The following is a 56,908-nucleotide window of genomic DNA, read 5'->3' as shown; positions in this document are numbered from 1 at the left end:
AGATGGTCGGGATGCTGACCAACACCCTGGCGATGCGGGTGGACCTGAGCGGCGACCCGTCGCTCGACGAGCTGACCCGCCGCGTCCGGGCCTCGATGCTGGCGGCACAGCCCTACCAGGACGCGCCGTTCGAGGCGGTGGTCGACACCCTGGCCCCGGTCCGCGAGACCAGTCACGACCCGGTGGTGCAGGTGGCGCTCAGCTACGAGGACGAGGCCACGCCGGAGCTGGAGCTGACCGGTGCCACCACCGAACGGCTCGCGCTGACGCTGGACACCGCGAAGTTCGACTTCCACCTGTTCGTGGAGCGGTGGGACGCCGGACTCGCCGCCCAGTTCATCTACCGCAGCGATCTGTTCGACGCGGCGACGGTCCGCCGCTGGACGGGCAACTTCCGCACCCTGCTGGCCGGACTCCTCGCGGACCCGTCCGCACCGCTGTCCGCCGTGGAGCTGGTGCCGGCCGACGAACGCGCCCGCACCATCGCCGGTGCCGACCGGCTCGCGGAGGCGGCGCCCCCGGACCGTCTGGTACCCGATCTGATCGCCGACCGGGCGGCCGAACACCCCGACGCCACGGCCCTGGTCTGCGGCGGCCTCCGGCTGAGCTACGCCGAGCTGCTCGACCGGGCCGACGCGCTGGCCGCCCGGCTGCGCGCCGCCGGGGTGCGGCCCGGCTTCCGCGTCGGTCTGCTCCTGCCCCGCTCGGCCGACCAGGGCATCGCGGCCCTCGCCGTGCTGCGCGCGGGCGGCGCGTACGTACCGCTGGACCAGGCCCACCCGGAGGCCAGGCTCCGCCACATGGTGGACAGTTCGGGCACCGGGCTCCTGCTGACCTCGCAGGAGACCGCGGCGAAGGCGGCGGCCCTGGAGGTGCCGTGCGTCCGGGTCGACCGCCCGGCCGTCACGGACCCCGTCGCGCCGGTGCCGCCCGCGACGGCCGGCACCGCACCGGCCCCCGAGGACCTCGCCTACGTCCTGTTCACCTCGGGCTCCACCGGCGTCCCCAAGGGGGTCGCCATCGAGCACCGGGCGCTGGTCAACCTCGCCCGGGCGGTCCGGCACTCCTTCCCCGTCGAGGCCGGGGACCGGGTGCTGCAGTTCGTGTCGTTCGGCTTCGACGTCGCCGTGTCCGACCTCTTCTTCCCCTGGGTGGCCGGTGCGGAGCTGCACATCCCGCAGGAGGACGAGCGGATCGGCGAGGCGCTGCTGGAGCGGCTGCGGGACTCCCGCATCACCTATGTGTTCCTGCCGCCGTCCGCCGCGATGCTGCTGCCCGACCTGACCGGGCAGCTGCCCGAGCTGCGGACCGTCGCGGTCGGCGGCGAGGCGTGCCCGGCCGAGCTGGTCGGACGGCTCAGCGCGCCCGGACGGCGGGTCGTGAACGCGTACGGCCCCAGCGAGGTGACCGTCTACGCGACCACCGGGGACCTCTCCCCCGGTGAGCCCGTGGTGCTCGGCGGCGCCGTGCCGGGGGCCCGGGTCTATGTGCTCGACGAGCGGCTCCGGCCGGTCCCCGCCGGGGTCGCCGGCGAGATCTACGTGACCGGTGCCTCGCTGGGGCGCGGCTACATCGGCCGGCCCGCCCTGACCGCCGAACGGTTCGTCGCCGACCCGCACGGCGCACCGGGCACCCGGATGTACCGCACCGGCGACCTCGGCCGGATCGACGCACGGGGGCTCATCCACTACCTCGGACGCTCCGACCTCCAGGTCAAGCTGCGCGGTGTACGCATCGAACTCGGCGAGATCGAGACCCTGCTGGCGGGTGCGCCGGGCGTCGCCCTGGCGGCGGCCACCGTCCGCGGCACAGGGACGGCACAGCGGCTCGTGGCGTATGTCGTGAGCCGGGACGGGGCGGCGCCCGCGGACGCCGAGCTGCGCGCCCATCTCGCCCGGCGGCTGCCCGGATCCATGGTGCCCGAGGTGTTCGTCCGCCTGGACGAGATGCCGCTCAGCAGCAACGGCAAGATCGACCGGACCCGGCTGCCGGAACCCGCCACGGTGCGGTGCCGGCCGGACGGCTCGACCACCGTCGCGGGCACCGCGACCGAGCAGCTGGTGGCCGGGCTGTGGGCGCGGGTCCTCAATCTCGAACTCGTCTCCGTCACCGACCACTTCTTCGAGCTGGGCGGCAATTCGATCCGGCTGCTGAGTGTCCTGTCCGCCCTGCGCGAGCTGGGCACGTACGGCGAGCTCAGCCTGGTCGACCTGTTCCGCCACCCCACCGTCAACGCCCTCGCCGCCCACCTCGACCGGGCGGCCCTCGGGGCCGCCGGGGCCCCTGACACCGCCCCTCCCGCCGACACGGCCGCCGCGCGCGGCGGTGACCGGCACGCACGACGCAATGCCGCCGCCCGACGACTCAGCCACCGGAAAGGCTCCATACGATGACCGAGAACGCAAGCGCCGCCGAGCCCCTCGCAGCCGACTCCGCGATCGCGGTCGTCGGGATGAGCGGCCGCTTCCCCGGCGCCCCCGACCTGGCCGCCTACTGGGAGAACCTGCTCGGCGGGCTCTGCTCGGTGACCGACTTCACCGAGGCGGAGCTGATCGCCGACGGCGCCGACCCGCAGGAGGTGCGCGGCCGCGACCACGTACCGGCCAAGGGCCATCTAGCGGACGCGGACCGTTTCGACGCGGAGCTGTTCGGCTTCAACCGCACCGAGGCCGCGGCCCTGGACCCCCAGCACCGGCTGCTCCTCCAGACGGCCTGGTCCGCGCTGGAGGACGCCGGCCGCAGCCCGCTGGGCGGGTCCGCCCGTACCGGCGTGTACGTCGGCGGCGGCCCCACCGAGCACATGCTGGCCGCGCAGACCGACCCGCGGCTCGCCGCGTCCATCGGGGCGCTCCAGGTGCGCATCCTCACCGACCGCGAGTTCCTCGCCCCCTGGGTCTCCTACCGGCTGGGCCTGGAGGGCCCGAGCCTGACGGTGCAGACGGCCTGCTCGACATCGCTGACGGCGGTGCACCTCGCGGTGCAGTCCCTGCTGCTCGGCGAGTGCGACACGGCGTTGGCCGGCGGCGTCGCCGTGGACACGGTGCGCAAGCGGGGCTACGTCCACCAGCAGGGCGGCATCTACTCGCCGGACGGCCGCTGCCGGCCCTTCGACGAGCGGGCCGGCGGCACGGTGCCCGGCAACGGGGTGGGCGTGGTGGTGCTGCGCCGGCTGTCCGACGCGATCGCCGACAACGACCCGATCAGGGCCGTCATCCGGGGCAGCGCCGTCACCAACGACGGGGCCACCAAGGTCGGGTTCACCGCGCCCGGCGTCGACCAGCAGACCGCGGCGATCGTGGAGGCCTGGGCGGCGGCCGGTCTCGACCCGGCGGACGCCCAGTACCTGGAGGCGCACGGCACGGCCACCGCGCTCGGTGACCGCATCGAGGCGGCGGCGGCGACGGCGGCGTTCAAGGGGGCACTCGGCACCGGGCGGATCGGGATCGGCTCGGTGAAGTCGAACATCGGCCACCTGGACGCGGCGGCGGGTGTGGCGGCGCTGATCAAATCGGTGCTCATGCTGGAGCACGCGACACTGGTGCCGAACGCCGACGCCGGGCGCCCGCACCCCGAACTGGGCTTCGAGGACTCGCCGTTCCACCTGGTCGGGCGGGCGACCGCCTGGCCGGTGCCGGAGCACGGTCCCAGGCGGTCCGGGGTGAGTTCGGTCGGGATCGGCGGCACGAACGTGCACGTGGTCCTGGAGGAGGCACCCGGGCGCGGCGGAGCCGGGGCGCCGGCGGCCGAGTGCGTGCCGGAGGTCCTGCTGCTGTCCGCCCGCACCCGGGAGTCCCTGGCCGAGGTGGCCGGCCGGCTGGCCTCGGCGCTGCGCGCCCCGGGCGCCCCGTCCCTCTCCGACACCGCGCACACGCTCCGCGTGGGCCGGGCCCCGTTGGCCGTGCGCGGCTATGTGCGGGCCGGGAGCCGGGCAAAGGCGGCGGATCTGCTCGCCGAACTGGCCTCGGGCGGTGCGGCGGGCCTCGGCGGGCCCGACCCGCTCGGCGAGGCCTGGCTGGCGGGCGACCCGGTGGCGCGGGAGGGGAGCGGCCGGCGGGTCGCGCTGCCGACGTACCCGTTCGCCGGTGAGAGCCACGGCGCCTACCGCCTCGTACCGGTCGCACCGGTCGGTGAGCCGCCGGAGCAGGGCGGCCGCTCCGCCGACCTGGAGCGGGACGTCCGCGCCCTGATCGCCGAGGCCCTCGGGCTGGAGGACGCCGACGACCCGGAGATGACGTACTTCGCGGCCGGCGGCGACTCGCTGACCGCCGTCCACCTGGTCGGCTGCCTCCGGGACGACTTCGACCTCGATGTCCCGATCACGCTGTTCCTGGAGCAGCTGACGCTGCACGAGATGGCCCGCCGGATCGTCACGGCGCAGGACGGCGACGACTCCCTCGACGCCCTGCTGTCGGAGTTCGAGGCGGAGTGACCGACCGCGCACAGGGCTTGGGCCCCGACCCGGAAGGGGGTCGGGGCCCAAGCCCTGTGCGCTGTGCTGTGCGGTGTCAGACGCCCGTACGGACCGTTCGTCCGGGCACGTACGCGGCGACGAGATCCGCGACGAGGGGCAGGTGGTCGCCCAGGAAGAAGTGGCCGCCGGGCAGTACGTGCCGCTCGAAGGGCCCTTCCGTCTCCCGCTCCCACGCCTGTACGCCCTCGACGGAGACCCGGGGGTCGTTGTCGCCGGTCAGCGCGACGACCGGGCAGCGCAGCGGCGGCCCGGGGACGTGGACGCGAGCGAACAGCATCGCGTAGTCGGCGCGCAGCGGGGGCAGCGCGAGTTCGAGGATCTCCGGATGGGTCAGCAGTTCCTCGTCCGTGCCGGACAGCAGCCGCATCTCCCGGATCAGGTCGGCGTCGCTGGGCCGGTCGGGCAGCCGTGCGCGCCGCGGCAGCGACGGGCCCTCGCTGCCCGAGACGAACAGCGCCGCGGGCTCGCGCCCCTGTGCCGCGAGTTCCCGTGCGGTCTCGTAGGCCAGGAGCGCGCCCATGCTGTGGCCGAACAGAATCAGCGGACGGCCCCCGTCCGCGGAGAGTGATCCCAGTACCGCGTGCACGACATCGCCGAGCCGTTCGGCGAACGGCTCGGCGATGCGGTCGTGCCTGCCGGGGTACTGCACGACCAGTGCTTCCGCGGTCCCCGCCACCTGGGTCGACAGCGGAATGTAGCCGCTGGCCGAACCACCTGCGTGCGGGAAGCACACCAACTGTGCCGCGGCGTCGGGGGCCGGGCGGTAGCACCGTATCCAGTTGTCCACGGCATCCCTTCTCTCATGTTCTCGGTCCGGTCCACGACCGGCTCCGTGAACGTTATCCGCTCATGGGGCTGCGGCGATCCAGCTCTCCAATTGTTCACGCGTGGTCGCCGGGTCCGCGACGAGAACGGCGAGTTCGTCGTCGCGGGGTTCCAGTGTCGTCAGGGCGGGGCAGCGGTGGCAGGCCTCGACACCGACCTGGTTCCACCACTTGCAGTGCGGGCGGAGGTGGCACCGTGGCACCGCGGCCGGTCCGGGCTCGGCCGGCACGGTCGTGATGCGTTCGATCAGCCCGCAGGCCTCGCCGACCCGGTTCGCGCAGTCCGACACGCAGTGCGAGGCGAACCGGAGCACCCGGTTGGGAGCGATCCCCTCCGGGATGCTGCCGAGAACATCGGCGGCGGGTACGGGTTCGGCCAGATAGGCGACCTGGCCGCGCTCCCCGGACCGCACGCCGAGAACAACGCTCTCCGGGCGGCTCGCATCACCGCTCGGACACCATCTGGGAGGGCTTTCCCGCCCGTCCCGGTCATGGTCCGCAGTGCTGTCCACGGTGCTCACCTCCGATTCGTCAGCAGGAACGCGGGCCGGTCGAGTTGATCACCATGCCACCGATGACACCGCCGGTGACGGGGCCGTTCTGCTGCTCGGCCGCGACCGCCTGCGCGATGCTTCTGGCGAGCTGCTCCTGGCTGGTGATCCGATCCGGACGCTCGGCAGCAGCGGCACCGGTGGTACCGCCCACGGTGACGAGACCGGCAACGAGGGCTGCGGCAGCGGCCGCCGTACGCATGCTGTTGTTCATCCCTGTCCTCCATGACTTCGGTGATGGCTTGCAGGAATCGACGCTAGGGTCCGCGGCCCGCCCCGATCGGCAGTTGCGGCGGCGGCTCGGAGGCTGGTTTCCGCACCTTCGGGCTTCGGCCGCCCCCGGGCTTCGGCCGCCCTCTGGTTTCCGCCGCCCTCCGGTTTCCGCGTTCTTCGGGCCACCGGTCCGCCGCCCTCCCCCGCCGGTTGCCCGTTGGTCGCGCCGTCAATAGCATCGCCGGTATGTCGCCAAGCCCTCAGCGCAAGCGGATCCGGAAGTCCCCGGCGGACCGGCGTGCGGAAATCGTCGACGCGGCGGCGGCCATCGCCCTGACCGAAGGGCTGGAGTGCATCACACTGCGCCGGATCGGCGATCAGCTCGGCGTCCGCCCCGGTCTCATCAGCCACTACTTCCCGGCGGTCGAGGACCTGGTGGCCGAGGCGTTCGGTACCGCCGCCGGGGCCGAACTGAACACCCTGCTGCCGGTGGACCCGGTGACGGGATCGCCCACGGACCGGCTCGCCCGCTTCTTCGCGCTGGCGACGGGCGCCGCGTACGACGACATCAGCCGGCTGTGGATCAACGCCCGGCATCTCAGCCGCTACCGCCCCGCCCTCCGCGACCGGGTCGGCCACCAGGAGGCGCTGTGGCGGGGCCGGCTGGAGGCCCTCGTCCGTGACGGCGTCGACCGCGGCGAATTCCGCACCACCGACCCGTATGTGACGACCATCCAGATCCTGGTTGTCATCGACGGGCTCGGCGCGCACGCCAACACCGAGGCCGCGGACCGCCCGGAGGTGGTCACGCGGATGGCCGTCAGCACGGCCGAACGCGAACTCGGCCTGGAGAGCGGGGTACTCACCAGGAACGGCGCCGCGCTCGACGCCGCCCGCGGCGACGCACCCGTGCCGTCCGACCCGGACGGCACTCCGGACCCGCGGGTGTCGGAGGCGGACCGTAGAGTCCTGCCATGAGCGACTCGGTGAACAGGATTCCCCTCGAAGACATCACTCCCGCCTCCCTCGCACAGGGCGCGGTGGGCGTCGGGCCGCTGCCCATCGACATGGCGGCCGCCCGCCGGGACGCGGAGGCGATGCGCGTCACCCGGTCCGGGGTCTGCCGGGCCGCCGGGGTCCCGGACGACAGCGGCTGGCTGACGGAGTTCACCCGGCCGGACTTCGACAGCTTCCAGGACCTCGTCGCCGCGCTGCGTCACGACTCCGATCCCGACCACGTGCCGCTGATACCGCGGTTGTGCGGGCGACTGCTCGGCGAAGACGCGCGTACGCACCGCGCGCTGACCGGCGACCAGGAGATCCGCGAGCCGTTCTTCCACCACGGCGACCTTCTGGTGAAGGGCCACCTGGACGTGGCGGCCCCCTTCGTCGTCACCGGTTCGCTCGTCGTCGAGGGCTGCCTGACCGACTGCGGCCCCGACTCCGTCATCGCTGTCGACGGCGATGTCACGGCCCGCGCGGTGCACACCGACGGCGAGATGTCCGTCGGCGGTGTCATCGGGGCCGGGATCGTCTACGGCCATTACAACGACCAGACGCTCCAGGCGCGCACCATCCGTGCCCGGCTGGTCATCGAGGACGAGCACAGCACGATCGCCACGGTGGAGGCGGACACCCACTTCGATCCGGACGATTTCCAGCAGGGATACGGCGAGGGTGTGCAGGAGCGGCTGCGCGAACTGCTGGTGGACGAGGTGTTCTCCAGGGAGGACGACGAGGACGAGGAGGAGCGGCTGGACCGGGGGCTCCTCTTCGCCCGCCTGCGTGCGGGGCAGCCGGTCTTCCGCGCGGACGGGGACTCGTCGGCACACTGATCCGGTCCGGCGCCCGTGGACCGTCGGGGGCGCCGACGGCCGGGAGCCGACAGCCGGGCGCCGGCTACCGCCGGTTCAGCTCCGCCAGGACTCTGCCGCGCAGCAGCTCGTACTCCTCACGCAGCCGCACGATCTCGGGCGGCCGTACGATCACCTCCCCGCCGACGACGATCTCCTGCGGACCGAACTGCTCACGGGTGAGATCGACTTCGACGCCCATGCCCAGCCGGTTCCACCAGTGGTAGTCCACCCGCTCACCGTCCACATGGACCTCGCCGCGCATCAGATCACCACCCAGCAGGTCGTGCACCACGAGCGCGGTGACGCCGCACTGATCGCGCGCCGGGTTGTCCGGGCTCCACTGCGCCCGGTGGGCCGGTGTCGTGGTGTCCGCGCCCCAGCTCCTGCGGACCGCCTGCTCAAGATCGCTGAAACTGCTCAAAGTCATACCGCTCAGCGTGGCAGACGCCTCTGACAGTCCGTGCCCTGCCACGTCCGCCTCGATACCGGTGGCGGACCATCGGCTCTACCGCTTGAGGCGGCCCCGAACGGCAAGGAGGGCGAGGGCGAGGAAGCCGGGTTCGACGAGCCGGGACGTCATCTCGATGTAGGTGCCGGCGGTGGTCAGGCTCTGGCCACTGGCTCTGAAGATGACGGAATTGAGCACCACTTGGAACGATTTCTCGACGCGCTCGCCCGTGAACCGCTCCGTGAGCGGTCCCGTCAGCCCGGGTGGTGGCGTATCGGTAGTGAGGGTGATCCTGCGACCGGTGCCGGGAAGGACTCCGGTCGTCACGGCTTCGGGATCGGAGCTGGGCACCCCCCACAGGGTCAGGGCGAGGACCGAGACGATCATGGCTGTCCCGAGCCATGCGAGAGCGCGTGCGGCACGCAGTCCGTAGCCGGACAGCGCCCAGTACGCCTGGAGCAGCCACCGCTCGGCGCTGCGGTATCCGAAGCTGTGCCGGCGCATCTCCATTTCGCCGTAGTAGAAGTCGGCGGCTCCCGGTTCGTCCTTGCTGTCCTCCCGGGCCTTGCGCAGTTGGCGGTAGACCGTGGTCAGGGACGCCAGGCCGGGGACGGCGCCGGGGTCCGGCGGCGGAGCGCCCCAGCCCCGTCGCGCGGACGCGGCTCGCCCGGGCAGCGCCCGCCACTGCCGCTCCTCCTCGATGACCTGCCGCCGGGTCCAGCGGAAGGGGACCGGGCCCCGGTACCGCCGGCCGCCGGGCGTCGTGCGGAAGGTCGAAAGCCCTTCGAGCCGGAGCTGGTCGAGGTGCAGGGCACCCGTGAAGACGCACTCCGCGAGGTTCAGGTCGGCCAGGGTGAGCATGGAGGCGTCGACACCCCGGATCGATGCCACCCGGACGACCGGATCGGAACCGAGGGCTTCTTCCGCGCGGGCGGGAACGGACGCGAAGTGGGTGAACTGCCCTATGACCGCGACTGGTTGGGCCAGCCGGGCGTCGGTCAGGTCGACCCTGGCGTGTCTGAGCCGCAGGATGGCCGTGGACTCCCACCGGGTCCTGCGGCACGCGATCTCTGCCGTGGCCGCTTCGATCGTGGCCGGTTCCGTGAACACCGCCGCGGACAGATCCAGGAGTCCGCCGCACATCATCGGGCCCAGGTGGGGTGCCGCGTCGAATCGCGCACCCGTGAAGCGGGCGGTGTCGGCGAACGACGCGCCGCCGAACTCGACCGCACCCGAGAACGTGGCCTCCCCGAAGCGGCCCATCCCCCGGAACCGGGCCTTCGCGAAGTTTGCGGGCCCTTTGAACGCGGCGCTGTGGAATCTGGCGTCGGCCCCGAACTCCGCCCGGTCGAACCGCGCGGCCCCGCCGAAGACCACCGCGCCGAAACGCGCCGTTCCGGAGAACGAGGTGCCCACGAACCAGGCGTCGCCGGAGAACGACGCCCCACCGAACCGTGCGGCTCCCGAGAACGAGACGCCGACGAAACGGGTGTCGCCGTTGAAGACGGCGCCCACGAACTGCGCCTCTCCGAAGGCGGGATCTCCGCTGACGGGATCACGGACGGCGTCGAACAGGTCGCGCAGAAGATCTTCGCTGAACGCTGTGCCGCGAAGGTCCACGTCCGCGCCAGGACCGAGGGCGGCCAGGCAGGCTGCGCGGTCGGCCGGAGAGAGGTGGGCCAGGCAGGCGGTCCGGCTGCCGGTGCGGATGCCTCGGCAGCCGACGGGATCGGCCGGGCCGGCACCGGCGCCGCAATGTGTCCAGGACGGCAGGGTAGTGGTGATCACCCCTGTGGTGACGCGCGTGTCGCACCCGGAGTTCCGGCGCACCGCTGCTGGACTCGCCGCACCGGGTGGCGGCCCGCACCTGTCATGGTGTCGCCATGAATCCGACGAACAATGCCGCCGCCGACACGACGCAGGACACCGACGGGTTCCCCGAGCAGTTCGGGCGGACCCACCGGTTCTCGCTCGGGTTGCCCCGCGGCTTCACCGTTTCTCCGGACGGCGCACGGGTGCTCTTCCTGCGGTCCGCCTCCGGTTCGGATCCGGTCGGCCGGCTCTGGCTGTACGAGGACGGTGCGGAGCGGCTGCTCGCCGATCCGCCCGGGGCCGGGCGCGGCGACACGGCGGGCGACCGGGTGCCGCCGGAGGAACTGGTCCGGCGGGAACGGGCGGGAGAGACCTCGTCGGGTGTGGTGTCGTACGCGACCGACGCACAGGTGAGGCTCGCCGCCTTCGCGCTCGACGGCGGGCTCTGGGTGGTGCGCACGGGTGGGGGCCCGCCGCGCCGGATCCCGACCGCCGGTCCGGTGGTCGATCCCCGTCCCTCACCGGACGGCACACTGATCGCGTACGTGTCCGGCGGCGCGCTGCGGGTCGTCACGGTGGAGGGGACGGAGGACCGGGTGCTCGCCGCCCCGGACGGCGACCGGGTGACATACGGGTTGTCCGACCATGTGTCGGCCGAGTCGATCGGCCGCTCGCGCGGCCACTGGTGGTCTCCGGGGAGCGATGCGCTGCTGGTGGCGCGGGTGGACACCTCGATGGTGCCGCGCCGGTACATCTGCGATCCGGCCCGTCCGGAGCGGCCGCCGCGCGAGATGGCGTATCCGGCGGCGGGCACGGCGAACGCGGAGGTGTCGCTGCACCTGGTGCGGGTGTCCGGGGAGCGGCTCGTGGTCCGGCTGCCGCGCGAGGCGGGCCCGGACCATCCCGAGGGCGTGTGGACGGACCGGTCGTTCGAGTACGTGGTGTCGGCTGCGTGGGACGGGCACGGGCCGCTGGTCTCCGTACAGACGCGTGACCAGCGTTCGGTGTACGTGCTCGCGGTCGATCCCGGCACGGGCGGGACGCGGGTCCTGAGCCGTACCCACGACCGGGCATGGGTCGCGCTGCGGCCCGGCACACCGTTGCGGCTCCCCTCCGGCGCGCTCGTCGTTCCCGCGCGGCCGGGCGGCGACAGCCAGGGGCTGGCGTTCGACGGCCTGGAGACGCCTGCGGGACTGGAGGTCCGCGAGGTGGTCGGAGCCGACGGTGACCGGGTTTTCTTCACCGCGAGCGAGGAGCCGACCGAGGTCCACGTCTGGTCGTGCGCGGCGACGGCACCCGGTGGCGGCACCGCCGCCCCCGTGCGCGTCAGCGAGGCCCCCGGTGTGCACACGGCCGTGGTCGGCGGCCCCACCGTGGTACTGGACAGCAGGACCCCTCAGGGGCAGACGGTCACCGTACTGCGGGACGGAGTGCCGGTGGGCCGGATCGCGGTCCTCGCCGAGACTCCGCTCGTCGTGCCGAGGCCTGCGGCGCTGAGCCTCGGGAAGCGGGAGCTGCGCAGCCGGCTGTACCTGCCGTCGTGGCACCGGCCGGGCGACGGCCCGCTGCCCGTGCTGCTCAACCCGTACGCCGGCCACGGCATGCAGGTGGTCCTGAAGGCGCGCTCCTGGTGGGTCGCGGTCGCCCAGTGGTTCGCCGAGCAGGGGTTCGCGGTGCTGGTCACGGACGGCCGGGGCACTCCGGGACGTGGTGAGGCCTGGGAGAAGTCGGTGCACGGCGACCGGCTGACGGCCGTGCTCGACGACCAGATCGACGCGCTGCACGCGGCCGCCGCGCGGTGTTCCGCGCTGGACCCGGGAAGGGTCGCCGTACGCGGCTGGTCGTTCAGCGGGTATCTCGCCGTTGCCGCCGTGCTGCGGCATCCGGAGGTGTTCCACGCCGCGGTGGCCGGTGCCGCGCCTGCCGACCGGCGGCTCTACGACACCCATTGGGAGGAACGCTTCCTGGGCCATCCGGACGTACTGCCGGAGAACTACGGGCGCAACTCGCTGCTCTCGGAGGCGGCCGGGCTGACCCGCCCGCTCATGCTGGTGCACGGATTTGCCGATGACAACGTGGCCGTCGCCCACATGCTGCGGTTCTCCGCCGCACTGCTGGCCGCGGGCCGGCCGCACACGGTGCTGCCGCTGTCCGGGGCCGGTCACCGGGTCGCCCGGTCGGCGGCGGGCAATCTGTTGCTGCTGGAGCGGGACTTCCTCAAGAAGTCCCTGGGTGTTGAACACGGGGGCCCCGCCGCGCGTACCCCCGGTCGTACACCGCAGTCGTGAGAAGTCGTGAACACCGTGGAAGGGAAGAACCGGTATGAGCACAACGCAGAATCACGAGCCCCGTCCCGGGCGGCGGGCCGTTGTCACCGCGGTCGGGGCCGCCTCGGTGGCTGCCGTACTCACCGCCTGTGGCAACCAGAAGGAATCGGGCGGTTCGAGCGTGGTCGAGTCGGCCGGCAGCGGAACGGAGGGCAGCGGCGCCGCGCTGACGCGGACGGCCGACATCCCGGAGGGCGGCGGGAAGGTGTTCGCCGACCGGGGTGTGGTGGTGACGCAGCCGAAGGCCGGCGAGTTCAAGGCGTTCTCGTCGAAGTGCACCCATCAGGGATGCACGGTGTCGCGCGTGTCGGACGGCACCATCGACTGCCCCTGTCACGGCAGCAGGTTCGACGCGGCGACGGGCGCGGTGAAGCACGGCCCCGCCACCGAACCGCTGCCCGCCAAGGCGATCACGGTCTCGGGCGGTGAGATCACGCTCGCGTCCTGATCGCACGGCCCGGGTGGTGTCGGGCCTCCACCACCCGCTCCGGCCGTCTGCGCCGGACCGTCGCTCGTGCCACGAGGATCCGCTCGGGCAGCACTCCGTCGCGGCCCATGAGGTACGGCGGCCGTCCGGAGCCGAGCCGCACGGCCGGGCCCGGGCCGCATCCGGCGAGGACGGAGGCCGATACGGCAGGGGCCGCCGTCAGGACCGGACCCCGCGCGAGGCTCGGCTCAGCCAGCAACCCAGCACCTCGTCGGTGGTGGTGATGGTGGCGACGAGGGCGAGCGTGTTGCGGATCATGGCGGGGGTGTAGTCGGCCGGCACTCCCGCGATGGCATCACAGGGCACCACGGCCGTGTAGCCCAGATTCACCGCGTCGAACACGGCGTTGGGGACGGCCACATTGGCCGAGACCCCGGCGACGACGAGGGTCCGGCAGCCGAGGTTGCGCAGCAACGCGTCCACGTCGGTGCCGGCGATGGGCGAGAGGCCGTGCAGCCTGCGTACCACGAGGTCCTCGTCGGCCACGTCGATCGGCGCGGCGATCCGTACCGCCGTGGTGCCGCAGTGCTGCTGCACGGGCAGCCGGCCGGCGGCCCGGAAGAGCCGGGCGTTGCTGTTGGCGCCCCGCCCGTCGGGGCGGCGTTCGGCCACCGCGTGCAGCACCTGGACCCCGGCCTCGTGCGCGGCCGCGACCAGCCGGGCGACCCGGTGCAGGGCGCCGGAGGACCTGGCCTCTTCGGCCAGTTCGGGCAGTGCGCTCCCCGGGCCCACGACCCCCTGCTGGCATTCGACCGTCAGAAGCACGGTGGTGGCCGGATCGAGCTGCTCGACGAGCTGATTCTTCGACGGCACGGCTGCCCCTTTCTGCGGCGGACCGGGCGCGCGAGGCTAACGGCCATTGCGTGATGAGGGAAGAGCCCCCATGCTTTCTGACACCTAGTCAGATACCGGGAGGAGGCGCCCCCATGGCCGCCATACAGCGACGGGGCCGTCGGATCATGATGACGGACGCCGAGCGCGACACCTATCTCACCGAACAGCGCACCTGCCGCGTGGCCACGGTGTCCGCGGACGGCCATCCGCATGTCGGCGCCCTCTGGTTCACCTGGGACGGCACCTCGCTGTGGCTGTACTCGATCACCCGCAGCCTGCGCTGGTCCCAGCTGCGCCAGGACCCGAGGATCGCGGTGGTGGTGGACGACGGGGTGGAGTACGCGGATCTGCGCGGCGTCGAACTCTCCGGCGAGGCCGCCCCTGTCGGCGAGGCACCGCGCACCGGCGAGCCGTGCCCCGAACTCACCGTGCCCGAAAAGCTGTTCGCGGCGAAGTACTTCGGGATGGACACCATGCCGCACGACGGCCGGCACGCGTGGCTGCGGCTGACACCGCGGGCCATCACCTCCTGGGACTTCCGCAAGCTCGCGGCTCCGCCCACCGCCTGAGAAGCCGGGGGTCTACGGCGCGTCCAGCCCCCGCCCGGCTGCGCGCAGGGCCGTCACCGCGGCCCTGACCGAAGGGCGCCGGTCCGCGCCGGTACGCCAGACGGCGTGGACGTGACGTCGCATCCTCTGCCGTACGGGCACGAGCCGCACCCCGTCCGGCACCGGGCCGCGACCCAGCCGCGGCGCCACACAGACCCCCATCCCCGCGGCGATCAGGGCGAGTTGGGTGTGATGCTCGCCCGCCAGGTGCGCGATGCGTGGTTCGATGCCTTTCGAGCGGAGGGTGAACATCAGCCAGTCGTAGCAGAACTCGCCCTCGGGCCAGGACACCCAGTCGTCCTCGGCGAATTCCTCCAGGTCCACCTCGTCCCGGCCGGCGAGCCGATGACCGGCCGGCATCGCGATGTCCGGTGCGTCGTCCAGGAGTTCGGCCTTGGCCAGGCCCGCCGGCACGGGCAGCCGTTTGTTGCTCCAGTCCAGCACCACGGCAAGGTCGGTGTCACCCCTGATCACCGCGCGGATTCCGTCCTCGGGCTCCAGTTCCCGGGTACGCACGCGCAGTTCGGGGTGGTCCCGGCGCAGCGCGAGGAGCATCGCGGGGAAGAGCCCGCGCGCCGCGGTCGGAAAGGCGGAGAGTCCGATCTCGCCCACCACCTCACCGCGCTGCGCCTCGATGTCGGACTGGGCCAGCTCGACCTGGGACAGGATCCGGGCCGCGTGGTCGGCCAGCAGCCGGCCGGCGTCGGTGAGCCGGACCCCGCGCCCGTTCCTGGCCAGGAGTTGCTGCCCCACCTCCCGCTCCAGTTTCGCCATCTGCTGGGAGACCGCGGACGTGGTCACATGCAGCCCCTCGGCGGCACTGCTCACGGAGCCGTGCCGGGCCAGTGCGTCCAGGGTGCGCAGGCGCTCCAGATTCAACATGTAAGCAATGCTACGCAGACCTTCACACAAAGTCTCGCTTGTTCTACGCGATCCGGTTCGTCATCGTTGGGTCCATGAGCGCCACTGTCACGCCGAGTGCCACCTCTTCCACCGGGTCCGCCGCCGGTGCCCCGCCGCCGGCCGAGGGATCCGCCGACGGCACCGCGGTGACGTCCGCCCCGGGGCGCGCCGCCCGCCCGGCGCTGGACTGGCGGATCCGGTTCGGGGCGCTGGCGCTCATCTGGGGCTTCAGTTTCCTCCTGATCAAGGTCGGCACCGAGGGGTACGCCCCGTTCCAGGTCACCCTGGGCCGTCTGCTGTCGGGCACGGTGGTGCTGGCGGTCGCGATGGCGGTGCGCCGTGAGCGGCTGCCCCGCGGCGCCCGCACCTGGGGGCACCTGGCCGTCGCCGCGTTCTTCCTGAACGCGCTTCCTTTCTCGCTCTTCGCCCATGCCGAGCTGGCGATTCCCTCGACGCTGGCAGGCATCTGCAACGCGACCTCGCCCCTGTGGGGCATGGCGCTGTCTCTCGTCGCGCTCTCCGAGGACCGGCCGACCCGTCGCCGGGTCGCCGGACTGGGGCTCGGCTTTCTCGGCGTACTCACCGTGCTGGGCGCCTGGCAGGGCTTCTCCGGGCTGGACTTCGGCGGCACGGCGATGGCCCTGCTCGCCTCGCTCAGCTATCCGATCGGCTGGATCTACGTCCGCAGGACGCTGGCGGGCAGCGGTTCGTCGACGCTGGCGCTCACCGGCGGCCAGCTCTTCCTGGGCACGGCGCAGATCGCGCTGGTGACCCCGCTGTTCACCTCGGCCCCCGACGGATTCCCACTGCTCCCGACCCTGGCCGTGGTCGCCCTCGGGGCGCTCGGCACCGGCCTCGCGGTCCTGTTGCAGTACGGCTTGGTGGAGGAGGTCGGGCCGACCACCGCGCAGATGGTCACCTATTTCATCCCGGTCATCGCCACCGCCGCCGGCGTGGCCGTGCTCGGCGAGCAACTGAGCTGGAACACGCCGGTGGGGGCACTCGTGATCCTGGCAGGCGCCGCCCTCACCCAGAGCAGGGCCCGGGGCGGCCGGGCTGCGAGCAGCGGGGCATCCAGCGACTGAGGACCCGGATCCGGACCTGGCCGTGGGCCCGGACCCGGGCCGTGGCCTGGGCCCGGACCTGGGCCGGGACCGGCAGTCACCCGTAGGTCAGCGGCTTCACCGGCCCCGCCGCTGCCGCCACCGCATCCGCCAGTGCTTCGATCTCGTCCTCGGCGAGCGACGAGACCGTGAGCCGGATTCCCTGGGGCGCGGCCAGCCGGAACAGCGCCCCGGGCGCCACGGCCCAGCCCGCGTGCAGCAGCCTCGCCACGACACCGGTCTCGTCGCCGACCGGCACCCACACGTTCATCCCGCTGCGTCCGTGGGCCACCACGCCCCGCTTCGCCAGCGCCCGCACGAGGCCGTCCCGCCTCTTCGCGTACGCCCGCGCCACCTCCCCCGGGTCCACGGCGCCCGAGGTCCACAGGTGCACCACGACCCGTTGCAGGAGTCTGCTGACCCAGCCGGGGCCCAGCTGCTGCCGCCCCGCCACGCGGTCGACCGAGACCGGATCACCGGTCAGCACGGCGACCCGCAGGTCCGGCCCGTACGCCTTGGCCACGGAACGGACGAAGGCCCACCGGTCCGTGGTGCCCGCCAGCGGATGGACCGGCAGATCGACGATGCCGTGCCCGTGGTCGTCCTCGATCAGGAGGACATCGCGGTGGCCGGCGAGGACCGCGCGCAGTTCGAGGGCGCGCGCGGCACCGATGGCCGCGCCGGTCGGATTCTGCGCGCGGTCGGTGACGACGAGCGCGCGGGCACCGGCGTTCAGCGCGCTCTCGACGGCACCGGGCATCGGCCCCTCGTCGTCGACCGCGACGGGCACCGGACGCAGCCCCAGCGCCGGTACGAGATCCAGCATGCTGCCCCAGCCGGGGTCCTCGACGGCGACCGCGTCACCGGGTCTGAGCTGCGCGACGAGGATCCGCTCGATCGCGTCCAGCGATCCGGAGGTCGCGACCACCGGCCCTGCCGGCACCCCGTCGGCGTCCAGTGCGGCGCGGGCGAGCGCGGCGAACTCCGGGTCCACCGGCGCCTGTCCGTACATCCCGGGCTCCCGCCCGTACTCCCCCGCGACGGCCGCGAAGGCGTCCCCCAGCGCGGGCAGCAGCTCCGGGTCGGGGTTGCCCGCACCCAGGTCACGCACACCTGCGGGCGCCTCGACCCGGAGCGAACCGCGCGCCGTACTCGCGGGGCGCGGCCGCACCCTGCTGCCCCGGCGCCCGGCCGTCTCGATCACTCCGCGCTCACGGAGCGTGCGGTAGGCGGCCGCCACCGTGTTCGGGTTCACCCCCAGCCGGTCCGCCAACTCCCGCATGGGAGGCAGCACCTGGCCCGGTTCGAGCTCACCGGAGCCGACCCCGCGCTCCACGCTGGCGGCGATTTCCGATGCGCGCCGCCCCACAATCCGATACTCTCCTAGCACAAACAAGATTATGCACTAGTGCAATGGAGTACGCAATGTCGGACACCGCATCGCCGCAGCCCACGGCCCCGGACGCCGAAGCCGTCGGCTACGAGCCGACCGGGCGCACCGTCCCGACCCGTTCCCGCGAACGGGCGTCCTACGACAGGGAGGTGGTCCACTCGATACTGGACGAGGCGTACGTCTGCCACCTCGGCTTCGTCCGTGACGGCGCGCCCGTCGTGCTGCCGACGCTCTTCGGCCGGGTCGGCGACCGGCTCTACGTACACGGTTCGACGGGCTCCAGGCCGCTGCGCGAGGCGGGCCGCACCGATCCCGGCCTGCCGGTGTGTCTCACGGTGACGCATGTCGACGGGCTGGTGCTGGCCCGTTCCGCCTTCCACCACTCGATCAACTACCGCTCCGTGGTGGTCCACGGCGTCGCGCACACGGTCACCGACCCCGAGGAGCGGCGCACCGCCCTCGACGCGATCGTCGACCACGTGGTGCCCGGCCGGTCCGCCGATTCCCGGCCCGCCGACGAGAAGGAGCTGGCCGCGACCGCGGTGATCCGGCTGGACCTGCGGGAGGTGTCCGCCAAGATCCGCACGGGCGGCCCCAACGACGAGGCCCACGACCTCACGCTCCCCCACTGGGCCGGTGTCGTCCCGCTCGCCCGCGGCTACGGGACACCGCTCCCCGCGGACGACCTCGACCCCGCCATCGGTGTGCCGGACTACATCACCGAGCGGTGACGCACCACGGCTGACAGAACAGCGCGCGGCAGGCGGGGCCGCCCGGCGGGACCGGCATCGGCAACCGCATCGAGTTCTCCTCGCCGCACCTGTGCCCGTCGCCGGGGCACGCGTCCACCGGCCTCGTCGCCACCGGCTGCCCGAATCGCCGCGCCGACACCCGTTCTCGCTGCCGCCCGACTGCCCGCCGGATCATGGCACCTCACGTCGCGACGCGCCGCATCGCGCACGTCACATCGCGGCACGACCGGCGGACAGTTCCCCTTCGGCGACAGCCCGGCCGCCGTCCCGCCCTTCGGCCACCGCCGCGCCGGATCCCGGCACGACGGGCCCCGGAGGTGTCCCCGGCGTCGAGGACTGCGCGATGAAGGCACCGATCAGCACCATGGCCCCACCGAGGAGCTGCGGCGCCGACAGGTGCTCGCCGAGCAGCACCCAGGCGAGCACCGTGGCGATGACCGCCTCCAGGCAGGCGACGACGCCCGCCACCGCGGGCGAGAGCAGCCGCACCGAGATCACTCCGGTGACGTACGCGATCACGGTCGCCAGGAGCACGATCCAGACGAGCAGCAGCCAGGCCGGAACATCCGTACCGTCCATGCCCACCGTGCCGCCCAGCACCGACCAGTCCATGCCCCAGGGCTGCGCGACCACGGTGAGAACGGCCGCGCCGATCAGCAGCCCGTAGGCGATCACACCGACCGGATGCGGCGGTTCGACGCCGCCCGCTCCGTCCGTCCCGTCCGCGCCCCCCTGGTCCGAGAGGACGAAGTAGCCGACCTGGCAGCAGGCGGCACCGAGCGCCAGCAGCAGTCCGACCGCGTCGAAGCTCAGCCCCGACCAGACCTCGACCACGCACGCCAGCCCGCCGACAGCGAGCACCACACCGACCGCGGCCCGCCGGGTGACCGGCCTGCGCTGGACGAACCGGACCCAGCCGAGTACGAGCGCGGGCGCCAGGTACTCGACGAGAAGAGCGACCCCGACGGGGATCCGGGAGATCGCGGCGAAGTAGAAGGCCTGCACACCCGCGACCGCGAGCAGCCCGAAGCCGAGCAGCAGGACCGGCCGGCTGCGCACCAGGTCCCGGTGGCGCCAGACCACCGGCAGCATGACCAGGGCAGCACCCGCCACACGTAGCCACACCACATGGAGCGGATCGAGCCCCGCCTCGATCAGCGGCTTGGCCGCCACCCCTGAACCACCGAATGCGAACGCCGATGCCAGGGCTGGTCCCAGGCCGGCGCTTCTCCCCTGAGACGCGTGCATCGGCCCATCATGACAGCTGCGGTCAGGAGCATCATCCAGGTGACCCCTGACATGCTCACTACTGAATACGCAGCCGCAGACCGCCCACCGCCACCGAACCGCCCGACCCGGACGGTCGCCCTCCGGACCACCGGGCCCGGACGGTCAGCCTCCGCACTCCGGCACGCCCTGCCCGGCGGCGTCCGCGACCCGGGCCGCTAGCCGGTCCGCGTCGACCCCGCCCCGTACCAGCACCTCGACGGCCCGGCACTCGTGGTCGGTGGACAGTGCCGCGAGCAGATCGAGCCCGCCGGCCCGTACATCGCCGCGCGACTCCGCCCGTTCGAGTGCACCGGCCATCGCCGAAGCAGCCGAGGGCGACCAGCCCTCCAGTCCGGTGCCCCGCACGACGGAACCCGGGTCGGGGAAGACCGGGACGGCGCCGGAATCCTCGACCGAGCCCTGCCAGCGGAGTCCGTATCCGATACTGCGCTGGACGAGGTAACCGAGCACCCTGGCGAGCTGGGGTCCGCCCTCGAAGGCCGCCCGCACCGCGGGGTCCGATTCGATGAGGGAGTGCAGCAGATGCGCCGTGTCGATCTGCCGGTCACCGTCGCGCAGCGCACGCCTGCGGGCGCCCGTCACGACGGCGGCCAGCTCCACCGTGAGTCTGGCGTCGAGCTCGGCGCGGTTCGGTACGGGCTGCTGGGGGATCCGCGGCGTCCGGTTCTGCACATCTCTCACCCCATCAGCCCTGCGGCACGAATACATCCCCGGATGGGCCCATCCAGGCATCCCACGCAAGTTGGGCACACCCGAACGGTTTCTCCTCCTTGCGGATGAGATCTCGCCATTTCTGGATCCGATCGAAGAAAAGGGCGCGCGCCGCCTTGCCACGCGCTCCCCGGGCAACCGGAAGTCGCCCCCGCACGTCCCACAGGCCATACCCATGCGACAGCCGGAAGGGAGCCCACGGACGTGTCCTGGTTGGTCGCCCTGCCGGCACTCGACGGGCGGGAGTACGTGTACCGGGTCCACGCCCCGGCCGACGCGCTGCGCGCGGACCTCTTCTGGGCCGCGTTCCACTGCCACGACGACGGCCCGCACCCCCGCGCCTTCGACAGGTTCGACGCCGCTCTGATCTGGCGCGCGGGAGCGGAGGGAGCCGACCCAATGGATCTGACAGTTCATCAGTATTGAATGTTTCGGTCACTGCGGCTACGTTCCGCGACACCGTAACCCGCCGAGAAGGGGTGGTCGCATGGCCGAAGTCAGTGCAGAGGCACGCATCGAAGCGCCGGCCGAGAAGGTGTGGGCCCAGCTGACGGACTTCACCGCGTACGGCCAGTGGAACGCCACCCACACCAGCTTCCCCAAGGGCGGTCCGGCGGCACTCGAACTCGCCGCCACCTACGAGGAGAACATGAAGCTCATGGGCTTCCCGGCCGAGGTGACCTGGACGGTGGCGGAGCTGGAGACCGCACGCCTGCTGACCACCAGGGGCAAGGGCCCGATGGGCGTCAACCTGGCCATGCGCTATTCACTGACCCCCGACGGCGACGCGACAACGGTCCGCATCGACGGGGAGTTCACCGGCGCGGCGGTCTCCCTGATGGCCGGAAAGCTCAAGGACTCGGCGACGGCCGCGCTCGTCGAGTCCCTGCGCAAACTGGGCGGCCTCGTCGCCGCCTGACACCCCGGCAGGCGGGAAGGGCCTCGCGGCTCGGCCGCGAGGCCCTTGTCACCACACCCGGGACCACCGCACCCCACGGGGCTCAGTGCTCGTCGGCAAGGATCAGATACAGCTTCTTACGGGCGTCACCGATGACCGCGAGAGCCTTCTTCCGCTGGTCGGCCGAGCCGGTCTTCCAGACCTGCCCGAACGCCTCCATCAGACCGAATCCGGCCTGGCGGATCTCATTGGCACTCTCCCAGTCGACACCGCGTCCGGCTTCCTCCCAGGGTGCCTCGGCCCCCGACTCCGCCTCGGTGCGACCGGCGTCGGTGAGCGTGAACAGCTTCTTGCCGCCCTCGCTCGCACTGATGATCAGCCCCTCGTCCTCCAGCAGCTGAAGCGTCGGATACACCGAGCCCGGGCTGGGCCGCCAGGCCCCGCCGCTGCGCTCGCCGATCTCCTGGATCATCTCGTACCCGTGCATCGGCCGGTCCTTCAGCAGCGCCAGGATCGAAGCGCGTACGTCACCGCGCCGCGCCCGCCCCCGGCCGCGCCCGCCCCCGAAGGGCCCACCACCGAACGGGCCGCCACCGAACGGCGGCCCGAACTGCCCGAAGGCCGCCCGCCGCCCCTCGAAGTCACCACGCCCCGGACGGCCGGGCCCCCAGTGCCCATGACCGTGCCCATGACCGAACTCTTGCTCGTGTCCATGTGAACGCATCGCTCTACTCCTTCTATCGTTGATCTGTCGCGATGCGTCAACGATATATCGGAACCGATCGCCTGGCAATCCCCGAGTCAGGGGCACGACTGACCTGTGACAGTGATCGTTGATCGATTGCCAGGGGTGGTTGATCAAAGCTGCTTTGTGTCAGCGAAGAGTGACCACTTGGCCGTCTGTGCCGGCGAAGGCTGACCGTTGTGTGGTGTTGCCCTGCTGATGGTTGGCCTGTCTCGATGCCGGTTGGCTGCCATCAGTGATGGGGCGTAATTGCGGAGCCGCCGGAGTGCCCCGGCAAGTACGGGTGAACGGGCTCTGTCGCTGATCTTGTGACCGGGCTGGATCGCCGCGCGATCACACGGAGTACGTTGTCGTCCATGTCTCCCGAACCGCGCAGCCGTGAAGAGCTGGTCACCTTCCTGCGTGACCTGCACAGAGACTTCCGCGCCCGGGGCCACGAGTGGGAGAACAGCACCCTGGACGACTTCCTGGAAGCGCTTGCCGCATGGGTACACGACTCCCCGGGCGCGTACAAGAACGCAGGTGAGCAGATCCCGTCCGACGGCGATTGGACCTTTATGGCCCGAGCCCTCCACGCAGCCACCCTCTACGAGTAGGGCAGAGCCCTGCGCCGCTCTGGTACGTCACAGGATCAGCGACAGAGCCGGCGAACGTGCTCACTCGGATGGCAGGTCCCAAACCCCAGACTCTCCACCTACGGTCATGGACGCCGGCATCGCGTCACTGATCAGGAACTGGCTCCTGCAGGGAAGAGGGAGTCGAGCCGGGGTGACCCAGTTCTCACCGTGGCCTCTACGGTGTCGATCTCTTCTCGGGCTTCGCCCATGTCTCCTGAACGGCTTCCAGGGCCTCGTAGAACGCCTCCTCGCAGTCGCCCTCCTGGCCCGTCAGCTCGTCGAATACCTCCTGGGCCACATAGTCGAGCTCCTCCCATTCCGGCCACTCGTCGTCACACCACTCCCGTGTGTGCCGTCCCACCAGGGCCCGCACCTCAGCAACGTCAGCGAGGGCATCCGGATCAGCAAGCACCGCCTTGTACGTCCATTGCCCCTGGGCCACCAGCCAGAGCGCGAAGTAGTCGAAGCCGTCGTCGGAGCACAAGCCACCCTCGATCCGGTCCACCGCCCGCCACAGTGCGTCCGTGGCGACCGCCTCGCACGCGGCCTCCAGACGCGCTTGAAACTCTGCCCCCTCCGCAGCCGGCCGGCATCGCAACTCCCCGCGCAGCCATTCCAACCGTTCGTGCCGGTCACCGGGGCGACGGCTCAGCTCGTCCATGAGCGCCCAGAAGGTCTTATCGTCCATGCTGCACAGGATCGCAGCCACCACTGACATGCCCGGAACCCCTTGCGCCAACAGCCGTAGCGGCCCCCTTCCACCCTGCGCAGCCTCGGGAACGGCCCGCCTGCCGCATCGCGTGTACGTCGGCAGATGGGTGTCTGCACGATCAGCCGCTCGGCTGCGCGGCCTTCTTCGGCTGCTCAGGCCGGCCGCGGGACAGTCGGTAGCACGTGCGCGAGCACCAGCGGCGGGTCCAGCCGTCCTTGCGGCGGTCGATCGGCTTCTGGCACTGGCCGCAGGACACCGGCCCGAAGAAGATAGATGGGTCAGCACCCCCAGCCGCCCATGTGCGGCAACGGCGGCTGCACCAGCGGCGAGGGGGATCGGCGGGCGACTTCGCTTCTATCGGGATGCCGCAGAACACACATGTCCTCGAAGGCAGGGGAAGCCCGTCCCTCTCGATCAGTCGGTCGTCCACTCCTTGTTGTAGGGGAATGGGTGAGTGGCCACCGAGGTGAAGCGGGCGGCGATCCGGTCGCCGCGTGTGCCGGACAGCAGGCCGCTGCCCTCGATGTCGATGCCGGAATAGGCGAACGTCGCGGGGATGCGCTCGGAGAAGTACTTGAGTGTGTCGGACGCCTCGGCTCCCGTGCGGGTGTGCAGGGAGATGTTGTGGATCTCGTCTACCAGGACGAGGCCGGTGCGGGCCTTGGTCCGGGCCGTGACACGACGGTCCGCCTTGGACCGCTTGGCCTTCCGGTTGTTTGCCGCCGGCTGTTCAGGGCCGGCGTGGGCGCGGGTCAGCAGGGCGGAGACGGCCTCTGCGAGTTCCTCCTCCGTGGCCTTGGGCAGCTGGTGACTGACGTGGTCCCAGGCGAGGTCACCGAAGGGAACGGGCGCGCGGTTCAAGTACTTCCAGGTTGCCTGGATCCACTCGCCTTCGCCTCGGTGGTTGCGTACCCAGACGCGGGAGACGTCGTAGGGGTCACGGTGGACTTCCCAGAGCCCACGCTTGGCGGTGACCCCTGAGTCGCGCCGTCGCATCGGCCCCAGCTCGGGGGCTTCGTAGGTGCGGTTGTTGATCCGAATTCCGTAGGAGTTGACGGCCCGCCAGGCCGCTGGGAGGAGTTCGACGTAGTCCTGGCCGCTGAGAGCGACCGGGACGTAGCCGCAGGCCTCGACCAGCGCGGCGTACTTCTGGTTCGGCGTGAACAGCCGGCCAGGATGGTCGGGATCTCGCAGCCCCTCGTGAGGGCGGTTCTGCCAGTGGGCGACGATCCACTCGTCCAGTAGTTCCTGCAGTTCGGGCAGAGCCCACGGGTTCTCGCGCTCCGGGTGGCGGCCACGGTGGTCGGTGTTGCGGCCGGTGTGGCCGGGGAGGAACTGGGCGAACATCGTGGCGACGGAGCCGAGCATCTTCTCGATGTGGCCCTTTTCGAAGGGCGAGCCCTTGTGCGTGGGCTGGAAGTCGATCTCCAGGAACCGGCAGGAGGCCCGGAAGTTGCGCGAGACGAACACCTTGCCGTGATCGCAGACGATCATCTCCGGGACGATCACCGGCTTGGCTGCCGCGTGCTCCAGACGCTCATCGAGGGTCAGCATCCGGGCATGCGGCAGCACCGAGCGGGACATCTTCAGCGCGTCGACCCAGCCTGGTCCCATCAGCTCCGGGGTGACCGTGCGGGCCAGCAGCACGCTGGCGTCGACGGGCTTCGTCGTGGGCCTGCGCACCGCCGCGGCCAGTGTCCTGGTGGCGACGTCGATCAGGCCGGTGAGTTCGACCTTGCCGACCACTCCGTTGTCGAGGCGGACCATGACGTCCAGTGGTGTGGAGTCGATCTGCATGACTTCACCCGGAGCCGACACCGTCAACTCACCGAACGGGGCCGCGGCCCCATGGGCCTTCGACCTGCGTGTGACGGCCGACCCGGTCGCATGTGTGCCTGCCGTCAGCTTCGCCACCAGTCGGTAGAGAGTCCGTCGCGAGGGCAGCTCGGCCAGGTTTCCGTCATTCTCCCGAATGAGCTCCCCGGTCCTCCAGATCAGGTAGGCCCCGTTGCGTGTCGAGGTCTCGACGCCCTCCTTGATCGCCTGCCGCATCGCCTCGACGACGGCGTCGGGCACGTCACCGAAGTCCTTGCGCTTGCGGACCGAGCGGTGATCGACCAGCCGGGCCAGGCCGACCAGGCCTTCCTCCGTGTAACGGCGTCGCCGGAGGCCCACCGCTCCGGTTTTGATCTCGTGGCCGAGGGCGGCGAGTTCAGCCGCCTTGGCCTTCTGGCGCGAGGTCACCGATGTGCCCGGTCCGTAGCCCGGTCGCGGTGGTGTGCCCGGTTCGGCGCCTGGCGGCAGCCGGTGCAGGACCGCAAGGACGTGTCCTTCCCACCACAGCGCCCGCTTCATCACCTCGGGTGCGAAGGTCTCCAACAGACCGGACTGGGGCAGAGGCATGCGTTCGGGCTGGAACAGGATCTCGAAGTCCGCGGTTTCGAACAGGTCGATCAGAGCGACAACGCGGTGCGGTGCCTCGGCGTCCTCCAGCACCGCCGCCCGTGCGGTGACCTCGATCGAGAACGCCCCTCACCTGGCCCTCGAACCGGACCTTCTGGCCGACCACCAAGGCCGGCGGCCGCTTCAAGCTGCCCATCGGATTCCCTCCGTCCAGACGAGACTGTCGCTCTCCATCAGTCCTCCCGCCAGATCGGTCCTCGGAGCGCCGGACCACAACAGATGGAACAGCACCGGCAGAACCTGCAACCGGTCTCCGACCAGCCCGGCGCCCTCCCATCGCCCCATCGGTTCGCGGAAGACCTCCAAGAGGCCATTCCTCACCGCCACCGGTCGGCCGCAGCGGGCCCGCCGGTATCGGGACAGCCAGCGGATGTTCGCCATGAACACCGGCTCGGGCCGCCCAACCCACTCGAACTCCCATCCCACGGCACGGCAGGCATGCTCGGTCGCCTCGAACGCCTCTCGCGTCACCCCGTCCATCTCGTCCGCAGCACGGACGTCAACGACACGGGCGCGTCCGTCGGACAGCCGGACGAAGTAGTCAGGGGCATGCCGGCGCTTGCGCGCGCCGTCGTGCCAGTGCAGCCAGAACGGCTGCGAGGCGATCGCGACCACCTGCGGATCACGGTCCAGCAAGATCAGCCGGTCCCGCTCCAGCCACGACTCGTAGCCCACGTGATCCCGCATCGTCGCCGAGTAGTACCAGCCGGCGAACCCGGACCGCCCTTGTGCCAGCTGAACTCCCGCACCGGGTCCACAGCCTCGAACGGCGTATCCCAGCTAGACCCAAGCGATCGACGCGGCGTCCCATTGACGGAAAAGGTCAGGTCAAAGGACGTGAGGGCAGCCTCTTCGAACACGCCAAGAGGTGCCCCCACCACGTCCCCCGCCCACCTGTACGCCGAATGATCAACCTGCGGTGGCACGAACTAGCGTTGATCATCCTTCACCGGCAATCGATCAACGATCACTGTCACAGGTCACCGACCGTCGCTGAGGCCGGGCGATCTAGAGCTGGGGCGATCGAGTCCGTGTCGGCGAAGACGGGCCACTTCCCTGTTCGCGACCCCGGGGACGGACCGGCGGCCTGTGCCACAGGCTTCGGCAATTGCCCGTGAAGCGTCACCCTGCGGCGCTAGGCTGCTGTGTCGTGCAGGAGACACGCCTCGACACTGCTCGGATCCGATCGGCTCGCCGGGTGATCGACCCGATGTTTCTCGACACTCCGTTGTACCGCTGCGAGGCACTGGAGCCTCACCTCGGATGCGCCGTGAGCGTGAAGCTCGAAACGGCGAACCCGGTCCGCAGTTTCAAGGCCCGTGGCACCGAGGTGGTCGCGAGCCGACTCGCCGATGACGGCTCTTCTGCCGTGGTGTGCGCGAGCGCGGGCAACCTCGGCCAGGCCCTCGCCTGGTCCGGTCGCGGCCGGGAACTCGACGTGACCGTGGTGGCATCCCGCTTCGCGGCGCGGGTCAAGCTCGATCGCATCCGCGCACTGGACGCCAGGCTGGAACTGGTGGACGGCGACCACGAGATGGCGCGCGAGCGGGCCGCGACCATCGCGCGCCGCGAGGGCATCCGGCTGGTGGAGGACAGCCTGGACATCGAGACCTGCGAGGGCGCGGCAACCATCGGCCTGGAACTGGCGGATGCCGCACCGTCGTTCGACGCGGTCCTGATCGCTCTCGGCGGCGGGGCGCTGGCCACCGGCGTGGGGCACGTGGTGAAGGCCCTGGCGCCCGGGGTCGAGGTGATCTGTGTCCAGCCGCTGGGCGCACCGGCGATGACGCACTCCTGGCGCCAACGGCGCGTGGTCACCACCGACTCGACCGACACCATCGCTGACGGCGTCGCAGGCCGGTTCCCCGTCCCGGCCGTCCTGGACGACCTCCTCCTGGTCGCCGACGACGCCGTCCTGGTCCAGGAGGCCTCGATCATCGCCGGTATGCGGATGCTCCTCGACCACGCCGGCCTCGTCGTCGAGCCGTCGGCCGCGCTCGGCGTCGCGGCGATCCTCGAAGACCGTGACCGCTTCGCGGGCCGGCACGTAGTCACCATCGTGTGCGGCAGCAACGTCGACATGGACGCCTTTCACCGCTGGGTCGCTGCTCCCGGCCAAGGGACTTGACGGCTGCTCCGGCAGTGACCCCTGAACCGATATGCCGTTCGACGTAGTCCTCTTGGCCGCCTGTTCCATGCCGGCTTCTCGGGCCGGCCGCGGGACAGCCCGGCGGCACTTGCCTGAGCACCAGCGCCGGCTCCTGCCGTTCGCGGGAAGACTGGTCATCGACCCACCGTCGGTACGGGGCTGTGCCATGTGCTCGCGTCCGTGTCCGGGCTGCCTGGGCGCTTGCGGTGGGAGGCGATGTCCAGGTCGACGGCCGGCAGACCGGTTCGGCTGTTCTTCTCCGTACCGATGAGAAGGGCGTCGAGGGCGGCACCGCGGAGCCGGGTTCGCCCTCCTCGATGTCGAGGACCATGCAAGCGAGGGTTTCGAGACCGCAGCAACTTCCAGGCTCCATCAGCCGACCAGCGACGATGCCGTCTGCAGACCGTTTCCCACGGCCCGAACCGCTCCGGCAGGTCCCGCCACTGCACGCCAGTCCGCACCCGGTGGAGAACTCCATCGCTCACCCGGCGGGGATGGCTCCAGCGGCGCCCACGCGCACCACCAGGAGGAAAGAATCACCCCAGCCGATCCCGCTCCGCATTCGTCGAATCCCCCCGGCCCATAAGGATCTCATCTGGACCAGGCTCTATGGTCGCCACTCCACCCGGTAGTCGGGATGTTCAGCGTACGACTGTGCCAGCACTCGAAGGGCATATTCGAGACCGGCGAAGCGTGCGTTGGACGGATCCATTGCCGCGTGATCCCGGGCCAGCATGTCGACGAGGTCGAGCATCGGCAGGTGGCTGTCGAGGAGGGCATCGGCCCCGAAGCGGTAGGCCACATCGGCATAGGCATGGTTGTCCGCCTCATAGCGGGCGTGAAGGAACTTCAGGAGGTCGTCCATGAGGGGATCTTTGCCTAACTTCGGTGAAGCGGGGGAAAGTTCTTGTCCGTCTCAAGGGCGGAGGAAATGCGTGTGCGGAAGAGATCGAGCTTGGCTCGGCCGTAGCCTGCGCGTTTAATCAGCTTCACCCTCGTGACCTGGCCTTCGACCAGCTTGTGGTCGTCCAGCAAGGTCCGGCGCTGGGTGACCTTCACCAGCAACTCGTCGACGTCCGAGGTCCGGGCGTATCGCCGGACGGCGTAGTAGTCCAGCTCCAGGTCACGGCTGATTCCGCGAAGGGACCGGCCCTGGGGGAAGAGTTCCTGGACGGCGCGGTGGCGTTCGCGGATGGTGGCGACGATCCGGCGGGGCCGGCCGCGGATGTCGAGCATGCCGTCTGGTTCCGCCGGTGGCCGCGGCTCTCCGGGCTGGTGTTTGGCCTGGTGGGCGGTGCGGAGGCAGTGGTAGTGGCTGGTGACGGTTTTCTCCACGGCCTTGGCGAGGTTGTTCCACGGGTGCCAGACGTCGGCGGCCTGGACGGCCTGAGGGGCGGCCGTTCTGGCGGCTTCCGCGTAGGCGGAGGCGCGATCTCGGCAGATGATCTGAACCTCGGGGTGGCCGGCCGGCCGGCGGGCCACTGGTGCGGCCTCGCGGCCTGGCAGCACATCGATGGGTCTACGGGACTCCAGATCGACCAGCAGCGTGGCATAGGTATGGCCCTTGAGCAGGGCAAAGTCGTCGATGCCCAGGACTCGGACGGGCCCCTGCCCGGTCATTGCGGTGGTCCGTAGCAACCTCAGCAGGGTGTCCACGGTCATGCCCAGCCTTCGGGCCAGCCGTGCGCCGGGCCGTCCGGCCAGCGCCTGAGCGACGCGGCCGAGGAGATCTCGCAGGACGGGCGTGTGCCGGGCGTGCGGCCGGGTCGGTCCCGGAATCTGCTCGGCGACGGTGGCCGACGAGCACTCGGTCGTCAGGCACTTGAACCGCCGCATCAGCAACATGATTACCACCGGCAGCCCGCTCAACGGTGCGTCCGCGAGCCGCCGTTCGTACCGGCCGTGTATTCGGTCGGACCGTATTCCACACCCCGGACACCGCGCCGAACGCGTACGAGATCGCGCACGCAGCACGACCACACCCGCGTCCTGGTGTACCGACTCGACCACTACGTCGGCCAGATGCGGCAACATCTCTCGCAAATCCCCTGAACCACAGACCTGTCCGAAACGATACGAACAGCTTCAACGTCACAAGATCAGCGACAGAGCCGATGAATGCGGCCGGCCGGACGTGCGCCTGCGTGTTCGAGAGAGACGGGCGCGTGCGACGATCGTGATGTGTAACGGCCGGAGGATGCTGAACTTTCCCGGGAGCGGAGCCAGATGCAGGACGACGAGATACGCGCGAGCTTCGACGGCCGCGCCCGCGTCAAGCTGCTTCCCGACCGAACCACCGCCTCGAATCGGCGCCGCGTCGAGGAGATCGCCCACGCGCTCGGCTACCGGCTGCTCGCCACCGAGAGCCTCGCCGAGTTCAGCATCCGGCTCGTCTACGAACGCGACGATGCCCCGATCGCACGCCGCCGCGCCGAGCTGACCGTTGCCCGGCTGCGCGCGGGTGGGCCACTGCTGCCGGCGGTGGAGCCGCCTCCGCCGCCGCCACCGGGCCCGCCACCTCCGGCCCCGTCACAGCTCCGACACCAGCAGCCCGGCCGTCCTCGATGGGGAGCGCCGGCACCACCACCACCGCCCTCCACCGGTGCTGCTCCAGCCCGTCCACGGTTCCCACCCCCACCGCCGGGCCCGCCGCCTCCGCCGCCCATCGCCCCAACCCCTTAGCGGCGTTCGCCCGTGGCCGAAGCGGTGCTGCTGTGCGCCGCCACGAACCGAGCGCCTACATCCGTACACGAAGGACCGGCAGAGTCCCGACCGGCCCCGCCCACTCGAACCCCCCGCCCACCGCCCGCCGTGCGCGCGTGGCGGCGCTCCCTCGGGCCGTCGTGCCCGTGCAGCCGGAACGGCCGGGACTCGACGGGCACCACCTCCGGCACCCGGTCGAGCAGGACCGGCCGGTCGCGGTCCGGCCAGGAATCGGAGCCCACGTGATACCGCCCGGTCACCGAGCAATACCAGCCTGCGAACCCATGGCGTCCGTCCGGGGCCGTGCTCCGTGTCCGCTCCTTGGGCATTCGCGCGTGCGAGGCTACGGCTACGCTCGTCGGCATGCTGAGCCATCTTCCGTTCGATGAGACGCTGCTCTCCACCGTGGGCACGCCCAAGCTGGCCGAACTCCTGGACAGCAGTCCGCGGTCACGGGTGTGGCGGGTGCGGCTGGCCGACCGGCGGCTGGTGATCGTCAAGCAGATCACCGACGGCGGGGACACGAACGCCGACGCGAGCACGCGCTTCGCGCGGGAGGCCGCCGGGCTGCGCCTGGCAGGGCGGGCGTCCGGGCCCGCCGTGGCCCCCGCGTTGCTCGCCACGGACCAGCCCTCGCGGGTGATGGTCCTTGAGCACTTGGACGACCTCGGCAAGACGGACGACTGGATGCCGGGGTACGCCGAGTCGCTCGCCCGGCTGCACGCACTGACCGGGCCCGCCGACGCGGGCGCACTACCGGTCTGGTCGGGGCCCACGGCCACCGACGCGGAGTCCTTCCTTGCCCTGGCCAGGGCGCTCGACGTGCCCGTACCCTCCTCGGTTTCCTCTGAACTCGCCGGACTCCTGGAGCGGTTGGACCCCACCCCGCACCATGCGTTGCTGCACGGCGACCCCTGCCCCGGCAATGATCTGCGCACCGCCGACGGCGTCCGCTTCGTCGACTTCGAGCGGGCCTCGCTCGGCAACGGCCTGGTCGAACTCGCCTACTTCCGCATCGGCTTTCCCACCTGCTGGTGCGCCATGTCGGTCACCGCGGCCCCGCTCACGGAGGTCGAGGACGTCTACCGGACCACCTGGCGCGGCCTCACCGGGAAGGACGTGCCGGGGGACCTCGCCGATGCGTGCGCAGGCTGGCTGATCCAGGGCGACGCACTCGTCGAACGGGCCCACCGCGGGACCGTCGACCAGCTCGCCCGGGTGGCCACCGAGGACTTCGAGTGGGGCTACGTCTCCGCTCGCGAGCGGCTCATCCACCGCCTGGACGTGGTCGCCGGCATGACCCGCGACCACGATCACCTGCACGCCGTCGGCCGCCTCAGCTCCGCCCTGGCCACCCGCCTGCTCGAACGCTGGCCGAGTCTCCGGCCACTGCCCACGCATGCAGCCCGCCCTTGGTACTAGGGCGGAAGGTTCCTGCGGAAAGCTGTCCACCGGGGGTGGCCCAGCAGGATCTGCCCTGGCGGTACGGGCCGTGGCAGACGGTGTACGAACGCTTCCGTCGCCGGTCGGCAGCGGCGTGCCGAGCCCTGGTGGCGTCGCCGTCCCACGGTGGGCGGGGACGTCATGTGAGGTTCGTTGTCCGAGCCCTTCGACAGCTCCGGGTCGGCAACGGACCAGTGTTGCCGGCCCGAGTGTCTGCCCCACCGAAGGGACTTGCCGGACCAAGTCCCCATCCACGACGGCCGACACCGGCAGCCGTCCCCATGCGTCGCGAACGATCGCGGCGGCACTCTCGCTCGGCGCGGTGGCGATCGCGGATCCGCCCAGCGCCACCACCCCGACCCAGCCGACCGGACACAGCCCGGATCGCGGGGAGACCACCACGTTCACACCACCCGGTGGAGGGAACGACACAGGCACCCGGGCCAGTTCTTCCCAGAGCCGACGTGCCCGGGGTACCAACACATCCGTCCACATGGATCCGAGCATGCCGGTCGAGGCAAGCGGCCGACCCGGAAATCGCCCCTGTGTGACCAGTATCAGTGCAGCGACTGCCGCGGAGTCGCGGCCCGGACCACCGTCCGCCCTTCCCTCCCCCGGCACCAACGGTGCTGGCGATCACGCCAAGGAGCGCGTGAGCCACACCAGTTCGCCACGGTCGTCCGTCGTCACGTGATCGCGCTCGAACCCCAGCTTTTCGAGGACACGGAAAGACGGCGCGTTCCAGGAACGCACGGTCGCCCAGAGCCGCTGCCGACCGGTCGCGATCGCGGCTTCGATCACGGCGGTGGCCGCCTCGGTGGCATAGCCGTGCCCGTGCACCCGCCGGAACAGCTCGTACGCGATCTCGGGCTCTTCGACGGAAGCCCGCCCGACAGTGAGTCCGCAATAGCCGATGAAGTCACCCGCATCGCGACGGTTGACGACCAACAGGGCGAGCCCCGTCCTTTCCGGCGTGGAGAGTTGGGCCTCGATCACGCGCCGGTTGGCCTCGATCGACGGCACTCCATCGCCCCGCTCCGCGGCGAGCGCACGGTGGTCGTCGGCATCGGACATCGTCCATGGACGCATCGTCAGCCTGGTCGTCTCAAGATGGAGTGACATCGTCGTGTACGGCATTGCAGCAATCTACCGATGCCGTCGCGGGCGAACCGAACCAACCGTGCGTTTGTGGGCCGGGCAGACGCAATCTGCTTCGGTGGACGGCGCCGTGACAACAAATGCCTTGGCCGGTCGCCGCCGAGGTGCGACTATGCCCCCGTTTCCCCAATGGAGGACGTTTGTTCGTATTCGTGTGCGCGGGGTGCGGCGCCAGGCTGACCACCCGACTGTCCGAGGTCGCCCTGCCCGTCCACGCCCATCAGAAGTACGGGAACGGGACGCAGCTCCCGGTACTCATGGAGTCGGGCACATTCGCCGTGGACCCGGAGCCGTGGGGGCCACCGTGGCGGCCGTGGTCGCAGGTCGATCCGGACGAGGCGGCGGCCCGCGGCATCCACGCACCGCTCCACGCCCTGTCCGACAGCGCGCCCGGCGCGATCGTCATCGCCCCCGGAGACGTCCGGGGCACCCTGCTGATCCTGGAGAGAAGCGGCGGATCCTGCTGCGGCCTCGACGGGGCCGACGGCCCCAACATGGCCTGCGAGGCGTGCGGCCTGCCCGTGGCGAGCAGGATCGACGACTGCTCGCTCTGGCAGGCGGTGTGGCTCGCCCCGAACGCCGTGCGCCGCTGCCCCGTCGACGGCGCCGACGCCGTACCGCTGTCCTGGGAGGAGCTGATGACGGAGGGGAGCGGCACGCCCCCGTTCGAACCGCTCGCCCGGTGGGGGCAGCGGGTGGAACCGAACCACTGGTGGTCATGGAGCCCGCAATGGGAGGCGGCGGCAGGGCAGGCACTCGCCCATCTGCTGGTGGCCTCGGAAGGACGGCCGGTGACCGTCCCGGACGGCCTGCCCACAGAGGTGTTCCGACGTACCCTCGACGCCCTGCTCCCCACAGGCCCACCCGCACGGCGCGCCGTACTGGCCGGACCGAAGCGCCCTGCTGTCGGCGCGGACGCCGACATCGTCCTCGTACCGGTGCATCCCCGGACGGGAAAAACCTGGACCCCGGCCGGCCCGGCCGCCTCCGCGCACCCGGTGCCGCTGCCGTTCGGGGTGTGGCTGTGGCTGGCCTTCCCCGAGCCGTACCCACCCGTCCTCGCATCGGGCGTGACACCCGGCCACGTCCTCCGCGACGACCCGCCCGCCCCACGCCCCCGTCACGCGTTCCGGGCCGACCCGGAAACGTTCCGGCACACCCTGGTACGGATGCCGGCTGTCCGCAGCCCGTGGCTGCGCGAGATCCTCCAGAACCTCACGCAACACATCCGCGCCGGAATCTTCTAGGCGGACGTGTTCGTCGTCGCCGAAGAGTTCGATGGACTTGGCGTTCATGGCCGCGATCCGTTCGATGGACGGCACGTCACCCGGCGGCAGAATCGAGTCCCACTCCTCGGACGCCTCGGACGCCTCGTCAGAGACAATGGAGCAGTGGGCGAGATGCGCGCCGACGTCCACCACCGTCCACACCGTGACACCGGAGGGCGCACCCGGATCCGGTACGTCGCGCAGGAGCCGAACCAGTCGCGGGACCAGGGCACGCAACGCGGCGCGGGCCTGCTCGTGTTCGGTGACGGGCTCGAACGCCGGGACGGCGCCTACGCCACTCCCCCGTGCTGCGGACGGGCCCGCAGACCACCGCCGAGGAGGAGGACGGTGGCGACACGGCTCCCCCCAGAGGCTCGCTGGGGTCGGTGCCCGGCCCATCAGCCGAGGAAGAGCGGGAACTTCGCGGCCCGCTCGCCCAGTACCTCCTTCTCCGCGTCGGTCGGGGCACGCCGTCCCGTGCCGACCAGCAGGGCGTCCGTGTCGGAGAGCGACGCGGGGAACTCCGCCCCGGCGATCCTCTCCAGCATCTCGCGCGACCGGGCGAGCCCTTCCGCCGGCGGTCCGGCCGCGCCCGGAACGTACGCGACGAGGTCCAGATGGTGCAGCGTCCACTCCAGGACGTACGCCCCGAGGTAGTCGCCCGCGGTGAGAACCACGTCCTGGGTGGCGACCCGGAGACCCGGATCGGCGAGTACGGCGGCGCGGCCGGCGGCGGAGCCCACGTCGTCGAGGTGGAACTTGAGCAGGCCGGGCTCCTCGTACGCGGCAGCCAGCCGGACGATCAGCGCGTCCAGCGGGTCGTCGCCGGTCGGTGGCGTTTCCGAGACGTTCCAGTAGGTCAGCGCATCGCGGGTCGGTTCTGCCTCGGTGGGCGTCACCAGGGTGATCAGGACGTCCTGGGCATCGATGACCAGATGGCACACCAGGTCCCGCACCAACCAGCCGGCGCAGCCGGACGGTCGCGCGAAGTCCTCGTCCGGAAGTCCGGCGACCGCCGTGCGCAGCGCCGTCCAGGAACGTGAGAAGAGATCCACATCGGCACGGTAGTGCGGTGCCGCGCGCCCGGACAAGCACCTCGGCGGTTCGCCCGCGCACGACCTCACCGGCACGCGACGACCACCCGCCGATCCGCACCCGGAACCCGGGGCGCACCGATACCGTCCGGGAACTCGTCGTCACCCGGGTTCATCGACGTTCACGCCCGCCGGTACTCACGTCCGGCGGCACGCACGTCCGGCGACACTCACGTCCTCGGCGCTCAGGTCCACCGGCATTCAGGTCCATCGGCGCAGAGGTCCAACGACACGGAATTGGCCTTGGTACACGGCTCCGCGCCCTGCATATGGTCGCGCCATGAGGATTCGAATCGTCGACACATTCACCGACCGCCCCTTCACCGGCAACCCGGCCGGTGTCCTGATCCTGGATTCCGACGCCTTCGCCGACGACGATCGACTCCAGCGGATCGCCATGGAGGTGAACCTCTCCGAGACCGCCTTCGCGCACCCACTGCCCCCGGGCGGCGCGGCCGACTGGGCGCTTCGGTGGTTCACCCCGGCCACCGAGGTCGACATGTGCGGGCATGCCACCCTCGCCACCGCGCATGTACTGCACACCACCGGTGCGGCGACCGGCACCGTACGCTTCGCGGCCCGGTGCGGGATCCTCACCTCGGACGCCCGCCCCGATGGTGCGATCACCCTCGACTTCCCGACGTCCCCGCTGACGCCCGAGGCCACCCCGGCCGGGCTGGCCGCCGCGCTGGGCGCGGATCCGCTCTCCGCCCAGGACACCGGCCCGCACACCGGCGACCTGCTCGTCGAACTGACCGACGAGGCGACCGTACGGGGGCTGACCCCCGACATCGCCAGGCTGGCCGACGTCTCCCGGCGGGGTGTCGTCGTCACGGCGGCCGCGGCGGACCCGGCCCGTGGCTACGACTACGTCTCGCGCGGCTTCTTCCCTCGCGTCGGCATCGACGAGGACCCCGTGACCGGTAGCGCCCACACCGCGCTGGCACCCTTCTGGTCGGCCCGCCTCGGCCGCGACGATCTGACCGGACTGCAGGCCTCCGCCCGTTCCGGCCTGGTACGGACCTCACTGCGCGGCGACCGTACGCTGCTCACCGGCGACGCCGTGACGGTCATCGACGGCGAACTGCTCACGTCGCTCTGACGTCCCGGACGAAGATGCGGGGACGATGTGAGGGAGCGGGGGCGGTGCAAGGGAGCGGGGGCGGTGTGCGGCTGTGGGAGAGGTACGGACCGACCCGACCGCTCCTCGTACGCTCTCCCCCTTGCCTCCGTGCCGTGCCTCCCTGCCCCCTGCGCCCTGCCCCAGGCCCCCCTACTCCGCACCCGGACCCTCACGGCGTGGGCAGCCAGCCCACCTTCCCCGCCAGCAGCGCGTACCCGACGAACGCTCCGATGTCCAGCAGCGCGTGCGCCGCGACCAGCGGCCCGACCCGCCCCCAACGCCGGTACAGCAGCACGAAGACGACGCCCATCACCATGTTCCCGATGAAGCCGCCGATCCCCTGATACAGGTGGTAGGAACCGCGCAGCACCGAACTGGCGGCCAGAGCCGCCATCGGCGTCCACCTCAACTGTCCCAGTCTGCGCAGCAGATAGCCGACAACGATCACTTCCTCCACCACGGAGTTCTGGATCGCGGACAGGATCAGAACCGGGTATTTCCACCACACATCGGGCAGCGACTCCGGCACCACGGTCAGATTGAATCCGGCGGCCCTCGCCACCAGGTAGAAGGCCAGGCCGGCGCTCCCGATGCCCGCCGCGACCAACGTGCCGCGGCCGAGGTCCGGCCACGGCCGCGTGCGGTCGAAGCCGATGGCCCGAAGGCCGGCGCCTTCTCTGATCAGCAGGTGCGCGACCAGGGCCACGGGCACCAGCGCCGTCGTGATACCGAAGAGCTGCCAGGCGAGATCCAGCCATGGACGTCCCGGCGCGTACGAGCTGTTGAGCGTCGCCGCCTGATCCTTCAAACCCCCTGGTTTCGTCAGTGATCCGACAAAACTGATCAGGGCAGACACTCCGCTGGCACCCAGCGAGAGGGCCAGCACGAGGACCGTTTCGGACCGCAGGATCCGTCGTGACAATGCCTCTTGGGGGTAAGAATCAGCCATAAGCCCCGCCTCCACCTGTACACCTGCCTTGAGTTGTGCATTCACGCCCCATCCTGCTCCCCCTCGGCTAGGGTCTCGAATGCAGGTACGAAGATCATGCGCGACAGGCCGGGGGACAACCACCATTGCCGATGGTGTGGTCCCCCTTTTCCTTGTTCATCCTCAAGGAGGGGCACCACCGACATGGGACGTCACAGCTTGCCCGACGACTACGCCGGAGAAGGAAGCGGGGACGGTTCGCCGCCGCACCGCCGGCGTACCGTCGCGATCGCCACCGCGCTCGTTCTCGCGGTGGCGGCGGGAACGGCCGTAGCGGTGCAGGGCGGCCTGTTGTCGTTCTCGAAGAGCTGCGAGGACTCGGCCGTACGTCTGTCCATGATGACCTCCCCGGACATCGCACCCGCCGTTCGCGCCATCGCCGACAAGGCGCGCGAGGACGAGGTGCGGTCCGACGGTCGCTGCCTGTACGTGACGGTGGTCGCCCGCGACTCGTACAAGGTCGCCGAAGCCCTCTCCGACAACACCCGTTCTCCGGACTTCCAGATCTGGCTGCCCGACTCCGACCTCTGGCTCGACCGGGCCAAGGGCTCCGGTGACGGCGTCCCGATCACACCGGGTGACTCCGTCGCGTCCTCCCCCGTGACCCTGGCGATGGTGCCGTCCGCGGCCAAGAGCCTCGGCTGGCCGAAGAAGAAGTACTCCTGGGCGGAGTTGACGGCCGCGGCCATGGGGTCGGACAAGGTGCGCCTCGGGTCGGCCGACCCGGCGCGCAGCGCCACCGGCCTGCTGGCGCTCGCCAGCATCGGCGCCTCCTCCGAGAAGCAGGGCGGGGACAGCGACACCAGGGTCGCGGCGACCGCCAAGCTGCTCGCGCAGCGCATGTCGGACGGTGACACACAGGTACTGGAAACGCTGGCGCAGGGCGATTCGGGCGCCGAACAGGGCAACCCTGAGCACAACCAGGCGGTGCTCCTCTCCGAGCAGGCCGCGTTCACCCACAACGCGGAGTCGACCGGCGGCGGAAAGCTCGACCTGTTCTACCCCAAGGACGGCACGCCGCTCCTGAACTATCCGTACACACTGGTCGACGAGGCCAGCATGAGCACGCCCGAGAGCCGGGCGGCGCTGCGGTTCATGACGCTGCTGGACGAGCCGGCTTCACAGGCCACGCTGGAGAAGCAAGGTTTCAGGAACGTCGACGGCACGGCCGGCGAGTCGGTGGTCGCACCGGCGGGCGGCAGGAAGCCCCAGCCGTACGCCACCGCTGCCGCCGCCGCACCGACCGTCGAGGAGCTCCAGCAGACCCTCGGCATGTGGACGATCACGGTGCAGAGCGCCCGGCTGACCACGGTCGTCGACGCCTCGGGATCCATGGCCACGATCGTCCCGGGGCGCAACCAGTCCCGGATGGATGTCACCAAGGCGTCCCTGATCCAGGCCCTCAACCAGTTCACCCCGAACGACGAGATCGGGCTCTGGGAGTTCGCGACCACTCTCGACGGCGACAAGGACTACCGCAGGCTGATGCCGACCGCCCGGCTGGGCGATCCGGCGAAGGGCGGGAGCACCCACCGCGAGAAGCTCTCCGCGGCCTTCGCGGCGCTGAAGCCCGTGCCGGGCGGCGCGACCGGTCTCTACGACACCATGCTCGCCGCCTACAAGGACGCCCAGGCGACCTACGTGAAGGGCAAGTTCAACGCGGTCGTGATCCTCACCGACGGCTCGAACCAGGACAACCTCTCCATCTCCCGCAGTGCCCTGATCGCTGAGCTGAAGCGGATCGCCGATCCGGAGCGTCCGGTGCCGATACTCGCCATCGCGGTCGGCCCGGAGGCCGACCGCGACGAGGTGAACGAGATAGCGAAGGTGACCGGCGGAGGCGGCTACCAGGTCATCGACCCGGCCGAGATCCAGGTGGTGATCCTCCAGGCGATCATGACGGCCGGCCAGAGCAGTCACGCCGCACAGGAGTAGCCCCCGGGCGCCCCGGCCCGGGACGGGACAGGAGGCCACGGCCGTGAGCCGGAAGGCGGAGCGGCCCCGCCCGCCGGTCTCACGGCTTGGGGGGCGCGCCCGTCGGCCAGGTGTGCACCGGCTCCCCGCTGTGCATCAGCTCGGCGTACCGCCGGGTCGTCGCGGCCAGCGCCGCGTGCCGGTCGAGCCCGGCCTCGCGCGCCCGGTGGTAGGTGTCGGCCTGCCAGGACGCTCCGTTCACCCGTCGCTTGCAGCGCTCCTCGATGACCCCGAGGTAGCGGTCGCGGTCCGCGGGCTCGATGTTCCAGGCATCGAGCCCCGCTGAGGCCAGCGGCAGCAGCTCGTCCCGTACGAGCTTGACGGCCGGCACCCGGGTGAGCCCGCCCGCACGGCCGGATCGCGGCCAGATCAGCTCCGCGTCGATGCCCAGCCGGCACGCGGTGTCGAAGTTCTCCGCCGCGGCGGAGAACGGCATCCGGGTCCACACCGGCCGGGGCTCCTCCGCGAGCGCCCGTACGAGCCCGTAGTACAGCGCCGCGTTGGCGATCAGATCGGTGACCGTGGGTCCGGCCGGCAGGACCCGGTTCTCCACCCGCAGATGGGGTACGCCGTCGGCGAGGCCGTACACGGGGCGGTTCCAGCGGTAGACCGTGCCGTTGTGGAGCACCAGTTCCTGCAACCGCGGCACCCCGCCCTCGTCCAGGACCCGCAGCGGCTCCTCCTCGTCGCAGATCGGGAGCAGCGGCGGGAAGTAGCGCAGGTTCTCCTCGAAGAGCTCGTACGCAGAGCCGATCCACCGCTCGCCGAACCAGGTCCTGGGCCGCACCCCCTGGTTCTGGAGTTCGGGCGGCCTGGTGTCGGTGGCCTGCTGGAAGAGCGGCGGCCGCGACTCCCGCCACAGCTCCCGGCCGAACAGGAACGGCGAGTTGGCCCCCAGCGCGATCTGGACGCCGGCGACGGCCTGGGCCGCGTTCCACACCGCGGAGAACCGCTCCGGTGTCACCTGGAGATGCAGTTGCACCGAGGTGCAGGCGGCCTCGGGGGTGATCGAGGCGGAGGTGGACACCAGTCGCTCCACGCCCTGGATGTCGAGGGAGAAATCCTCGCCCCGGGCGGCCACGATCTGATCGTTGAGCAGGGTGTAGCGGTCCGCGTCCGAGAGGTTCGCCACCACGAGGTCCTCGCGACGCAGGGTGGGCAGAATACCGATCATCATGATCCCGGCATCCACCTCGCCCGCCTTCCGGTGGGCATATCCGAGCCCGGTCCTGAGCTCTTCGGCCAACTGGTCGAAAACACGCCCGTCCAGCCGGTGCGGGACTATGTTCACTTCCAAATTGAACATCCCGAGTTCCATCTGGAAATCACGGCTCGCGATGCGCGGGAGGACCTCCCCATTCATCATCTTCGGCATGCCGTCGGCGCCCGCGAGATTCAGTTCGATCTCCACGCCCATGAGGTTGCGCGGCCGGTCGAACCTCCGCTCCGCCATCAGCCGCTCCAGCCCCTCCAGGCACTGGTGGAGCTTCCTCCGGTACCCCTGCCGATCGGACAGGTCAAAGGCACCCGCCACGACCTTCTCCCCCATCGGAGCGTCCCTCCCTCAAGTGGCGGCCCGCGGCCCAGGCCGCTCGCGTCACGATCGATAATGCCCAGGCCGGGTGATCCATAACGCCCCCGTGAAGGCCACGGAGCCAGTAATCTGAGTGCGCCCGCCCGCGGCACATTCCATGGGCATGACGCAGCACGGGTTTCCCATCTTGGCGCATGGTGAATACACCGTCGCGTTTCGGCCGTCCACGGCCGGGGAAAAATCCCAGGCGGCGGCTGCGCCGTTGACGCAAAATCAGCAGATTCTCCGCATAATAAAGTCTCGATACCGCCTTGTCGGCAATAGCTGCGACGGCTAGTGGAATCACCGCGTGAACACGTGTCGTATAAACTCCGCGGACGAGGCAGAGAGTTGACGCACCGGCCCAGTCACCGGCCTCCTCTGGCCCCGCATGCCGACAGCGACGTCTGCACCCGCCCACGCACCACCGTGTCTCCGAAGTGAGAGGCGACCCACTATGCCGCTGCATGTTCCCCCGGCTCCCGCGCCCGCTCTGCGCAGCGTTCTCGCGGCACTCGGTTCACCCACCGCAGTCCGCGAGGCCCGCACCCCCGCCCTTCGATCCGCCGAGGGACCGCTGAGCCCCGAACTCCCGCTCCCCGTCCATGTACTGGAGCGGATCGGGCCGGGCGGGCTCGCTCCCGCCACCCGGCTCGCCGCGTGGCGGTTCCTGATCCGTAGCGCGGAGCAGCCCGTCGCCGCCGCGGACACCATGCTCACTCCGGACGGCTGGACGTTCTCACACTTCTTCGAGGGCCCCTACATCGCCTCGACCGAACTCGCCCTGCGCCAGGCCGAGACGGTCACCACGCACTATCAGCCACGGCTGCTGTCCATCCCGGAGCTCTACATGCTCGCGCTGTGGCTGCACGGCGACGCCGAGGCGGACGCCGCCGGCGGGGAGCTCGCCCCCGCCGATCTCCTGGTTCCGCTGGCCCCCGCCCCGCCGGGCATCGCGGCCCATCGCCCGCACCGGGTCGCCGATCTGCTCCGCGTGATGACGCTGCGCATCACCCCCGGCCCCGGCCCCCTGCTCGGATCACCGGCCTGAGAACCGCACCCCCGTACGAGATTGCTGCGCCCCGTACGAGAACGCTGCGCCCCGTCACCTTCCCTGGTGGCGGGGCACAGTGCTGGAGGGGCGCACTTCGATGCCCGTCCGGACTAGCCCGGTCCGACCACCCCGAACCACCCGAAGTGACAGTGCAGTTGCGGTGAACCGTCCGCGTGGGTGATGCGTCCTTCGAGTAAGGACAAGTGCTGCTGCGAAATCCCTGCGGATTGCCGCCGGTGGGGCAACACTGGGACCGGACCTATCGATACGGGGGGCGGCCATGAACACCTCATCCAGCCGCAGGACATTCACTACAACGCAGCGAAAGAACCCAGCCATGTGCCAGCATCAGCCACCATGCCCGACCGCCGACTCAGCCGACCGGGAAGCCGCCCGCCTGACGGCCCACCACCCGGAACAGGGCTGGAGCCTGCTGTGCAACGGGGTCCTTCTCTTCGAGGACACCGGCGAGCTGCTCCCGGACGGTCAGATCATCGCACCGCACCGGCCCCTGGGGACCGACCGGGTGATGAGGGCCGCCTGATCGCGGCCGGTACGAGCTGGGGCCGGCCCGGAGAAATCTCCGAACCGGCCCCGACGCATGTCCGCGTCACTCCCCCGCGTTCATGACTCAGTTGTCGTACTCGTCCAGCGGCGGGCAGGAGCAGACGAGGTTGCGGTCACCGAAGGCCCCGTCGATCCGGCGCACCGGCGGCCAGTACTTGTCGGCGGCCGAGACGCCGGCCGGGAAGACCGCCACCTCACGGCTGTACTCGTGCTTCCACTCCCCGCCCAGCATCGCGGCGGTGTGCGGAGCGTTGTGCAGCGGGTTGTCGTCCGCGCTCCACTCACCGGAGGCCACCTTCTCGACCTCGCCGCGAATGGCGATCATCGTGTCGCAGAACCGGTCGAGCTCCGCGAGGTTCTCGCTCTCGGTCGGCTCGATCATCAGCGTTCCGGCGACCGGGAACGACATGGTCGGCGAGTGGAAGCCGTAGTCGATCAGACGCTTGGCGATGTCGTCGACGCTGACGCCGGTGGCCTTGGAGATCGGCCGCAGGTCCACGATGCACTCGTGCGCGACCAGACCGGCCGGGCCGTTGTACAGGATCGGGTAGTGCGGCTCCAGGCGCTTGGCGATGTAGTTCGCGGCGAGCACGGCGACCTGCGTCGCCCGCTTGAGGCCCTCGCCACCCATCAGACGTACGTACGCCCAGGAGATCGGGAGGATGCCGGCCGAGCCCCACGGGGCGGCCGAGATCGGTCCGACACCGGTCTCGGGGCCCGCCGCGGACTGCAGCGGGTGGTTGGGCAGGTACGGCGCGAGGTGCGCGCGCACCCCGACCGGGCCGACGCCGGGGCCGCCGCCGCCGTGCGGGATGCAGAAGGTCTTGTGCAGGTTCAGGTGCGAGACGTCGCCGCCGAACCGGCCCGGCTTCGCGAGACCCACCAGCGCGTTGAGGTTGGCACCGTCGACGTACACCTGACCGCCGGCGTCGTGCACCTCGGCGCAGATGTCGGCGACGTGCTCCTCGAACACGCCGTGCGTCGACGGGTACGTGATCATGAGCACGGCGAGCTCGTCGCGGTGCTTCTCGATCTTGGCGCGCAGGTCCTCGATGTCCACCTCGCCGTCGTCGGCGGTCTTGACGACGACGACCTTCATGCCGGCCATGACGGCGCTGGCCGCGTTGGTGCCGTGCGCGGAGGACGGGATGAGGCAGACGGTGCGCTGCTCGTCACCGTTGGCGCGGTGGTACGCCCGCACGGCCAGAAGGCCGGCGAACTCGCCCTGCGAGCCCGCGTTCGGCTGGATCGAGACGGCGTCGTACCCGGTGACCTCGGCGAGACGCTCCTCCAGCTCACGGATGAGAGTGAGGAAGCCCTGCGCCTGCTCGGCCGGCGCGAAGGGGTGCAGCGCGCCGAACTCGGGCCAGGTGATCGACTCCATCTCGGTGGTCGCGTTCAGCTTCATGGTGCAGGAGCCCAGCGGGATCATGCCGCGGTCCAGCGCGTAGTCCCGGTCGGCGAGCTTGCGCAGGTAGCGCAGCATCGCGGTCTCGGAGCGGTGCTGGTGGAAGACCGGGTGGGTGAGGATCTCGTCGGAACGCAGCAGCCCCTCGGGCAGCGTGTCGGCGAGAGTGGCGTCCAGCGCCTCTATGTCCCCGTCCGCACCGAAGGCGGCCCAGACCGCGGCGAGCTGCGTGCGGGTCGTGGTCTCGTCGCAGGCCAGGGAGACCAGGTCGGCGTCGACCAGCCGCAGGTTGACCCCGTGCTCGCGGGCGGCGGCGACGGTCTCGGCGGCCCGGCCCGGGACCCGCACGGTGAGGGTGTCGAAGAAGGCGCCCGTCACGACATCGACCCCGGCGGCGCGCAGGCCCTCGGCCAGGATCGTCGCGTAGCGGTGGGTGCGCCGCGCGATCGTCCGCAGCCCGTCCGGGCCGTGGTACACCGCGTACATCCCGGCCATGACGGCGAGCAGTACCTGGGCGGTACAGATGTTGCTGGTGGCCTTCTCGCGGCGGATGTGCTGCTCGCGGGTCTGAAGGGCCAGCCGGTAGGCCTTGTTGCCGTCCGCGTCGACGGAGACACCGACCAGGCGGCCGGGAAGGCTGCGGGCGAACTTCTCGCGCACGGCCATGAACCCGGCGTGCGGTCCGCCGAAGCCCATCGGCACACCGAAGCGCTGCGTGGTGCCGACCGCGATGTCCGCGCCCAGCTCGCCCGGCGAGGTGAGCAGGGTCAGGGCGAGCAGGTCGGCGGCGACCGTGACGATCGCACCCAGCTCGTGGGCCTGCTCGATGACGGGCTTGATGTCCCGGACGGCTCCGGAGGCGCCCGGGTACTGAACCAGCACGCCGAAGACACCGCGCTCGGCGATCTCCGCCGGGATTCCGTCGGACAGATCGGCGACGACGACCTCGACACCGGTCGGCTCGGCGCGGGTCTCGATGACCGCGGTCGTCTGCGGCAGGGCGTCGGCGTCGATCAGGAAGACCCCGTTCTTCACCTTGCCGACGCGCCGGGAGAGCGCCATGGCCTCGGCGGCCGCGGTGCCCTCGTCGAGCAGCGAGGCGCCGGAGGTCGGCAGCCCGGTCAGCTCGGCGACCATCGTCTGGAAGTTGAGCAGCGCCTCCAGCCGGCCCTGCGAGATCTCCGGCTGGTACGGCGTGTAGGCCGTGTACCAGGCGGGGTTCTCCATGACGTTGCGCAGGATTACCGGCGGGGTGAAGGTGCCGTAGTAGCCGAGCCCGATCATCGGGGCCAGGACCTGGTTGCGGTCCGCGAGCTCGCGCAGCTCGGCGAGGACCTCGGCCTCGGTGCGAGCGGCCGGCAGCCCGAGCGCCTCCGCGCTCTTGATGACATCGGGCACCGCGGCCGCGGTGAGTTCGTCCAGCGAGCCGTAACCGACCTGGGCGAGCATCTTCGACTGCGCCTCGGCATCGGGTCCGATGTGGCGCTGCTCGAACGGAATACCCTGCTCCAGCTGGGAGAGCGGAGTGCGACGGGGGGTCATGGTGGAGGCCTCCTGGTCTGTCACGACCTGCGAGGGGCACCACGGCGCGGGTGCCCGAACGGCCTCCCCCTCTGTCATCTCAACCTGAGAGCTTCACCGGCGCGCCGTGCGGCGTACCGGCTTTCACCGTCGGTGAGGAAGGGAATCGCACCGGCACTCGGCCGCACGAAACCCGCCCTGCTTTCCAGAGTGACCTCGTCCGTGCGGTACGGGGGCCTGAGAGATTCCGGGGAGGATTTGCTCCTTCGGCGCCTTCGGATCAGCTCCGGAGGACTCTCCCGCACGGGGTCAGCAGCCATGACCAGCCTACCAGCGGGCTTCGTGGCTGATTTCTCGAGTGGCCAACCACCCGGATCTGCCTTTTTGTAGTGCTAGTGGAGTAGCCGCGACCAGTGGGAGGGACCGTGCAGACCGACATCGATCCGCGCAGCCTGATCGGCCGCAAGGCGTTCGACCGCAAGGGCACCAAGATCGGAACCGTGGACGAGGTGTACCTCGACGACGCGACCGGTGTGCCCGAGTGGGCGGCCGTACGTACCGGACTCTTCAGCCGGGACGCGTTCGTCCCCCTGGAACCCAGCGAATTCGTGGAGGACACGCTCCGCATCCCCTTCGACCGTGCCCTGATCAAGGACGCGCCGGACTTTGGTGTCGGCCGCCACCTCTCGCCGGAACAGGAGCTCCAGCTCTACCGGCACTACGGACTGGACTCCGCGCCGGAGGAGACCGGCCCGGACAGGGACTTCGGCAGGCTGGCCGGCCAGGACGAGTAGTCCTGCGGGTCACGCACCAGGGGCAGCGGATCGGCGGGCCGGAGCTCCGGGTCGTCGATCCGGAACGTACGCACCCGGCCGGGCGGCGATCCGGGCTCCTCGAACCGCACCGTCACCCGTCCGACGCCGCTGCCCTGCACCCAGCCGTGGCCGTGCGTCTCGTGGTGCACGTCGTGTCCGGCGGGCCAGCGCCGTGCCGCGCGCTGCTCGGCACTCTCCGGGACCTCCGCCCGGGGATCGCCGGGCGGCCCGGTCGCCTCGTCCCCCGCCGGTGCCGTCCCCGCTGCCGGTTCCCCGGCTGATTCCCCGGCCGACTCCTCGGCAGCGGCGCGCTCCCCGGCGGCCTGCGCGAAGAGGTCCTCCTGTGTGTAGTCGGCAAGCCCCGTCACCCCCACTCCGAGGAGCCGGACGCCCCCGGTGGTGTCAACGGCCTCCAGGAGCCGTGCGGAGGCCTCACGGACCACCGTGGGGTCGTCCGTGGGCCCACGGAGCGTCTCGGACCTCGTGAGCGTCGAGAAGTCGTACCGGCGCACCTTCAGCACCACCGTGCGCCCGGACCGCCCCGCGCCCCGCAGCCGCTGTACGCAGCGGTCGGCCAGCCGCTCGACCTCGGCCCTGATCCGCACCCGGTCGTGCAGGTCGGCGTCGAAGGTGTCCTCGACCGACACCGACTTGGCGTCCCGCTCCGCGACCACCGGCCGGTCGTCGTACCCGAACGCCATCCGGTGCAGCGAGCTCCCGTGCGCCTTCCCCAGCAGGCGCACCAGCTCGTCCTCACCCGCCTCGGCCAGGTCGTCGACCGTCGTCATCCCGGCCCGGCGCAGATGATCCGCCGTCGTCGGCCCGACACCGGGGAGGATCCGCACCGACATGGGCGCGAGCAGCGCCCGCTCCGTGCCCGGCTCTATGAGCAGCAGGCCGTTCGGCTTCGCCTCCTCCGAGGCGATCTTGGCCAGCATCTTGGAACCGGCGAGCCCGACCGATCCGGTGAGCCCGGTGACCTCCTTGATCGCCGTACGCAGCTGCGCGCCGATCTCCAGCGCCGAGGCCGTGTCGTCGGCCGTCCCCCCGGCCTCCAGGTCCACGAAGGCCTCGTCCAGGCTGAGGGGCTCGACCAGCGGGGAGAGCCGTGCCAGCAGCTCCATCACCTGGTCGCTCACGGTCCGGTAGAGCTGGAAGCGCGGCACCAGATAGGCCGCATTGGGCGCCAGCCGCCGCGCCTGCGCCGTCGGCATCGCCGAGTGCACCCCGAAGCGACGCGCCTCGTACGACGCGGTGGCGACCACTCCGCGCGGCCCGAGCCCGCCCACCACCACCGGCTTGCCGCGCAGGCTCGGCTTCGCCGCCTGCTCCGCAGAGGCGTAGAAGGCATCCATGTCCAGATGCAGGATGGTGGGCGCGGCTCTCACATCAATCGATGCTGCCCTACGGCACTGACAATGGCCGCGCCCGAACCCCCGGCCGCGTCAGCCGGCGCGGTTGCGCCGCCGCGCAAGCTCATCGGTGGGGTTGTTCCCGATGAGGGTCTCGCCGGTGTCCACCCGCTCGCCGTGCAACTGCGAGAGCGCGGCGTCCACGTCCTGCCACACCACTCCCACCGCGATGCCGAAGACCCCCTGGCCGCCCTGGAGCAGACTGACGACCTCGTCGGGCGAGGAGCACTCGTAGACCGTCGCCCCGTCGCTCATCAGCGTCATCCGCTCAAGGTCCTGGAATCCGCGGGCCCGCAGATGCTGAACCGTGGTGCGGATGTTCTGGAGAGCCACTCCGGTGTCCAGGAAACGCTTCACGATCTTCAGCAGGACGACGTCCCGGAAGCTGTAGAGGCGCTGTGTCCCGGAGCCGTAAGCCGGACGCACACTCGGCTCCACCAGGCCCGTACGCGCCCAGTAGTCGAGCTGCCTGTATGTGATCCCGGCGGCCGCACAGGCGGTCGGCCCGCGGTAGCCGATGTCGCCGGCCGATGCCACTTCGTCCCCCGCCACCGCCGCCGGTTTAACCGGTTGCATGATGGTGTGGTCGGCTGTACTCCCCTGCTGCGGATACGGCCCACCCGCTGCCGTACCGTCGCCGCTGCTTCTCACGCCGACCTCCGTCCTTGACCTGCCATCTCGAAGGTAGGCAGTCACTCGGGGTGCGTCAACGATCGCCACACTCGGCACGCCGAGTGATAATCACCCTGAGGGTGGTTTCCCGTGTCTCCCGAGCGGGAAAGGCTTGCCGGATGCGCTGACGGCCACCCCGAAGAACGGTCATTGACTGTTGGTGCCGAAATCCTCCGGAGAGATCTGATCGAGGAACTCGCGGAATTTCTCCACCTCGTCCTCCTGCTCGTCCGGGATGGCGATACCCGCGTCGTCGAGCACCCCGTCACTGCCGTAGATCGGCGTGCCGGTGCGCAAAGCGAGCGCTATGGCGTCGGACGGCCGCGCGCTCACCTCGACCCCGCTGGCGAAGACCAGCTCCGCGTAGAAGACCCCTTCCCGCAGGTCCGTGATGCGGACCTCGGTGAGCTCCTGGCCGACGGCCTCAAGCACATCCTTGAAGAGATCATGGGTCAGCGGCCTGGCCGGAGCCATGCCCTGCTGGGCGAAGGCGATCGCGGTCGCCTCACCAGGACCGATCCAAATGGGGAGGTACCGGTCGCCTCCCACTTCACGCAGGAGCACGATCGGTTGGTTGGAGGGCATTTCCACCCGGACACCCACAACGTCGAGCTCGTTCACACAGCAACCCTAGGACGTGCCCGGCAGGTTTGGGTAGTCGGGCACCGGCGCGATCAGTGGAGCCGGATGTGCAGGGCGCTCTGTACAAGGGCCGAATGAAGCCTCACGGACAGCTCCGCGAGTTCTTTCGCAGTGGCCTCCGCATGGGCTCTGGTCTGCGGATTCCGGTGCCGCCGCAAGGGTGCGACCACCTGCTCGATGAGCCCGACCTCGCGATCCGCAGCGGCCCGCACGGCACGCAGGTGACGCGGCTCCAGACCGAACCTGCCCAGATCCGCCACAAGCCTGGCCACGGTGACCATCCCGGCGTCGTATCCGCCCTCGGGGGTCGGAACCACCAGGCCGTACGACTCCCACTCGTCGAGGTCGCTCTCGGTGGCCTCGACGGCCGCCAGCAGCTCGGCACGGCCGATCCGGGCCGCGGTGGCCCGTCCGGGCTCCGCGTCCCAGCCGCCGCCGGTCAGGTCCCGCGGGCCGCCCCCGGAAGGCAGGGCGGCCTGTTCACCACGGGCCAGGGCATCCAGATGCTCACGGATGACCTTCAACGGGAGGTAGTGGTCCCGCTGCATGCGCAGCACCTGTGCCAGCCGCTCCACGTCGGCGCCGCGGAACTTGCGATAGCCGGAAGGGGTCCGCTGCGGTTCGACGAGTCCTTCGGCCTCCAGGAAGCGAATCTTGGAGATCGTGACCTCGGGGAACTCTTCCCGCAGCCGCAGGAGCACCGTGCCGATGCTCATCGGGCGGTCGTCGCCGGTGGCGGTGCCGGCCACGGCACCGCCCGTCGGTGTTCTCAGCATGGACCTTCCCTGACGGGTCAGATGCCGCGCTGGCTCGCGTAGAAGACCAGCCGGTACTTGCCGATCTGCACTTCGTCGCCGTTGGACAGGGCGACGGAGTCGATGCGCTCACGGTTGACGTAGGTGCCGTTCAGGCTGCCCACGTCGCCGACCGTGAAGCTGCCGTCGGGGCTCCTGCGGAACTCCACGTGCCGCCGCGACACCGTCACGTCGTCGAGGAAGATGTCGCTCTGCGGGTGACGGCCGGCCGTGGTCAGCTCACCGTCCAGCAGGAAGCGGCTGCCCGAGTTCGGACCGCGGCGCACCACCAGGAGCGCCGAGCCGAGCGGAAGGGCGTCTACGGCCGCCTGTGCCTCGGGCGAGAGGGACGGCACCGCCGTCTGCCCGGTGGCCTCCGCCTCGTACGCCTCAAGCCCGGAGATCGAGATGGTCGAGGTCGTCTCCGAGGCACGCTCGGGAATCCCGCCCCGCAGCGGCGCGCCGCAGTTGGAGCAGAAACGACTGGCCTCGGCATTGCGATGCCCGCACCTCGTACAGACCGGCATGGACGAACCCTCCTGCCTGGGGGCGAACTCTCCACCCGAACTCGAGGTCGACGATTCTCCGAAACCTATGCGGCCGGGACCGGCAGGGTCAACAGACGACGCGCCGGATGCTCCCGAATTGTCACTGCCCGTACCCGACACCTGATCACGGAAGAGCGGGCGCTCCGTACCCTGCTCCTCCGCCTGGCCATGGCGCGGTGCGCGATGGCGGGCGGCCTCGTCGCGAGCGCTCTTTCCGAACAACTTCCCAAACAACTTCACGGGCGCTTCCCCTTGACCGAAATAGACCCGCCCGTGGGGCAGGACGAACCCTGAATGAACACACCTGCCGACCCGGACATCTTCACAACGTCCGTATCCACTCGACAGTTTCCACCACGCACCACCAATACGATGCGGCGACCCCCCGCAACCTTGTGCCCGTCTCCTTCGCCTCTTCCGCGACGCCGCATCACGGGGACGACGACCGAGCGTAGTCAGGCTGCTTCGCCGGTCGCAAGGCGTCGACGACGATGTCGTCGGCCTGCTCGACCTGCACGGTGGCCTGCTCCTTCTCCAGCGTCTGCACCACGCCGCCGGGGATGTTCAGCGCCGGCTCCAGATCCTGGGGCTTGCCGATCACCTCGAAGACGTACGGCGCGGTGATCTTACGGCCGTCGACCTTGACGTTTCCGCCGTCACCGGAGAAGTACGTATTGGCCACCACACGCACCCCGTTGACCTCGATGGCCTCGGCGCCCGCCGCCCGCAGCTCCTGGAGTGCGTCGAGCAGCATGTCCGCCTTCACCCCGTCACCGGGGTCGTTGACGGTGAGCGTGATCCCGGGCCCATGAGCGGCCACGGTGCCCGCGAGGACACCGAGTTGCCGCTCCTTCTCCACCGTCTGCTTGCGCGCCTCCTCGGCCTGGTCGGAGCTGTTCTCCAGCTCCGTGCGCTGAGCGTCCAGCCGCTGCTTCTCGTCCTCCAGTCGCTGGGTCCGGTCGTCCAGCTCGTCGAGGATCCGTACCAGGTCTTCCTGGCGGGCGCCCCGCAGCGCGCTGTTGTCGCTGTTGGACCTCACCTGGATGGCCAGTCCGAGGCCGAGTACGAACAGCAGCACCGCGACGATGAGTTGGGCCCGCGTCACCCGCGGCGGCCACAGGCCGGCGACCAGCCGCTGACGGCCGGTGAGCTCCTTCGCGGGGCCTGCCGTCCGCTCTCCGGCGTTTTCCGACCCGTCGGGAAGTTCTTGGTTGCTCATCGGCCTCAGGCCCGGAAGACGTGCCGGCGGATGGCCGCGGCGTTGGAGAAGATCCGGATCCCGAGCACGACCACCACACCGGTGGAGAGCTGCGCCCCGACGCCCAGTTTGTCGCCCAGGAACACGATCAGCGCGGCGACCACGACGTTCGAGAGGAACGACACGACGAACACCTTGTCGACAAAGATCCCGTCGAGCATGGCGCGCAGTCCACCGAAGACTGCGTCGAGGGCGGCCACGACGGCGATCGGGAGATAGGGCTCGACCACCGCCGGCACCTCGGGCCGGACCAACAGTCCGACCACGACTCCCACGACGAGGCCCAGTACGGCGATCACGATGTGCCCTTCCCTGTGTCTGCCGCACCACTGCCGGTGTCTGCGGCCTTATAAGGCTCTGCTGTACGTACGATCAGGCTCGGCGCGACCGGAAGGCTCAGCTTCTGCTGCACGGACAGGCTCGTCCGGATGTCGAAGGTGTCCTTGAGCGCCTGGAGATACCGGCCGTCGGCACTGTCCTGGAACGCCGTGCCGAGATGCTTCCCGTTCCCCACCGCCAGCACCGTGTACGGCGGTACGAGCGGTCTGTTGTCGACCAGTATGGCGTCGCCCGCCGCGCGGATCGCCGACAGGGCGGTAAGACGCTGTCCATTGATCGCGATGGCTTCGGCGCCGGACTGCCACAGGCCGTTGACGACCCGCTGGAGGTCACGGTCGCGGACCCGTCCGGTATCGGAGAATCCGCTGCTCTCCCTCGGCCCGCCGCCGCCCTGATCGGTGTCCTTCGCGTCGTCGATGACGAGCTTCACTCCGGGCCCGTCGACCGCGGTCGCCCCGGCGAGCAGTGCCACCCGCTCCCCCTGGTCCCCGCCGTGCTTCTCCAGCGCCTTGCGCTGCCGGCTGCCCACGTCGGCCCGGAGCTTGTCCACCTGTGCCTCAAGGCTGTCGGCCGCCGCGGTCTCGTCGTCGATGCGACCGATCAGCTCCTGGCGCTCCTTGGCGAGGACCGGCGCCGAGACGCGCGCCTCCGCGGCCCCGAGTGTGACGACCAGGGCGGCCAGCACCAGACACGCGGCGAATCCGAGTTTCGACTTGAGGGTACGGGGCAGCCCCGCGCTCCCGTCGGCCTTGCGACGCGCCGACGCCTCGGCGTATCCGTCGTCCAGGCTGTGGTCCATCACGTTGGTCAGCAGCGACATGGACGCGTCGGGACGCGCGGGAGGTGAGGCGGTACTCCGATCGGGGGGCTGCTGCGACATGCCGCACATCGTCGCACGTCGCCACGGCTAGCGCCGAATGGCCCCACCGGTGTGCCCGAAGGCGCCGCGGGGCGCCGCCGGACACACCGGGAGAACCGTCACTGACCTGCGCTGTCCACGATCGCCGCCCATTCGTCCAGCAGCGCCTGCGCGGAGGCGTCGTCCGGGCCCTCGGCCCACAGATGGGTGACCGCCTCGGCCCGGTCCGGCAGCACCATCACCCACCGCCCGTCGGCCTCGACCACCCGCACCCCGTCCGTCGTGTCGACGCTGCGGTCACCGGCGGCCTCCACCACCCGCCGCATGACCAGGCCCTTGACGGCCCACGGGGTGGCGAGATCACGGCGCAGGACATGGGCGCGGGGAATGCGGGCATCGATCTGACTCAGGGTGAGCTGGGTCCTGGCGACCAGTCCGAGCAGCCGCACGAACGCCGCCGATCCGTCGAAGACGCTGCTGAATTCGGGAACGATGAAGCCGCCACGCCCGTCTCCACCGAAGATGGTGCCTTCCTCGCGTGCCACGCGCGTCAGATCGTCGGGCGATGTCGTCGTCCATTGGACCTGCGTGCCGTGGTACGCGGCTACCTGCTCGGCAACGCGGGTCGTGGTGACCGGCAACGCCACCCGTCCGCTGCGCCGCTCGGCCGCCACGAGGTCGAGCAGCACGAGCAGCGCCCGGTCGTCCTCGACGATCCTGCCCCGCTCGTCGACGAGGGAGAGCCGCTCGCCGACCGGATCGAACCGCACGCCGAACGAGGCCCGCGCCGAGGAGACGATCTCGCCGAGCCGTACGAGTCCGGAGCGCCGGGTCTCGGCGGACTCGGTGGGCCGTGATTCGTCGAGCCCGGGATTGATGGTCAGCGCGTCGACACCGAGCCGCCCCAGCAGGCTGGGCAGTACGAGTCCGGCACTCCCGTTGGACGCGTCGACGACCACCTTGAGCCCCGCGTCCGCGATCCCCGCGGTGTCCACGTTCCGCAGCAGGGATCCGGTGTACGAGTCGAAGACGCTGGACGGGAAGTGCAGATCGCCGATCTCGCCCGGGAAGGCGCGGCGGTATTCCTGGCGTGCGTAGACCCGGTCCAGCTTCCGCTGCCGCGCCTGCGACAGGTCCGCGCCCCGTTCGTCGAAGAACATGATGTCGACCGAGTCGGGCACACCGGGGGACGTACGGATCATGATGCCGCCGGCGCTGCCCCGCGCCGTCTGCTGGCGCGCGACGGGCATCGGTACGTTCTCCAGGTCCCGGACGTCGATGGCGCTGGCCTGGAGGGCCGAGATCACCGCTCGCTTCAGGGCACGGGCACCTCGGGAGTGGTCACGTGCGGTGGTGACCGTCGAGCCCTTCTTCAGGGTCGTGGCATAGGCGCCGGCGAGCCGGACCGCCAGTTCCGGGGTGATCTCGACGTTCAGGATCCCGGACACACCGCGGGCGCCGAAGAGGTGCGCCTGTCCGCGCGATTCCCAGATGACCGAGGTGTTGACGAAGGCGCCGGCCTCGATGGTCTTGAACGGGTAGACGCGGACATTGCCCTGGATGATCGACTCCTCGCCGATCAGGCATTCGTCCCCGATGACCGCGCCGTCCTCGATGCGGGCAGCCCGCATGACGTCGGTGTTCTTGCCGATCACGCAGCCGCGCAAATTGCTGTGCTGTCCGATGTAGACGTTGTCGTGCACCACGGCCCGGTGCAGGAATGCGCCGCTCTTGACGACGACGTTCGACCCGATGACCGTGTGCTCGCGAATCTCGGCGCCGGCTTCGACCTTTGCGTAGTCCCCGATGTAGAGGGGTCCGCGCAGTACCGCGTCGGGATGTACTTCCGCGCCTTCCGCGACCCATACGCCGGGCGAGATCTCGAAGCCGTCGATGTCGACGTCGACCTTGCGTTCAAGGACGTCCGCCTGCGCCTTCACATAGCTTTCATGAGTGCCGACGTCCTCCCAGTAGCCCTCGGCGATGTAGCCGTAGATGGGCTTGCCCTCCTTCATGAGCTGCGGGAAGACATCACCGGACCAGTCCACCGAGACATCGGCTTCGACGTAGTCGAATACCTCGGGCTCCATGACGTAGATGCCGGTGTTGACCGTGTCCGAGAAGACCTGTCCCCAGGTGGGCTTCTCCAGGAAACGTTCGACCTGGCCTCCCTCGTCCACGATCGTGATGCCGAATTCCAGCGGGTTGGGGACCCGGGTCAGGCACACCGTGACCAGGCCGCCCTTTTCCTTGTGGAAGGCGATGAGATCACTGAGGTCGAAATCGGTTAGCGCATCACCGGAAATGACGAGGAAGGTGTCGTCCTTCAGCGCTTCCTCGGCATTCTTCACGCTTCCCGCGGTACCGAGCGGTTTCTCCTCGTTGGCATAGCTGAGCTCCATCCCGAGCTCTTCGCCGTCCCCGAAGTAGTTCTTGACCAGCGAGGCGAGAAACTGGACCGTTACGACGGTCTCATTCAGCCCGTGCCTCTTGAGCAGCCGAAGCACGTGCTCCATGATCGGCCGATTGGCGACGGGCAGAAGCGGCTTGGGCATGCTTGAGGTCATGGGGCGAAGGCGTGTGCCTTCGCCGCCAGCCATCACGACGGCCTTCATGTCGGAAACGTCCTCCTTGAAGAGACGACGGTCTGGCCGACTTCGCCCGTCGGGGCACCATCCGGGTCATCCGCGGCGGGCCGGCCACATTGCACGGCACCGCTTCAACGAGCTCAATCGGCTGCTACATCCGCTTTGACGAGGCGGCGGACCTGAACCACGTAGAGGATCCCTGCCCACCAATAGAGCGTTGTACCCCAACCTGCGAACGCCCATCCGAAAATGGCGGCCAGCGATGCAAGCCAACCACTTCCGTCGCTGAGCAGCAACAAGGGGAACGCGTACATCAGGTTGAACGTGGCCGCCTTGCCCAGGAAGTTCACCTGGGGCGGCGGGTAGCCGTGACGCCGCAGGATTCCCACCATCACGAGGAGCATCAGCTCACGTGCGACAAGTGCAGCGGTGAGCCACAGCGGCAGGATCTCCCGCCAGGTGAGGCCGACGAGGGTCGAAAGGATGTAGAGGCGATCCGCAGCGGGGTCCAGGAGCCGGCCGAGGTTGCTGATCTGGTTCCACCGGCGGGCGAGCTTACCGTCGAGGTAGTCGCTGATACCGCTGAGCATCAACACCAGCAACGCCCAGCCGTCGCTCTGGGGGCCGCCGAACACAGGGCGAAGAATCAGCCACAGGAAGAGCGGAACCCCGACAAGGCGAGCCATGCTGAGGATGTTGGGGATGGTGAGTACCCGGTCCGTCTGAACCCGAGTCTCCTGGACCTCCACCCGGGGGCCTCCTGTGAAGAAAGTGCCAATGATGCCCCCTGACCCTACCCTCGGCCACCGCTCACCGGTGCACAGGGGTGAGGCAAGGACCTCGTGAACGCAGAAAAGCCCCGTGTCCACAAGGACACGGGGCTTTCCCGTAAAAGGAGTTCGGCGGCGTCCTACTCTCCCACAGGGTCCCCCCTGCAGTA

General features: G+C 70.5%; 51 protein-coding genes, 2 pseudogenes and 1 riboswitch (1 of these 54 cut by a window edge). Of the genes and pseudogenes, 21 read left to right on the top strand and 32 right to left on the bottom strand.

All coding sequences use genetic code 11. From position 1 onward, the window contains the following. Positions 1–2,393, top strand: partial view of an amino acid adenylation domain-containing protein gene (locus tag ACGF8B_RS35150; RefSeq protein WP_392746312.1) — the 3' portion only. The gene continues 904 nt to the left of window position 1, outside the view; the window shows 2,393 of its 3,297 coding nt (coding positions 905–3,297); the start codon falls outside the window, past its left edge; the stop codon is at positions 2,391–2,393. Continuing rightward, on the top strand, positions 2,390–4,429 hold the full coding sequence (locus tag ACGF8B_RS35145) for a beta-ketoacyl synthase N-terminal-like domain-containing protein (RefSeq protein WP_392746310.1): 2,040 nt from the start codon (positions 2,390–2,392) through the stop codon (positions 4,427–4,429). Before ACGF8B_RS35150 ends, ACGF8B_RS35145 begins: the two co-directional genes overlap by 4 nt. Positions 4,430–4,505: 76 nt before the next feature. Here the strand turns inward: ACGF8B_RS35145 and ACGF8B_RS35140 are convergent, their stop codons facing one another. The 3 genes from ACGF8B_RS35140 to ACGF8B_RS35130 form a co-directional block, all read right to left on the bottom strand. After that, positions 4,506–5,258: a thioesterase II family protein gene (locus ACGF8B_RS35140; RefSeq protein WP_392746308.1), complete on the bottom strand. Its 753-nt coding sequence runs from the start codon at positions 5,256–5,258 to the stop codon at positions 4,506–4,508. 60 nt (positions 5,259–5,318) lie between these two features. Beyond that, on the bottom strand, positions 5,319–5,708 hold the full coding sequence (locus tag ACGF8B_RS35135; RefSeq protein WP_392746307.1) for a hypothetical protein: 390 nt from the start codon (positions 5,706–5,708) through the stop codon (positions 5,319–5,321). A 118-nt stretch (positions 5,709–5,826) separates the two neighbouring features. Further along, positions 5,827–6,060 carry a hypothetical protein gene (locus ACGF8B_RS35130; RefSeq protein ID WP_392746305.1) on the bottom strand — a complete coding sequence of 78 codons (234 nt, stop codon included), beginning with the start codon at positions 6,058–6,060 and terminating at the stop codon, positions 5,827–5,829. A gap of 245 nt (positions 6,061–6,305) precedes the next feature. On the opposite strand from ACGF8B_RS35130, the gene ACGF8B_RS35125 reads away from it, so the two are divergent. Both ACGF8B_RS35125 and ACGF8B_RS35120 read left to right on the top strand, forming a co-directional pair. Then, a complete protein-coding gene (locus ACGF8B_RS35125) occupies positions 6,306–7,037 on the top strand; it encodes a TetR/AcrR family transcriptional regulator (RefSeq protein ID WP_392746304.1) in 732 nt (243 codons plus the stop codon). Next, positions 7,034–7,894 (top strand): hypothetical protein, encoded by an 861-nt coding sequence (locus ACGF8B_RS35120; RefSeq protein WP_392746303.1) that lies wholly within the window; start codon positions 7,034–7,036, stop codon positions 7,892–7,894. The genes ACGF8B_RS35125 and ACGF8B_RS35120 overlap by 4 nt, the downstream gene beginning before the upstream one ends. A 64-nt stretch (positions 7,895–7,958) precedes the next feature. Here the strand turns inward: ACGF8B_RS35120 and ACGF8B_RS35115 are convergent, their stop codons facing one another. Then, on the bottom strand, positions 7,959–8,342 hold the full coding sequence (locus ACGF8B_RS35115) for a hypothetical protein (protein ID WP_392746301.1): 384 nt from the start codon (positions 8,340–8,342) through the stop codon (positions 7,959–7,961). A 78-nt stretch (positions 8,343–8,420) separates the two neighbouring features. Further along, on the bottom strand, positions 8,421–10,151 hold the full coding sequence (locus ACGF8B_RS35110) for a pentapeptide repeat-containing protein (protein ID WP_392746300.1): 1,731 nt from the start codon (positions 10,149–10,151) through the stop codon (positions 8,421–8,423). 95 nt (positions 10,152–10,246) lie between these two features. Here ACGF8B_RS35110 and ACGF8B_RS35105 point away from each other — a divergent pair, with 95 nt between their 5' ends. After that, on the top strand, positions 10,247–12,463 hold the full coding sequence (locus tag ACGF8B_RS35105) for a prolyl oligopeptidase family serine peptidase (RefSeq protein ID WP_392746299.1): 2,217 nt from the start codon (positions 10,247–10,249) through the stop codon (positions 12,461–12,463). Positions 12,464–12,497: 34 nt separating this feature from the next. Continuing rightward, positions 12,498–12,950, top strand: coding sequence for a Rieske (2Fe-2S) protein (locus ACGF8B_RS35100; RefSeq protein ID WP_392746298.1), 453 nt, complete (start codon positions 12,498–12,500; stop codon positions 12,948–12,950). A 198-nt stretch (positions 12,951–13,148) separates the two neighbouring features. Here ACGF8B_RS35100 and ACGF8B_RS35095 read toward each other — a convergent pair whose 3' ends face one another. After that, positions 13,149–13,802 (bottom strand): cysteine hydrolase, encoded by a 654-nt coding sequence (locus ACGF8B_RS35095; protein WP_392746296.1) that lies wholly within the window; start codon positions 13,800–13,802, stop codon positions 13,149–13,151. A gap of 113 nt (positions 13,803–13,915) precedes the next feature. Between ACGF8B_RS35095 and ACGF8B_RS35090 the strand changes: the two genes are divergently transcribed. Continuing rightward, complete coding sequence (locus ACGF8B_RS35090) at positions 13,916–14,392, top strand: pyridoxamine 5'-phosphate oxidase family protein (RefSeq protein WP_392746294.1); 477 nt, start codon at positions 13,916–13,918, stop codon at positions 14,390–14,392. Positions 14,393–14,404: 12 nt separating this feature from the next. Here the strand turns inward: ACGF8B_RS35090 and ACGF8B_RS35085 are convergent, their stop codons facing one another. Beyond that, positions 14,405–15,313, bottom strand: coding sequence for a LysR family transcriptional regulator (locus ACGF8B_RS35085; protein WP_392746292.1), 909 nt, complete (start codon positions 15,311–15,313; stop codon positions 14,405–14,407). A 74-nt stretch (positions 15,314–15,387) separates the two neighbouring features. On the opposite strand from ACGF8B_RS35085, the gene ACGF8B_RS35080 reads away from it, so the two are divergent. After that, positions 15,388–16,419, top strand: a complete 1,032-nt coding sequence (locus ACGF8B_RS35080) for a DMT family transporter (protein WP_392746291.1) — start codon at positions 15,388–15,390, stop codon at positions 16,417–16,419. A 76-nt stretch (positions 16,420–16,495) separates the two neighbouring features. On the opposite strand, the gene ACGF8B_RS35075 is transcribed toward ACGF8B_RS35080, so the two are convergent. Continuing rightward, complete coding sequence (locus ACGF8B_RS35075; protein WP_392746289.1) at positions 16,496–17,827, bottom strand: aminotransferase class I/II-fold pyridoxal phosphate-dependent enzyme; 1,332 nt, start codon at positions 17,825–17,827, stop codon at positions 16,496–16,498. A gap of 35 nt (positions 17,828–17,862) precedes the next feature. On the opposite strand from ACGF8B_RS35075, the gene ACGF8B_RS35070 reads away from it, so the two are divergent. Then, positions 17,863–18,561, top strand: coding sequence for a pyridoxamine 5'-phosphate oxidase family protein (locus ACGF8B_RS35070; protein WP_392746287.1), 699 nt, complete (start codon positions 17,863–17,865; stop codon positions 18,559–18,561). Between the two features lie 231 nt (positions 18,562–18,792). On the opposite strand, the gene ACGF8B_RS35065 is transcribed toward ACGF8B_RS35070, so the two are convergent. Then, complete coding sequence (locus tag ACGF8B_RS35065; protein ID WP_392746285.1) at positions 18,793–19,830, bottom strand: DMT family transporter; 1,038 nt, start codon at positions 19,828–19,830, stop codon at positions 18,793–18,795. Between the two features lie 144 nt (positions 19,831–19,974). Continuing rightward, complete coding sequence (locus ACGF8B_RS35060; protein WP_392746284.1) at positions 19,975–20,544, bottom strand: Clp protease N-terminal domain-containing protein; 570 nt, start codon at positions 20,542–20,544, stop codon at positions 19,975–19,977. Between the two features lie 243 nt (positions 20,545–20,787). Here ACGF8B_RS35060 and ACGF8B_RS35055 point away from each other — a divergent pair, with 243 nt between their 5' ends. Together ACGF8B_RS35055 and ACGF8B_RS35050 are read left to right on the top strand one after the other, a co-directional pair. Further along, positions 20,788–21,009, top strand: coding sequence for a hypothetical protein (locus ACGF8B_RS35055; protein ID WP_392746282.1), 222 nt, complete (start codon positions 20,788–20,790; stop codon positions 21,007–21,009). Positions 21,010–21,070: 61 nt separating this feature from the next. Continuing rightward, the gene (locus ACGF8B_RS35050; protein ID WP_392746281.1) at positions 21,071–21,502 is read left to right on the top strand and encodes an SRPBCC family protein; all 432 of its coding nucleotides are present in this window, start codon (positions 21,071–21,073) and stop codon (positions 21,500–21,502) included. Positions 21,503–21,584: 82 nt separating this feature from the next. On the opposite strand, the gene ACGF8B_RS35045 is transcribed toward ACGF8B_RS35050, so the two are convergent. Then, entirely contained in the window at positions 21,585–22,205 is a 621-nt protein-coding gene (locus ACGF8B_RS35045; RefSeq protein ID WP_392746279.1) for a PadR family transcriptional regulator, read from the bottom strand. Between the two features lie 377 nt (positions 22,206–22,582). On the opposite strand from ACGF8B_RS35045, the gene ACGF8B_RS35040 reads away from it, so the two are divergent. Then, positions 22,583–22,822, top strand: coding sequence for a hypothetical protein (locus ACGF8B_RS35040; RefSeq protein ID WP_392746277.1), 240 nt, complete (start codon positions 22,583–22,585; stop codon positions 22,820–22,822). A 196-nt stretch (positions 22,823–23,018) separates the two neighbouring features. Here ACGF8B_RS35040 and ACGF8B_RS35035 read toward each other — a convergent pair whose 3' ends face one another. The 3 genes and pseudogenes from ACGF8B_RS35035 to ACGF8B_RS35025 form a co-directional block, all read right to left on the bottom strand. After that, entirely contained in the window at positions 23,019–23,531 is a 513-nt protein-coding gene (locus ACGF8B_RS35035; RefSeq protein ID WP_392746275.1) for a DUF4240 domain-containing protein, read from the bottom strand. A gap of 438 nt (positions 23,532–23,969) precedes the next feature. Continuing rightward, positions 23,970–26,051 (bottom strand): Mu transposase C-terminal domain-containing protein, encoded by a 2,082-nt coding sequence (locus ACGF8B_RS35030; RefSeq protein ID WP_392746273.1) that lies wholly within the window; start codon positions 26,049–26,051, stop codon positions 23,970–23,972. Between the two features lie 90 nt (positions 26,052–26,141). Continuing rightward, a pseudogene (locus ACGF8B_RS35025) lies at positions 26,142–26,944 on the bottom strand (TnsA-like heteromeric transposase endonuclease subunit). A gap of 224 nt (positions 26,945–27,168) precedes the next feature. Here ACGF8B_RS35025 and ACGF8B_RS35020 point away from each other — a divergent pair. Continuing rightward, positions 27,169–28,146: a threonine/serine dehydratase gene (locus ACGF8B_RS35020; RefSeq protein WP_392746272.1), complete on the top strand. Its 978-nt coding sequence runs from the start codon at positions 27,169–27,171 to the stop codon at positions 28,144–28,146. A 383-nt stretch (positions 28,147–28,529) separates the two neighbouring features. Here ACGF8B_RS35020 and ACGF8B_RS35015 read toward each other — a convergent pair. The 3 genes and pseudogenes from ACGF8B_RS35015 to ACGF8B_RS35005 form a co-directional block, all read right to left on the bottom strand. Further along, positions 28,530–28,751: pseudogene (locus tag ACGF8B_RS35015) on the bottom strand (transposase); the annotation flags it as partial. Between the two features lie 23 nt (positions 28,752–28,774). Beyond that, complete coding sequence (locus ACGF8B_RS35010; RefSeq protein ID WP_392746270.1) at positions 28,775–29,032, bottom strand: DUF6221 family protein; 258 nt, start codon at positions 29,030–29,032, stop codon at positions 28,775–28,777. 14 nt (positions 29,033–29,046) lie between these two features. Beyond that, on the bottom strand, positions 29,047–30,201 hold the full coding sequence (locus ACGF8B_RS35005) for an ISL3 family transposase (RefSeq protein WP_392746269.1): 1,155 nt from the start codon (positions 30,199–30,201) through the stop codon (positions 29,047–29,049). Positions 30,202–30,393: 192 nt separating this feature from the next. On the opposite strand from ACGF8B_RS35005, the gene ACGF8B_RS35000 reads away from it, so the two are divergent. Continuing rightward, positions 30,394–30,849 carry a hypothetical protein gene (locus ACGF8B_RS35000; protein ID WP_392746267.1) on the top strand — a complete coding sequence of 152 codons (456 nt, stop codon included), beginning with the start codon at positions 30,394–30,396 and terminating at the stop codon, positions 30,847–30,849. Between the two features lie 384 nt (positions 30,850–31,233). Next, complete coding sequence (locus ACGF8B_RS34995) at positions 31,234–32,292, top strand: phosphotransferase (protein WP_392746265.1); 1,059 nt, start codon at positions 31,234–31,236, stop codon at positions 32,290–32,292. A 657-nt stretch (positions 32,293–32,949) separates the two neighbouring features. Here ACGF8B_RS34995 and ACGF8B_RS34990 read toward each other — a convergent pair. Continuing rightward, the gene (locus tag ACGF8B_RS34990) at positions 32,950–33,450 is read right to left on the bottom strand and encodes a GNAT family N-acetyltransferase (RefSeq protein ID WP_392746263.1); all 501 of its coding nucleotides are present in this window, start codon (positions 33,448–33,450) and stop codon (positions 32,950–32,952) included. A 161-nt stretch (positions 33,451–33,611) separates the two neighbouring features. Here ACGF8B_RS34990 and ACGF8B_RS34985 point away from each other — a divergent pair, with 161 nt between their 5' ends. Beyond that, positions 33,612–34,718, top strand: coding sequence for a hypothetical protein (locus ACGF8B_RS34985; protein WP_392746262.1), 1,107 nt, complete (start codon positions 33,612–33,614; stop codon positions 34,716–34,718). 419 nt (positions 34,719–35,137) lie between these two features. Here the strand turns inward: ACGF8B_RS34985 and ACGF8B_RS34980 are convergent, their stop codons facing one another. Next, on the bottom strand, positions 35,138–35,794 hold the full coding sequence (locus ACGF8B_RS34980) for a maleylpyruvate isomerase N-terminal domain-containing protein (RefSeq protein WP_392746261.1): 657 nt from the start codon (positions 35,792–35,794) through the stop codon (positions 35,138–35,140). Positions 35,795–36,113: 319 nt separating this feature from the next. Between ACGF8B_RS34980 and ACGF8B_RS34975 the strand changes: the two genes are divergently transcribed. After that, the gene (locus ACGF8B_RS34975) at positions 36,114–36,935 is read left to right on the top strand and encodes a PhzF family phenazine biosynthesis protein (RefSeq protein ID WP_392746259.1); all 822 of its coding nucleotides are present in this window, start codon (positions 36,114–36,116) and stop codon (positions 36,933–36,935) included. A gap of 190 nt (positions 36,936–37,125) precedes the next feature. Here the strand turns inward: ACGF8B_RS34975 and ACGF8B_RS34970 are convergent, their stop codons facing one another. Then, complete coding sequence (locus ACGF8B_RS34970) at positions 37,126–37,905, bottom strand: CPBP family intramembrane glutamic endopeptidase (RefSeq protein WP_392746461.1); 780 nt, start codon at positions 37,903–37,905, stop codon at positions 37,126–37,128. A gap of 183 nt (positions 37,906–38,088) precedes the next feature. Between ACGF8B_RS34970 and ACGF8B_RS34965 the strand changes: the two genes are divergently transcribed. Beyond that, positions 38,089–39,879 carry a substrate-binding and VWA domain-containing protein gene (locus ACGF8B_RS34965; protein ID WP_392746257.1) on the top strand — a complete coding sequence of 597 codons (1,791 nt, stop codon included), beginning with the start codon at positions 38,089–38,091 and terminating at the stop codon, positions 39,877–39,879. 79 nt (positions 39,880–39,958) lie between these two features. Here ACGF8B_RS34965 and ACGF8B_RS34960 read toward each other — a convergent pair whose 3' ends face one another. Further along, a complete protein-coding gene (locus ACGF8B_RS34960; protein ID WP_392746256.1) occupies positions 39,959–41,467 on the bottom strand; it encodes a glutamate-cysteine ligase family protein in 1,509 nt (502 codons plus the stop codon). A gap of 481 nt (positions 41,468–41,948) precedes the next feature. Between ACGF8B_RS34960 and ACGF8B_RS34955 the strand changes: the two genes are divergently transcribed. Both ACGF8B_RS34955 and ACGF8B_RS34950 read left to right on the top strand, forming a co-directional pair. Beyond that, positions 41,949–42,542: a hypothetical protein gene (locus ACGF8B_RS34955; RefSeq protein ID WP_392746254.1), complete on the top strand. Its 594-nt coding sequence runs from the start codon at positions 41,949–41,951 to the stop codon at positions 42,540–42,542. A gap of 340 nt (positions 42,543–42,882) precedes the next feature. Then, positions 42,883–43,089, top strand: a complete 207-nt coding sequence (locus ACGF8B_RS34950; RefSeq protein ID WP_311203086.1) for a DUF5999 family protein — start codon at positions 42,883–42,885, stop codon at positions 43,087–43,089. An 87-nt stretch (positions 43,090–43,176) separates the two neighbouring features. On the opposite strand, the gene gcvP is transcribed toward ACGF8B_RS34950, so the two are convergent. Next, positions 43,177–46,062: an aminomethyl-transferring glycine dehydrogenase gene (gene gcvP, locus ACGF8B_RS34945; RefSeq protein ID WP_392746252.1), complete on the bottom strand. Its 2,886-nt coding sequence runs from the start codon at positions 46,060–46,062 to the stop codon at positions 43,177–43,179. A 194-nt stretch (positions 46,063–46,256) separates the two neighbouring features. Then, positions 46,257–46,353, bottom strand: a riboswitch (glycine riboswitch). 113 nt (positions 46,354–46,466) lie between these two features. Here gcvP and ACGF8B_RS34940 point away from each other — a divergent pair. After that, the gene (locus tag ACGF8B_RS34940) at positions 46,467–46,835 is read left to right on the top strand and encodes a PRC-barrel domain-containing protein (protein WP_124718996.1); all 369 of its coding nucleotides are present in this window, start codon (positions 46,467–46,469) and stop codon (positions 46,833–46,835) included. Here ACGF8B_RS34940 and ACGF8B_RS34935 read toward each other — a convergent pair. The 10 genes from ACGF8B_RS34935 to ACGF8B_RS34890 all read right to left on the bottom strand — a co-directional run bounded on the left by ACGF8B_RS34935 (position 46,760) and on the right by ACGF8B_RS34890 (position 56,717). Beyond that, complete coding sequence (locus ACGF8B_RS34935; RefSeq protein ID WP_392746250.1) at positions 46,760–48,244, bottom strand: DNA polymerase IV; 1,485 nt, start codon at positions 48,242–48,244, stop codon at positions 46,760–46,762. The genes ACGF8B_RS34940 and ACGF8B_RS34935 overlap by 76 nt on opposite strands. Positions 48,245–48,301: 57 nt before the next feature. Further along, positions 48,302–48,919 (bottom strand): MerR family transcriptional regulator, encoded by a 618-nt coding sequence (locus ACGF8B_RS34930; RefSeq protein WP_392746248.1) that lies wholly within the window; start codon positions 48,917–48,919, stop codon positions 48,302–48,304. Between the two features lie 168 nt (positions 48,920–49,087). After that, positions 49,088–49,561 carry a bifunctional nuclease family protein gene (locus ACGF8B_RS34925; RefSeq protein ID WP_006123076.1) on the bottom strand — a complete coding sequence of 158 codons (474 nt, stop codon included), beginning with the start codon at positions 49,559–49,561 and terminating at the stop codon, positions 49,088–49,090. Between the two features lie 53 nt (positions 49,562–49,614). Then, a complete protein-coding gene (locus ACGF8B_RS34920; RefSeq protein WP_392746247.1) occupies positions 49,615–50,358 on the bottom strand; it encodes a MerR family transcriptional regulator in 744 nt (247 codons plus the stop codon). A 17-nt stretch (positions 50,359–50,375) separates the two neighbouring features. Further along, on the bottom strand, positions 50,376–51,164 hold the full coding sequence (locus ACGF8B_RS34915) for an FHA domain-containing protein (RefSeq protein ID WP_392746246.1): 789 nt from the start codon (positions 51,162–51,164) through the stop codon (positions 50,376–50,378). A 190-nt stretch (positions 51,165–51,354) separates the two neighbouring features. Next, positions 51,355–52,143 (bottom strand): DUF881 domain-containing protein, encoded by a 789-nt coding sequence (locus tag ACGF8B_RS34910; RefSeq protein WP_392746245.1) that lies wholly within the window; start codon positions 52,141–52,143, stop codon positions 51,355–51,357. A 5-nt stretch (positions 52,144–52,148) separates the two neighbouring features. Next, entirely contained in the window at positions 52,149–52,481 is a 333-nt protein-coding gene (locus ACGF8B_RS34905) for a small basic family protein (protein ID WP_003970459.1), read from the bottom strand. Continuing rightward, positions 52,478–53,401, bottom strand: a complete 924-nt coding sequence (locus ACGF8B_RS34900; protein ID WP_392746244.1) for a DUF881 domain-containing protein — start codon at positions 53,399–53,401, stop codon at positions 52,478–52,480. The genes ACGF8B_RS34905 and ACGF8B_RS34900 overlap by 4 nt, the downstream gene beginning before the upstream one ends. Before the next feature lie 98 nt (positions 53,402–53,499). Next, positions 53,500–55,995, bottom strand: a complete 2,496-nt coding sequence (locus ACGF8B_RS34895) for a sugar phosphate nucleotidyltransferase (RefSeq protein WP_392746243.1) — start codon at positions 55,993–55,995, stop codon at positions 53,500–53,502. A gap of 113 nt (positions 55,996–56,108) precedes the next feature. After that, the gene (locus ACGF8B_RS34890; protein WP_266735556.1) at positions 56,109–56,717 is read right to left on the bottom strand and encodes a CDP-alcohol phosphatidyltransferase family protein; all 609 of its coding nucleotides are present in this window, start codon (positions 56,715–56,717) and stop codon (positions 56,109–56,111) included. Positions 56,718–56,908: the final 191 nt, after the last annotated feature.

Source organism: Streptomyces sp. NPDC047917, assembly GCF_043204345.1.
Taxonomy (GTDB): domain Bacteria; phylum Actinomycetota; class Actinomycetes; order Streptomycetales; family Streptomycetaceae; genus Streptomyces; species Streptomyces sanglieri.
This window is presented reverse-complemented; position numbering and strand designations above follow the sequence as displayed.

Coding starts and splice junctions, on each gene's coding strand:
- ACGF8B_RS34900 (WP_392746244.1), bottom strand. CDS start 53,401: ATGTCGCAGCAGCCCCCCGATCGGAGTACCGCCTCACCTCCCGCGCGT.
- ACGF8B_RS34950 (WP_311203086.1), top strand. CDS start 42,883: ATGTGCCAGCATCAGCCACCATGCCCGACCGCCGACTCAGCCGACCGG.
- ACGF8B_RS35040 (WP_392746277.1), top strand. CDS start 22,583: ATGTCTCCCGAACCGCGCAGCCGTGAAGAGCTGGTCACCTTCCTGCGT.
- ACGF8B_RS35000 (WP_392746267.1), top strand. CDS start 30,394: ATGCAGGACGACGAGATACGCGCGAGCTTCGACGGCCGCGCCCGCGTC.
- ACGF8B_RS34960 (WP_392746256.1), bottom strand. CDS start 41,467: ATGGGGGAGAAGGTCGTGGCGGGTGCCTTTGACCTGTCCGATCGGCAG.
- ACGF8B_RS35105 (WP_392746299.1), top strand. CDS start 10,247: ATGAATCCGACGAACAATGCCGCCGCCGACACGACGCAGGACACCGAC.
- ACGF8B_RS35050 (WP_392746281.1), top strand. CDS start 21,071: ATGGCCGAAGTCAGTGCAGAGGCACGCATCGAAGCGCCGGCCGAGAAG.
- ACGF8B_RS35100 (WP_392746298.1), top strand. CDS start 12,498: ATGAGCACAACGCAGAATCACGAGCCCCGTCCCGGGCGGCGGGCCGTT.
- ACGF8B_RS35070 (WP_392746287.1), top strand. CDS start 17,863: ATGTCGGACACCGCATCGCCGCAGCCCACGGCCCCGGACGCCGAAGCC.
- ACGF8B_RS35115 (WP_392746301.1), bottom strand. CDS start 8,342: ATGACTTTGAGCAGTTTCAGCGATCTTGAGCAGGCGGTCCGCAGGAGC.
- ACGF8B_RS34970 (WP_392746461.1), bottom strand. CDS start 37,905: ATGGCTGATTCTTACCCCCAAGAGGCATTGTCACGACGGATCCTGCGG.
- ACGF8B_RS34895 (WP_392746243.1), bottom strand. CDS start 55,995: ATGAAGGCCGTCGTGATGGCTGGCGGCGAAGGCACACGCCTTCGCCCC.
- ACGF8B_RS35010 (WP_392746270.1), bottom strand. CDS start 29,032: ATGGACGACCTCCTGAAGTTCCTTCACGCCCGCTATGAGGCGGACAAC.
- ACGF8B_RS35125 (WP_392746304.1), top strand. CDS start 6,306: ATGTCGCCAAGCCCTCAGCGCAAGCGGATCCGGAAGTCCCCGGCGGAC.
- ACGF8B_RS35120 (WP_392746303.1), top strand. CDS start 7,034: ATGAGCGACTCGGTGAACAGGATTCCCCTCGAAGACATCACTCCCGCC.
- ACGF8B_RS34965 (WP_392746257.1), top strand. CDS start 38,089: ATGGGACGTCACAGCTTGCCCGACGACTACGCCGGAGAAGGAAGCGGG.
- ACGF8B_RS35090 (WP_392746294.1), top strand. CDS start 13,916: ATGGCCGCCATACAGCGACGGGGCCGTCGGATCATGATGACGGACGCC.
- ACGF8B_RS35145 (WP_392746310.1), top strand. CDS start 2,390: ATGACCGAGAACGCAAGCGCCGCCGAGCCCCTCGCAGCCGACTCCGCG.
- gcvP (WP_392746252.1), bottom strand. CDS start 46,062: ATGACCCCCCGTCGCACTCCGCTCTCCCAGCTGGAGCAGGGTATTCCG.
- ACGF8B_RS35045 (WP_392746279.1), bottom strand. CDS start 22,205: ATGCGTTCACATGGACACGAGCAAGAGTTCGGTCATGGGCACGGTCAT.
- ACGF8B_RS35035 (WP_392746275.1), bottom strand. CDS start 23,531: ATGGACGATAAGACCTTCTGGGCGCTCATGGACGAGCTGAGCCGTCGC.
- ACGF8B_RS34920 (WP_392746247.1), bottom strand. CDS start 50,358: ATGCTGAGAACACCGACGGGCGGTGCCGTGGCCGGCACCGCCACCGGC.
- ACGF8B_RS35080 (WP_392746291.1), top strand. CDS start 15,388: ATGAGCGCCACTGTCACGCCGAGTGCCACCTCTTCCACCGGGTCCGCC.
- ACGF8B_RS35130 (WP_392746305.1), bottom strand. CDS start 6,060: ATGAACAACAGCATGCGTACGGCGGCCGCTGCCGCAGCCCTCGTTGCC.
- ACGF8B_RS34955 (WP_392746254.1), top strand. CDS start 41,949: ATGCCGCTGCATGTTCCCCCGGCTCCCGCGCCCGCTCTGCGCAGCGTT.
- ACGF8B_RS34995 (WP_392746265.1), top strand. CDS start 31,234: ATGCTGAGCCATCTTCCGTTCGATGAGACGCTGCTCTCCACCGTGGGC.
- ACGF8B_RS34975 (WP_392746259.1), top strand. CDS start 36,114: ATGAGGATTCGAATCGTCGACACATTCACCGACCGCCCCTTCACCGGC.
- ACGF8B_RS35085 (WP_392746292.1), bottom strand. CDS start 15,313: ATGTTGAATCTGGAGCGCCTGCGCACCCTGGACGCACTGGCCCGGCAC.
- ACGF8B_RS34910 (WP_392746245.1), bottom strand. CDS start 52,143: ATGAGCAACCAAGAACTTCCCGACGGGTCGGAAAACGCCGGAGAGCGG.
- ACGF8B_RS34990 (WP_392746263.1), bottom strand. CDS start 33,450: ATGCCGTACACGACGATGTCACTCCATCTTGAGACGACCAGGCTGACG.
- ACGF8B_RS35065 (WP_392746285.1), bottom strand. CDS start 19,830: ATGCACGCGTCTCAGGGGAGAAGCGCCGGCCTGGGACCAGCCCTGGCA.
- ACGF8B_RS35005 (WP_392746269.1), bottom strand. CDS start 30,201: ATGTTGCCGCATCTGGCCGACGTAGTGGTCGAGTCGGTACACCAGGAC.